This window comes from Phreatobacter sp. (genome assembly GCF_027532945.1).
In the GTDB taxonomy this organism is placed as follows: domain Bacteria; phylum Pseudomonadota; class Alphaproteobacteria; order Rhizobiales; family Phreatobacteraceae; genus Phreatobacter.
This window is the reverse complement of the sequence record NZ_JAPZTZ010000008.1, coordinates 1-54407: the sequence shown is the minus strand read 5'-3', so window position 1 is coordinate 54407 and position 54407 is coordinate 1. Positions and strand designations below refer to the sequence as shown.

At 68.6% G+C, this 54407-nt stretch carries 63 protein-coding genes and 1 tRNA gene (1 of these 64 running past the window's edge); 35 read left to right on the top strand and 29 right to left on the bottom strand.

Annotated features, from left to right (window positions below):
* The 5 genes from purL to O9344_RS06175 form a co-directional block, all read left to right on the top strand.
* Positions 1-2081, top strand: the 3' portion of a protein-coding gene (gene purL, locus O9344_RS06195) for a phosphoribosylformylglycinamidine synthase subunit PurL (protein ID WP_298474300.1). The gene continues 130 nt to the left of window position 1, outside the view; the window shows 2081 of its 2211 coding nt (coding positions 131-2211); the start codon falls outside the window, past its left edge; its stop codon occupies positions 2079-2081.
* A 12-nt stretch (positions 2082-2093) separates the two neighbouring features.
* Entirely contained in the window at positions 2094-2327 is a 234-nt protein-coding gene (locus tag O9344_RS06190; RefSeq protein ID WP_298474296.1) for a BolA family transcriptional regulator, read from the top strand.
* A 192-nt stretch (positions 2328-2519) separates the two neighbouring features.
* Positions 2520-2861: a Grx4 family monothiol glutaredoxin gene (gene grxD, locus O9344_RS06185; protein WP_298474293.1), complete on the top strand. Its 342-nt coding sequence runs from the start codon at positions 2520-2522 to the stop codon at positions 2859-2861.
* A gap of 197 nt (positions 2862-3058) precedes the next feature.
* Positions 3059-4351, top strand: coding sequence for a D-Ala-D-Ala carboxypeptidase family metallohydrolase (locus O9344_RS06180; protein ID WP_298474290.1), 1293 nt, complete (start codon positions 3059-3061; stop codon positions 4349-4351).
* 108 nt (positions 4352-4459) lie between these two features.
* A complete protein-coding gene (locus O9344_RS06175) occupies positions 4460-5074 on the top strand; it encodes a glutathione S-transferase N-terminal domain-containing protein (RefSeq protein WP_298474287.1) in 615 nt (204 codons plus the stop codon).
* Between the two features lie 92 nt (positions 5075-5166).
* Here O9344_RS06175 and rpsD read toward each other — a convergent pair whose 3' ends face one another.
* A complete protein-coding gene (gene rpsD, locus O9344_RS06170; protein ID WP_298474284.1) occupies positions 5167-5784 on the bottom strand; it encodes a 30S ribosomal protein S4 in 618 nt (205 codons plus the stop codon).
* 199 nt (positions 5785-5983) lie between these two features.
* Positions 5984-6856 carry a glutamate racemase gene (murI, locus tag O9344_RS06165; RefSeq protein ID WP_298474281.1) on the bottom strand — a complete coding sequence of 291 codons (873 nt, stop codon included), beginning with the start codon at positions 6854-6856 and terminating at the stop codon, positions 5984-5986.
* A 186-nt stretch (positions 6857-7042) separates the two neighbouring features.
* On the opposite strand from murI, the gene O9344_RS06160 reads away from it, so the two are divergent.
* Entirely contained in the window at positions 7043-7822 is a 780-nt protein-coding gene (locus tag O9344_RS06160) for an aldolase/citrate lyase family protein (RefSeq protein ID WP_298474278.1), read from the top strand.
* A gap of 8 nt (positions 7823-7830) precedes the next feature.
* Here O9344_RS06160 and O9344_RS06155 read toward each other — a convergent pair whose 3' ends face one another.
* The 6 genes from O9344_RS06155 to O9344_RS06130 all read right to left on the bottom strand — a co-directional run bounded on the left by O9344_RS06155 (position 7831) and on the right by O9344_RS06130 (position 11302).
* The gene (locus tag O9344_RS06155; RefSeq protein WP_298474276.1) at positions 7831-8184 is read right to left on the bottom strand and encodes a VOC family protein; all 354 of its coding nucleotides are present in this window, start codon (positions 8182-8184) and stop codon (positions 7831-7833) included.
* A 14-nt stretch (positions 8185-8198) separates the two neighbouring features.
* Positions 8199-8753: an alpha/beta hydrolase gene (locus tag O9344_RS06150; protein WP_298474274.1), complete on the bottom strand. Its 555-nt coding sequence runs from the start codon at positions 8751-8753 to the stop codon at positions 8199-8201.
* A gap of 3 nt (positions 8754-8756) precedes the next feature.
* Entirely contained in the window at positions 8757-9170 is a 414-nt protein-coding gene (locus O9344_RS06145; RefSeq protein ID WP_298474269.1) for a type II toxin-antitoxin system VapC family toxin, read from the bottom strand.
* Positions 9167-9412, bottom strand: coding sequence for a type II toxin-antitoxin system prevent-host-death family antitoxin (locus O9344_RS06140; RefSeq protein WP_298474266.1), 246 nt, complete (start codon positions 9410-9412; stop codon positions 9167-9169). The genes O9344_RS06145 and O9344_RS06140 overlap by 4 nt, the downstream gene beginning before the upstream one ends.
* A gap of 58 nt (positions 9413-9470) precedes the next feature.
* Complete coding sequence (gene purB / locus O9344_RS06135) at positions 9471-10778, bottom strand: adenylosuccinate lyase (protein WP_298474263.1); 1308 nt, start codon at positions 10776-10778, stop codon at positions 9471-9473.
* 68 nt (positions 10779-10846) lie between these two features.
* Complete coding sequence (locus tag O9344_RS06130; protein WP_298474261.1) at positions 10847-11302, bottom strand: hypothetical protein; 456 nt, start codon at positions 11300-11302, stop codon at positions 10847-10849.
* A 273-nt stretch (positions 11303-11575) separates the two neighbouring features.
* On the opposite strand from O9344_RS06130, the gene O9344_RS06125 reads away from it, so the two are divergent.
* Positions 11576-12232 (top strand): N-acetylmuramoyl-L-alanine amidase, encoded by a 657-nt coding sequence (locus tag O9344_RS06125; RefSeq protein WP_298474258.1) that lies wholly within the window; start codon positions 11576-11578, stop codon positions 12230-12232.
* A 53-nt stretch (positions 12233-12285) separates the two neighbouring features.
* Here O9344_RS06125 and rpe read toward each other — a convergent pair whose 3' ends face one another.
* On the bottom strand, positions 12286-12969 hold the full coding sequence (gene rpe, locus O9344_RS06120) for a ribulose-phosphate 3-epimerase (RefSeq protein ID WP_298474255.1): 684 nt from the start codon (positions 12967-12969) through the stop codon (positions 12286-12288).
* A 152-nt stretch (positions 12970-13121) separates the two neighbouring features.
* On the opposite strand from rpe, the gene O9344_RS06115 reads away from it, so the two are divergent.
* The gene (locus O9344_RS06115; RefSeq protein WP_298474251.1) at positions 13122-14366 is read left to right on the top strand and encodes an FAD-dependent oxidoreductase; all 1245 of its coding nucleotides are present in this window, start codon (positions 13122-13124) and stop codon (positions 14364-14366) included.
* 6 nt (positions 14367-14372) lie between these two features.
* Here the strand turns inward: O9344_RS06115 and O9344_RS06110 are convergent, their stop codons facing one another.
* Positions 14373-14648: a hypothetical protein gene (locus O9344_RS06110; RefSeq protein WP_298474248.1), complete on the bottom strand. Its 276-nt coding sequence runs from the start codon at positions 14646-14648 to the stop codon at positions 14373-14375.
* Between the two features lie 108 nt (positions 14649-14756).
* The gene (locus O9344_RS06105) at positions 14757-15749 is read right to left on the bottom strand and encodes a P1 family peptidase (RefSeq protein WP_298474246.1); all 993 of its coding nucleotides are present in this window, start codon (positions 15747-15749) and stop codon (positions 14757-14759) included.
* Positions 15750-15874: 125 nt separating this feature from the next.
* Here O9344_RS06105 and O9344_RS06100 point away from each other — a divergent pair, with 125 nt between their 5' ends.
* Complete coding sequence (locus tag O9344_RS06100) at positions 15875-16609, top strand: cytochrome c biogenesis protein CcdA (RefSeq protein ID WP_298474243.1); 735 nt, start codon at positions 15875-15877, stop codon at positions 16607-16609.
* A gap of 6 nt (positions 16610-16615) precedes the next feature.
* On the opposite strand, the gene O9344_RS06095 is transcribed toward O9344_RS06100, so the two are convergent.
* From O9344_RS06095 to O9344_RS06065, 7 genes are all read right to left on the bottom strand, one after another.
* Entirely contained in the window at positions 16616-17584 is a 969-nt protein-coding gene (locus O9344_RS06095; protein ID WP_298474240.1) for a tripartite tricarboxylate transporter substrate-binding protein, read from the bottom strand.
* Between the two features lie 71 nt (positions 17585-17655).
* Positions 17656-18786: a branched-chain amino acid ABC transporter substrate-binding protein gene (locus O9344_RS06090; RefSeq protein WP_298474237.1), complete on the bottom strand. Its 1131-nt coding sequence runs from the start codon at positions 18784-18786 to the stop codon at positions 17656-17658.
* Between the two features lie 130 nt (positions 18787-18916).
* Entirely contained in the window at positions 18917-19294 is a 378-nt protein-coding gene (locus tag O9344_RS06085) for a DUF6867 family protein (RefSeq protein WP_298474233.1), read from the bottom strand.
* Positions 19294-20016 (bottom strand): ABC transporter ATP-binding protein, encoded by a 723-nt coding sequence (locus tag O9344_RS06080; RefSeq protein ID WP_298474230.1) that lies wholly within the window; start codon positions 20014-20016, stop codon positions 19294-19296. Before O9344_RS06080 ends, O9344_RS06085 begins: the two co-directional genes overlap by 1 nt.
* Complete coding sequence (locus tag O9344_RS06075) at positions 20013-20846, bottom strand: ABC transporter ATP-binding protein (protein ID WP_298474227.1); 834 nt, start codon at positions 20844-20846, stop codon at positions 20013-20015. Before O9344_RS06075 ends, O9344_RS06080 begins: the two co-directional genes overlap by 4 nt.
* Positions 20843-22258, bottom strand: coding sequence for a high-affinity branched-chain amino acid ABC transporter permease LivM (gene livM, locus O9344_RS06070; RefSeq protein ID WP_298474466.1), 1416 nt, complete (start codon positions 22256-22258; stop codon positions 20843-20845). Before livM ends, O9344_RS06075 begins: the two co-directional genes overlap by 4 nt.
* Before the next feature lie 10 nt (positions 22259-22268).
* Positions 22269-23186, bottom strand: coding sequence for a branched-chain amino acid ABC transporter permease LivH (locus O9344_RS06065; protein ID WP_298474224.1), 918 nt, complete (start codon positions 23184-23186; stop codon positions 22269-22271).
* Positions 23187-23464: 278 nt separating this feature from the next.
* Here O9344_RS06065 and O9344_RS06060 point away from each other — a divergent pair, with 278 nt between their 5' ends.
* Complete coding sequence (locus O9344_RS06060) at positions 23465-23992, top strand: flavin reductase family protein (protein ID WP_298474222.1); 528 nt, start codon at positions 23465-23467, stop codon at positions 23990-23992.
* Between the two features lie 65 nt (positions 23993-24057).
* Complete coding sequence (locus O9344_RS06055; RefSeq protein ID WP_298474219.1) at positions 24058-24483, top strand: VOC family protein; 426 nt, start codon at positions 24058-24060, stop codon at positions 24481-24483.
* A 3-nt stretch (positions 24484-24486) separates the two neighbouring features.
* Here the strand turns inward: O9344_RS06055 and pcaC are convergent, their stop codons facing one another.
* Positions 24487-24873, bottom strand: coding sequence for a 4-carboxymuconolactone decarboxylase (pcaC, locus tag O9344_RS06050; protein ID WP_298474216.1), 387 nt, complete (start codon positions 24871-24873; stop codon positions 24487-24489).
* A 12-nt stretch (positions 24874-24885) separates the two neighbouring features.
* Complete coding sequence (gene pcaD, locus O9344_RS06045) at positions 24886-25665, bottom strand: 3-oxoadipate enol-lactonase (protein WP_298474213.1); 780 nt, start codon at positions 25663-25665, stop codon at positions 24886-24888.
* Between the two features lie 271 nt (positions 25666-25936).
* On the opposite strand from pcaD, the gene O9344_RS06040 reads away from it, so the two are divergent.
* The 3 genes from O9344_RS06040 to O9344_RS06030 all read left to right on the top strand — a co-directional run bounded on the left by O9344_RS06040 (position 25937) and on the right by O9344_RS06030 (position 29679).
* Positions 25937-26431, top strand: a complete 495-nt coding sequence (locus O9344_RS06040; RefSeq protein WP_298474210.1) for a (2Fe-2S)-binding protein — start codon at positions 25937-25939, stop codon at positions 26429-26431.
* Positions 26432-26494: 63 nt separating this feature from the next.
* The gene (locus tag O9344_RS06035; protein WP_298474207.1) at positions 26495-28864 is read left to right on the top strand and encodes a xanthine dehydrogenase family protein molybdopterin-binding subunit; all 2370 of its coding nucleotides are present in this window, start codon (positions 26495-26497) and stop codon (positions 28862-28864) included.
* A 17-nt stretch (positions 28865-28881) separates the two neighbouring features.
* Positions 28882-29679: a xanthine dehydrogenase family protein subunit M gene (locus tag O9344_RS06030; RefSeq protein ID WP_298474204.1), complete on the top strand. Its 798-nt coding sequence runs from the start codon at positions 28882-28884 to the stop codon at positions 29677-29679.
* A gap of 78 nt (positions 29680-29757) precedes the next feature.
* Here O9344_RS06030 and O9344_RS06025 read toward each other — a convergent pair whose 3' ends face one another.
* A complete protein-coding gene (locus tag O9344_RS06025; protein WP_298474201.1) occupies positions 29758-30123 on the bottom strand; it encodes a hypothetical protein in 366 nt (121 codons plus the stop codon).
* Positions 30124-30350: 227 nt separating this feature from the next.
* On the opposite strand from O9344_RS06025, the gene O9344_RS06020 reads away from it, so the two are divergent.
* From O9344_RS06020 to O9344_RS05970, 11 genes are all read left to right on the top strand, one after another.
* The gene (locus O9344_RS06020; RefSeq protein WP_298474198.1) at positions 30351-31196 is read left to right on the top strand and encodes a DUF3108 domain-containing protein; all 846 of its coding nucleotides are present in this window, start codon (positions 30351-30353) and stop codon (positions 31194-31196) included.
* A gap of 55 nt (positions 31197-31251) precedes the next feature.
* A complete protein-coding gene (locus O9344_RS06015) occupies positions 31252-32169 on the top strand; it encodes a MoxR family ATPase (protein ID WP_298474195.1) in 918 nt (305 codons plus the stop codon).
* A 1-nt stretch (position 32170) separates the two neighbouring features.
* Complete coding sequence (locus O9344_RS06010) at positions 32171-32671, top strand: hypothetical protein (protein ID WP_298474192.1); 501 nt, start codon at positions 32171-32173, stop codon at positions 32669-32671.
* On the top strand, positions 32671-33861 hold the full coding sequence (locus O9344_RS06005; RefSeq protein ID WP_298474189.1) for a VWA domain-containing protein: 1191 nt from the start codon (positions 32671-32673) through the stop codon (positions 33859-33861). The genes O9344_RS06010 and O9344_RS06005 overlap by 1 nt, the downstream gene beginning before the upstream one ends.
* A gap of 112 nt (positions 33862-33973) precedes the next feature.
* Positions 33974-34297 carry an XdhC family protein gene (locus tag O9344_RS06000; protein ID WP_298474185.1) on the top strand — a complete coding sequence of 108 codons (324 nt, stop codon included), beginning with the start codon at positions 33974-33976 and terminating at the stop codon, positions 34295-34297.
* On the top strand, positions 34297-34974 hold the full coding sequence (locus tag O9344_RS05995; protein WP_298474182.1) for an XdhC family protein: 678 nt from the start codon (positions 34297-34299) through the stop codon (positions 34972-34974). The genes O9344_RS06000 and O9344_RS05995 overlap by 1 nt, the downstream gene beginning before the upstream one ends.
* Positions 34975-34990: 16 nt before the next feature.
* Complete coding sequence (locus O9344_RS05990; RefSeq protein ID WP_298474179.1) at positions 34991-36595, top strand: molybdopterin-binding/glycosyltransferase family 2 protein; 1605 nt, start codon at positions 34991-34993, stop codon at positions 36593-36595.
* Between the two features lie 328 nt (positions 36596-36923).
* Positions 36924-38177, top strand: coding sequence for a DUF3419 family protein (locus O9344_RS05985; RefSeq protein ID WP_298474176.1), 1254 nt, complete (start codon positions 36924-36926; stop codon positions 38175-38177).
* On the top strand, positions 38174-38845 hold the full coding sequence (locus tag O9344_RS05980) for a class I SAM-dependent methyltransferase (protein WP_298474173.1): 672 nt from the start codon (positions 38174-38176) through the stop codon (positions 38843-38845). Before O9344_RS05985 ends, O9344_RS05980 begins: the two co-directional genes overlap by 4 nt.
* A complete protein-coding gene (locus O9344_RS05975) occupies positions 38842-39984 on the top strand; it encodes a glycosyltransferase family 2 protein (protein WP_298474171.1) in 1143 nt (380 codons plus the stop codon). The genes O9344_RS05980 and O9344_RS05975 overlap by 4 nt, the downstream gene beginning before the upstream one ends.
* Positions 39950-41494, top strand: a complete 1545-nt coding sequence (locus O9344_RS05970) for a glycosyltransferase family 39 protein (RefSeq protein ID WP_298474169.1) — start codon at positions 39950-39952, stop codon at positions 41492-41494. Before O9344_RS05975 ends, O9344_RS05970 begins: the two co-directional genes overlap by 35 nt.
* Here O9344_RS05970 and bcsS read toward each other — a convergent pair.
* On the bottom strand, positions 41488-42177 hold the full coding sequence (bcsS, locus tag O9344_RS05965; protein ID WP_298474166.1) for a cellulose biosynthesis protein BcsS: 690 nt from the start codon (positions 42175-42177) through the stop codon (positions 41488-41490). The genes O9344_RS05970 and bcsS overlap by 7 nt on opposite strands.
* Positions 42178-42392: 215 nt before the next feature.
* Here bcsS and O9344_RS05960 point away from each other — a divergent pair, with 215 nt between their 5' ends.
* The 5 genes from O9344_RS05960 to O9344_RS05940 all read left to right on the top strand — a co-directional run bounded on the left by O9344_RS05960 (position 42393) and on the right by O9344_RS05940 (position 45542).
* Complete coding sequence (locus O9344_RS05960) at positions 42393-42659, top strand: aspartate-semialdehyde dehydrogenase (protein ID WP_298474163.1); 267 nt, start codon at positions 42393-42395, stop codon at positions 42657-42659.
* Positions 42660-42759: 100 nt separating this feature from the next.
* Positions 42760-43380: an exopolysaccharide biosynthesis protein gene (locus tag O9344_RS05955; protein ID WP_298474160.1), complete on the top strand. Its 621-nt coding sequence runs from the start codon at positions 42760-42762 to the stop codon at positions 43378-43380.
* A 27-nt stretch (positions 43381-43407) separates the two neighbouring features.
* Positions 43408-44037, top strand: a complete 630-nt coding sequence (locus O9344_RS05950; protein ID WP_298474157.1) for an exopolysaccharide biosynthesis protein — start codon at positions 43408-43410, stop codon at positions 44035-44037.
* 73 nt (positions 44038-44110) lie between these two features.
* The gene (locus O9344_RS05945; RefSeq protein WP_298474154.1) at positions 44111-44359 is read left to right on the top strand and encodes a zinc-finger domain-containing protein; all 249 of its coding nucleotides are present in this window, start codon (positions 44111-44113) and stop codon (positions 44357-44359) included.
* A 7-nt stretch (positions 44360-44366) separates the two neighbouring features.
* Entirely contained in the window at positions 44367-45542 is a 1176-nt protein-coding gene (locus O9344_RS05940) for an FAD-dependent monooxygenase (protein WP_298474151.1), read from the top strand.
* 5 nt (positions 45543-45547) lie between these two features.
* Here the strand turns inward: O9344_RS05940 and O9344_RS05935 are convergent, their stop codons facing one another.
* Positions 45548-46099 carry a DUF3617 family protein gene (locus tag O9344_RS05935; protein ID WP_298474148.1) on the bottom strand — a complete coding sequence of 184 codons (552 nt, stop codon included), beginning with the start codon at positions 46097-46099 and terminating at the stop codon, positions 45548-45550.
* 178 nt (positions 46100-46277) lie between these two features.
* Here O9344_RS05935 and O9344_RS05930 point away from each other — a divergent pair, with 178 nt between their 5' ends.
* The 3 genes from O9344_RS05930 to O9344_RS05920 all read left to right on the top strand — a co-directional run bounded on the left by O9344_RS05930 (position 46278) and on the right by O9344_RS05920 (position 47947).
* Complete coding sequence (locus O9344_RS05930) at positions 46278-47465, top strand: YncE family protein (protein ID WP_298474145.1); 1188 nt, start codon at positions 46278-46280, stop codon at positions 47463-47465.
* A 57-nt stretch (positions 47466-47522) separates the two neighbouring features.
* Positions 47523-47607, top strand: a tRNA-Leu gene (locus O9344_RS05925).
* A gap of 175 nt (positions 47608-47782) precedes the next feature.
* Positions 47783-47947: a hypothetical protein gene (locus O9344_RS05920; protein WP_298474143.1), complete on the top strand. Its 165-nt coding sequence runs from the start codon at positions 47783-47785 to the stop codon at positions 47945-47947.
* A 6-nt stretch (positions 47948-47953) separates the two neighbouring features.
* On the opposite strand, the gene gpt is transcribed toward O9344_RS05920, so the two are convergent.
* The 5 genes from gpt to O9344_RS05895 all read right to left on the bottom strand — a co-directional run bounded on the left by gpt (position 47954) and on the right by O9344_RS05895 (position 52754).
* Complete coding sequence (gene gpt, locus O9344_RS05915) at positions 47954-48448, bottom strand: xanthine phosphoribosyltransferase (protein WP_298474141.1); 495 nt, start codon at positions 48446-48448, stop codon at positions 47954-47956.
* Between the two features lie 198 nt (positions 48449-48646).
* The gene (locus tag O9344_RS05910) at positions 48647-49417 is read right to left on the bottom strand and encodes a molybdopterin-binding protein (RefSeq protein WP_298474139.1); all 771 of its coding nucleotides are present in this window, start codon (positions 49415-49417) and stop codon (positions 48647-48649) included.
* Positions 49418-49529: 112 nt separating this feature from the next.
* A complete protein-coding gene (locus O9344_RS05905) occupies positions 49530-50354 on the bottom strand; it encodes a transglutaminase family protein (protein WP_298474135.1) in 825 nt (274 codons plus the stop codon).
* A gap of 13 nt (positions 50355-50367) precedes the next feature.
* Positions 50368-51312 (bottom strand): alpha-E domain-containing protein, encoded by a 945-nt coding sequence (locus tag O9344_RS05900; RefSeq protein WP_298474132.1) that lies wholly within the window; start codon positions 51310-51312, stop codon positions 50368-50370.
* 14 nt (positions 51313-51326) lie between these two features.
* The gene (locus O9344_RS05895; RefSeq protein WP_363321925.1) at positions 51327-52754 is read right to left on the bottom strand and encodes a circularly permuted type 2 ATP-grasp protein; all 1428 of its coding nucleotides are present in this window, start codon (positions 52752-52754) and stop codon (positions 51327-51329) included.
* A gap of 208 nt (positions 52755-52962) precedes the next feature.
* Between O9344_RS05895 and O9344_RS05890 the strand changes: the two genes are divergently transcribed.
* Both O9344_RS05890 and O9344_RS05885 read left to right on the top strand, forming a co-directional pair.
* A complete protein-coding gene (locus O9344_RS05890) occupies positions 52963-53712 on the top strand; it encodes a rhodanese-like domain-containing protein (protein ID WP_298474126.1) in 750 nt (249 codons plus the stop codon).
* Positions 53709-53930, top strand: coding sequence for a SlyX family protein (locus O9344_RS05885; protein ID WP_298474122.1), 222 nt, complete (start codon positions 53709-53711; stop codon positions 53928-53930). Before O9344_RS05890 ends, O9344_RS05885 begins: the two co-directional genes overlap by 4 nt.
* Positions 53931-54125: 195 nt before the next feature.
* On the opposite strand, the gene O9344_RS05880 is transcribed toward O9344_RS05885, so the two are convergent.
* Positions 54126-54407, bottom strand: a 282-nt coding sequence (locus O9344_RS05880) for a hypothetical protein (protein ID WP_298474475.1), incomplete at its 5' end; no start/stop codon positions are given.

Here is a 54407-nt window from a genome sequence, read left to right as displayed (position 1 = left end):
CCATGTGGAACGAGCACTGCTCCTACAAGTCGAGCCGCCTCCACCTGAAGACGCTGCCCACCAAGGCGCCCTGGGTCATCCAGGGCCCGGGCGAGAATGCCGGCGTCATCGACATCGGCGACGGGCTCGCCGCCGTCTTCAAGATGGAGAGCCACAACCACCCGTCCTATATCGAGCCCTACCAGGGCGCGGCGACGGGCGTCGGCGGCATCCTGCGCGACGTCTTCACCATGGGCGCGCGGCCGATCGCGGCGCTCAACGCCCTGCGCTTCGGCGACCCGGCCCATCCGAAGACCCGCCACCTCGTGGCGGGCGTCGTCGCCGGCGTCGGCGGCTATGGCAATTCCTTCGGGGTGCCCACCGTCGGCGGCCTCGTCGGCTTCCACACCCGCTATGACGGCAATTGCCTCGTCAATGCCATGGCGGTCGGCCTCGCCCGCACCGATGGTATTTTCTACGCCAAGGCCACCGGCGTCGGCATGCCCATCGTCTATCTCGGCTCGAAGACCGGCCGCGACGGCATCCATGGGGCCACCATGGCCTCGGCCGAGTTCGGCGAGGGCGCCGAGGAGAAGCGCCCGACCGTGCAGGTCGGCGATCCCTTTGCCGAGAAGCTGCTGCTCGAGGCCTGCCTCGAGATCATGGAGAAGGATTGCGTCATCGCCATCCAGGACATGGGCGCGGCGGGCCTCACCTGCTCGGCGGTGGAGATGGGCGCCAAGGGCGACCTCGGCGTCGAGCTGCACCTTGAAAACGTGCCGACCCGCGAGGCCGGCATGACGGCCTATGAGATGATGCTGTCGGAGAGCCAGGAGCGCATGCTCATGGTGCTGAAGCCCGAGAAGGAAGAGGAGGCCAAGGCCATCTTCCGCAAGTGGGGCCTCGACTTCGCCGTCATCGGCCACACCACCGATGACCTGCGCTTCCGCATCAAGCTGAAGGGCGAGCTGATGGCCGACCTGCCGATCAAGGAGCTCGGCGACGAGGCGCCGCTCTACGACCGGCCGCATGTGCCGACGCCGAAGAAGCCCGTCATCGCTGCGGAGGCGGTCCAGCCGCCGCTGTCGAACCGCGACGCGCTGCTGAAGCTGATCGCGACGCCGGACCTGTCGTCGAAGCGCTGGGTCTATGAGCAGTACGACTCGATCATCCTCGGCAACACGGTGCAGCGCCCGGGCGGCGATTCCGCCGTCATTCGCGTCGAGAACGGGCCGAAGGGCCTCGCCATGACCTGCGACGTGACGCCCCGCTATTGCGAGGCCGATCCGGTCGAGGGCGGCAAGCAGGCGGTGGCCGAGGTCTATCGGAACCTCTCGGCCGTCGGCGCGCTGCCGCTGGCCATCACCGACAACCTCAATTTCGGCAATCCGGAGCGGCCGGAGATCATGGGCCAGCTCGTCGGCTGCATCCGCGGCATCGGCGAGGCCTGCCGCGAACTCGACTTCCCCGTCGTCTCGGGCAACGTCTCGCTCTACAACGAGACGCAGGGCCGCGCGATCCTGCCGACCCCGACCATCGGCGGCGTCGGCGTGCTCGACGATTTCACCAAGAGCGTCACCATTGCGCCGAAGAGCGCAGGCGAGCAGGTCTTCCTGCTCGGCGAGACCAAGGGCTGGCTCGGCCAGTCGGTCTATCTGCGCGACATCTGCGGCCGGGAGGAGGGCGCACCGCCCCCCGTCGACCTCACCGCGGAGCGCCGCCATGGCGAGTTCGTCCGGGCGCTGGCCGCCGAGGGCCTGCTCACCGCCTGCCATGACCTCTCTGATGGCGGCCTCGCCGTGGCGCTGGCCGAGATGGCCATGGCCTCCGGCCAGGGCATCACGGTGGAGACCCTGTCGCATGACGTGCCGGCGCATGGCTTCTGGTTCGGCGAGGACCAGGGCCGCTATGTGCTGGTGGTGCGCGAGGCCGATGTGGAGACGCTGGCAACCCGCGCTGCCGGTGCCGACATCGAGCTGCGGCGCCTTGGCGCGACGGGCGGGGCCGCGTTGACCCTCCCGGGTGAGGAACCCATACTGGTGAAGGACTTGAAGGATGCCTTCGAGTCGTGGCTGCCGGCCTATATGGGCCGGGCGGCCTGAGGAGAGCCTGACATGCCGATGGCCGCGGCCGATATCGAGCGGATGATCAAGGAAGCGCTTCCCGACGCGAAGGTCGAGATCAAGGATCTCGCGGGCGACGGCGATCATTACGCCGCCACCGTGATCTCCGAGGCCTTCCGCGGCAAGTCGCGCGTCCAGCAGCATCAGCTCGTCTATGCGGCGCTCAAGGGCAAGATGGGCGGCGTGCTCCACGCCCTGGCGCTGACCACCAGCGCGCCGGCCTGAGGCGCCCGCCGGTTATCGCGAGCAGCTGCAAGGGGATCTGCGCGGCGTGGATGGCCCGCCGGGCGTCGTTCGGGCGCAGTCCGCGGCGATTGGTGCGTGAATTCCCGCTTGCAAGGACTCGACCGAAGCGCAATCAATGCCCACCTGACGGACATCCGGGTCTCATCGAGCCCGCTCCAGCGAGAGAGTGCCATGACCAATCCCGCCTACGACAAGATCGACGCCGAGGTCAAGTCCAATGACGTCGTGCTCTTCATGAAGGGCACCGCGCAGTTCCCGATGTGCGGCTTCTCCGGCCAGGTCGTCCAGATCCTCGACTATCTCGGCGTGCCGTTCAAAGGCGTGAACGTCCTCGACTCCGACGAGATCCGCCAGGGTATCAAGGACTATTCGAACTGGCCGACCATCCCCCAGCTCTACGTCAAGGGTGAGTTCGTCGGTGGCTGCGACATCACCCGCGAGATGTTCCAGTCGGGCGAGCTCGTCCAGCTGATGAAGGAAAATGGCGTGCCGGTCCGCGAGGCCACCGCCTGATCCATTGCGTCTGCGCCGGGCGGACCTGCGACATCCTGCCCGGAAGTTGCCATGATCGGCTGCGAGAGGCATAAGGCAGCGGGGCACCGGGAGGTGCCCCCGTTCATTGCGCGGCGTCCGCCGCGTTGCCCCGGCCTTCGGGCCAGCCCATGGCCGCCTCTGCGGCGGCCGCAAGCCACGGGACCGCGTCGCCCCGCATGACCAGAGCCGTCCGACGATTGCGCGCCGCGCTTGTTCTCGCGTCCCGCCAGCCGCTGCGGGCCGCCGCCATCGGTGCCCTCGTCGCCGCATCCACGCCCTGCCTCGCCCAGCAGAGCCTCGGCTTCCAGGCTGGCACCGCTCCCGCCGGCAGCGCCATCGGCGGCACGGGCGGCCAGCCGCTGAACCTCCTCTCGCCCAGTTTCATCGCGCCCCTGCCGCGGCAGGCGATCCCGCCGCGTGGTGGCGCCGTTCCGGGGGCAGTCGCGGCCCCCGCCGTCGCCGCGGCCCCGACGATGACCGCTCCGATGCCGCTGCCGCGTCCCGAGGCCGCGCCGCGCGCCGTCATCACCCAGGCGAGTGCTCCCGCCGCCGTCGCGGCCGGCATGGCGCCGGCCATGGCCGCCACCGCGCAGCCGCCTGTCGCCGCTGCTCCCGCTGCCGTGCCGCCCGCTGCCGTCGCCGAGGCGCCGCCGCTGCTTCGCCCCTCCATGGACGAGTGGCCGCAGGATGAGGACCGCAGCCGCATCATCATTCCTGGCGCCTACCAGCGCCCGCAGCCGCAGCCGCAGACCGGCATCGAGGCGATCGCCGCCGCGGCGCCGCAGCAAGCCCGTCCGAACGAACCGCAATTGCCGGCCCGCGCCGTTGCCTTCCATGCTCCGGTGCCGATCGTGCGGCCGGGCGCCACCACGATCGTGCCGGTCTCGACCGGTCCCGTCACGGTGGCCGCGCCGCAGCTTGCTTCCGCCGGCTCGGTGCCGGTGAGCCTCACCACCCAGGGCAGCGCCACGACCACGGTCGTCCCGTCGGCGCCCGCCGGCAGCCTGCCCGGCGCCCAGCAGGCCATCATCCAGACGCGGCCGACGCCTGCCACCGGCCCGGTCCTCGCTGCCCTGCCGCCGGATGGCGGTGCCCGCGACTGGCCGCGCTACGTGCCCGGCGCCCGCGGCACCGACCGCAACCTCGGCATTGCCGGCGAGCGCGTCATGGCCGATCCCGGCGTGCCGCTGACCTGCCTGCCGGCGCCCGTCCGCCGCGCTCTCAACGATGTCGCCCTGCGCTTCGGGCCGATCATCGTGCGCTCCACCCACCGCGGCAACGGCACCTTCGTGCGCACCGATGCCTGGCGCGGCTCCTATCACCGCGACTGCCGCGCCGCCGATTTCCGCGTCTCGGGTGATCCTTCCGCCATAATCGCCTTCCTGCGCACGCGGCCCGACCTTGGCGGCGTCAAGCGCTACCGCAACGGCCTGTTCCACATCGACAACGGCCCGCGCCGGTCCTGGTGAGAGGTTCCCGGCGCGATCCATTCGCGCCGATGATCCGCCCATCAGATCCCTGAATTTGCCTCCGCCGGCTTATCCCGCCACCTTCCCGGTTCATCGCGGGAGGAACCCATGCTGCTCGTCGGAATGCTCGACAGTCCCTATGTGCGCCGCGCGGCCATCGCCGGCACGGTGCTGGGGATCCCCTTCGAGCACCAGTCGGTGTCGGTGTTCCGGCACATGGACCGCTTCCGCGCCATCAATCCGCTGATCAAGGCGCCGTCGCTGGTCGCCGATGACGGCACGGTGCTGATGGAGTCGCAGCTCATCATCCAGCACATGGAGGATGTGGCGGGCAAAAGCCTCAGGCCAGCCGATCCGGCGGCGCGGCTTGCTGACCTCAGGGCGACGGCGCTCGCCATCGTCACCTGCGAGAAGGCCATTGCCATCGAGTACGAGCGCAAGCGCCCGGAGGCGATCCGCTACGCGCCGTGGTTCGACCGCGTGACCGATCAGCTGGATGAGGCCCTGGCCTTGGTCGAGGAGATCGCCGCAGCGCGCTGGACATCGCTGCCGGAGGTCTGGACCCATGGGGCGATCGGCGCGGCGGTGGCCTGGGGTTTCATCCGCTTCACCATTCCCGATGCAGTGCCCGCCGACGCCTATCCGGCGCTCGCCGCCCATGCGGCGCGCTGCGAGGCGACGGAGCTCTTCAAGCACTGGCCGATCGACCGCGAGACCCCGTGAGGGGGGGTCGGCTCAAGTCTCAAGGCAACTGACATGCAAAAAGGCCGCCCGGTGGGGCGGCCTTTTCCTTGTCCTGCCGGGGCAGGGAAAAATCAGCGCGAGTAGAACTCGACGACCAGCGAGGGTTCCATCTGCGTGGCGTAGGGAACCTCGGAGAGGGTCGGAACGCGCGACAGCTTGGCGACGCCCTTGCCGTGATCGGCCTCGATATAGTCGGGAACGTGACGCTCGCCGGACTGGATGGCCTCCATGTAGAGGATCATCTGGCGGGAGGTTTCCTTCACCTCGACCACATCGCCGATCTTCAGCTTGTAGGACGGGATGTTGACGCGGCGGCCGTTGACCTTCACGTGGCCGTGGTTGACGAACTGACGGGCAGCGAAGACCGTCGGCACGAACTTGGCGCGGTAGACGACGGCGTCGAGGCGGCGCTCCAGCAGGCCGATCAGGTTCTCGCCGGTGTCGCCCTTCACCCGGACGGCTTCGGTGTAGACGGCGCGGAACTGCTTCTCGGAAATGTTGCCGTAATAGCCCTTCAGCTTCTGCTTGGCCTTCAGCTGGGTGCCGAAGTCGGAGAGCTTGGACTTGCGGCGCTGGCCGTGCTGGCCCGGGCCGTATTCGCGGCGGTTCACCGGGCTCTTTGGACGACCCCAGATGTTCTCGCCCATACGGCGATCGATCTTGTACTTGGCATTATGACGCTTCGACATCGCGTGTCCCTTGTCGTTCGTGTTCGATAGGAGACGCGCCCTCCTCTTGTCCGGCCTGACGGTGGAAATGCCAGGGCATTTCCCCCTCGGGGACACGACAGGTCGGTCACATGGACCGGCCGCGGGTGCGCAATCCCGCCGGCTCGCCCGAAAGCGACCCGTCAGGAAGCGGCGTCCTTAGCCGCGACGGCTTGCGATGTCAATGAAGCGGCAGGGATTCCACCCGCGTCTCGGCAAGGCCAAAGCCCGCAAAGACCGGGGTGAGGCCGGCAATCGCCGCGCCGCCGGTGAGGAGGGCAGTGGCCGTGGCGGCCGGACGGCCAACAAGGGCGGGCCCGAGGATCTGCGTGACGCGCCGGGCGATGGCCGGGGCGGGGTCGATCCAGGCGACCGGCCAGGGGGCGAGGGTGGCGAAGATCTCGGCGAGGAGGGGGTAGTGGGTGCAGGCGAGCACGACGGCGTCCGTGCGCCGGCCGTCCTCTTCGACGAAGCAGGGGGCGATTTCGGCGGCGATGGCCGTAAGGTCCGCGGTTTCGCCGCGCATGGTCGCCTCGGCCAGGCCCGCGAGGCGGGGCGAGCCGACGAGCGTGACGGCGCAGTCGCCGCGATATTCGGCCACCAGCGCCTTCGTGTAGTCGCGGGCGACGGTGCCCGGCGTTGCCAGAACGCTGACGAGGCGGCTCCGCGAGGTCTCGCAGGCCGGCTTCACCGCCGGCACGGTGCCGACCACCGGCAGCGCGAAGCGCGCGCGCAACTGCGGCAGGACGAGGGTGGAGGCGGTGTTGCAGGCAATCACGATGCAATCCGGCGCGTAGGCCGCGACCAGCCGCTCCATGACCTGCAGGACGCGGGCGACGAGATGGTCCTCCGAGAGCGCGCCATAGGGGAAGGCGGCGTCGTCGGCGCAATAGACGAAGCGGGCATCGGGGCGGGCGCGCACCAGCTCGCGGTGGACGGTGAGGCCGCCGAGGCCGGAATCGAAGACCAGGATGGTCGGGGCGCGGCCACCGCGCGGCGCGGCGGAGGGCAGGGGCTGTTTCATGCCGGCCAGGGGATCGAAGGCGATACGCATCACGCACCTTCACGCGGAGAGACGGCGGAAGTCTGGCCGCAAAGCGTTAAGGTTTCGCGAGTCTTTCAGGACATGCCGCGGCACAGGGCAGCCGCGCGGGCGTCGGCGTTGACGGCTGGGGCGCCGCCGCCCCATCACTTACGAAAATCCGGGGCGCGATGCCTTCGGACCCGAGGGAGGACATCCATGCACCAGCCGCCGAAGCCCTATGAGCTCGCCCGACGCCTGCGCGCCGGCGAGAGCCTGTTCACCGCCTGGATGAGCATGCCGGAGCCGCTGCTGGCCGATCTCGTGGCGCGCGAGGGCTTCGACGCCGTCACCTTCGACATGCAGCATTCCTCGGTCGACCTGCTCTCGGCGATGCGCGGCATCTCCGCGGTGAACCATGCCGGCAAGCCGGCGGGCGTGCGGATCGCCCTCGATGCCTTCGGCGATGGCGCGCGCCTCCTCGACGTCGGCGCCGAGATCATCATCGCGCCGATGATCAACTCGGTGGCGGATGCCAAGAAGTTCGCTTCGGCCGTGAAGTACCCGCCGCTTGGCGACCGCTCCTGGGGCGGCAACCGTTTCGTCCAGCTCACCGGCATGAACCCGCAGGACTATCTGCGCCAGGCCAACGAGATGACCGTGGCGCTCGCCATGATCGAGACGACGGCGGCGCTCGCGGCGGTCGACGACATTCTCGCGGTCCCCGGCATCGACGGTGTCTTCGCCGGCCCCTCGGACCTCTCCATCACGCTGCTGAAGGGCGAGAAGCTCGACCCGAACCACCAGGTGGTGAAGGACGCCTTCGCGAAGATCCTCGCGGCGGCCAAGAAGGCCGGCAAGCTCACCGGCTGCTATGCGCCGAGCCCGGAGCGGGCGAAGGAGCTGGCGGCCGAGGGCTGGGGCTTCATCACGCTGATCAACGACAGCCTGATGGTGCGCGGCGGCGCGCAGCAGGCGCTGAAGGCGGTCAGGGGCTGAGGGTTCGGCTAGTCCGCGACCTTGCCGCCGAAGCTCAGCAGATAGCCGTTGGGATCGCGGATGGCGAATTCGGTCAGGCCGTAGGGCATGGCCTGCGGGCCCCACTCGGCCTCGCAGGCGTGCCTCACCAGGTCCCACAGGCCGAGCACGTCGTCGACATAGATGTACTGCGTCGCGGTGGCGTGGGGCGCGCCGAGATGGGCGTTGCGCATGAACATGAGCGCGACGCCGTCGCGCTCCATGCGGCACCAGCCGGCGCCGTCATCGGCGGTGCAGGTGAAACCGAGCACTGTTTCGTACCACGCCCGCGTCCGGGCGAGGTCGGTGGCCTGCAGCATCGGCACGAGGCTTTCGAACCGCATGGGTTCCTCCCGCCTCACCCCAGCGCCTTGAGGAAGCCCGCAAACCGCATCAGCCCCTCCGGCCAGGGACCATGGCCCGAGGCGGCGTTGATGTGGCCGGCATCGCCGGCATCCGCCACGGCCGCACCCCAGGCGTAGCCTATGTCCTCGGCACGGCGATAATCGCAGTGCGGATCGGTGCGGCTCGCCACCAGGACCGAGGGGAAGGGCAGGGGGTCGCGGGGGATCGGCGCGAAATGGCGCTCGACCTCGGCGATATTGGCATGTTCCTCGATGTCGGGGAGGCCGACGAGGAAACCGCCGGCGACCAAGCCCTTCGGAAAGAGCGGCGCGGCATGGGCGATGGTGACCACCCCCAGCGAGTGGCCGACCAGGATCACCGGGCGCGAGCAGGAGGCAACCGCAGTGGCGAGATTGTCCACCCAGCGCTCCTTCTCCGGCCTGTGCCAGTCGCCGAGATGAACGCGCCGCGCGGTGGGCAGCTTCGCCTCCCAGCGGGACTGCCAATGGTCGTCATCGGAATTGGTGAAGCCGGGAACGATGAGGATGTCGGCGTCGGCGGTGCGCATGGGTCAGTCCGGCAGGATGGTGATGCCCTCGACCAGGGCCGCCGCTCTCATGCGGCGATCCAGCGTGGCGAGCGGCCGTTCCAGCCGGATCGCACAGTCGAGGTAGGAAGCGTCATAGGGCGTCAGATCGTGGATCCGCACCAGCCGGCCGACATCGGAGAAGGTGACCGCGGCATTGGTCGTGCTGACACGCACGTTGAGGAGCTGCGCCGCGGCGAGGGCTTCGGCGGCGAGCTCCGCGGACAGAAGTCCGCGGGTCACCTTGCGACGGATCACATGCATGATTTCAAGCGCCCAGATGGCGGGAACGACTGCGTCGGTGACAGCGATGGTGTTGAGATAGCGCTCGGTGTCGTCACTTTGCTCGTCTGGCGACAAGGCCGCGATGGTGATTGAGGCATCAATCACGATGGTCATCGGTGGCCTTCGTCGCGAAGCTCGCGGACCTCGTCCTGCGTCAGCGACACGCCTTCCTCACGCATCCTGTCGCGGACGCGCCGGAATGCAGCCTTGATCTCTTCCGGATCATGCCGCCGCTGGACTGGGACGATCTGCACGAAGGGCTCGCCGCGCTTGGTGACGATGACCTCCTCGCCCGCGAAGGCCCGTTCGGCCAGCGCCGAGAACTGGTTCTTGGCCTCGAGAATGCCGACCTTCATGATCGTGCTCCGATCTGGCTAGCTTGCTGGCCAGATTAGCACGGTCCGGCTTCTCCCGTCACGCTTCGCCGAAAACCCGGCGGAAGATCGTGTCGACATGCTTCAGATGATAGCCGAGGTCGAACTTCTCCTCGAGCTCGGCTTCCGACAGCGCGGCGCGCACCTCGGGGTCGGCCTTCAGCAGGGTGAGGAACTCGCCCTCGCCGCGCCAGACCGGCATGGCATTGCGCTGGACCAGCCGGTAGGAATCCTCGCGGCTGACGCCCTTCTGGGTGAGGGCCAGCAGCACGCGCTGCGAATGGACGAGGCCGCCGAGCCGGTCGAGGTTCTTCTGCATGTTGGCGGGATAGATCAGCAGCTTGTCGATGACGCCGGTGAGGCGAACGAGCGCGAAGTCGAGGGTGATCGTCGCGTCGGGGCCGATCATGCGCTCGACCGAGGAGTGGGAGATGTCGCGCTCGTGCCAGAGGGCGACGTTCTCCATGGCCGGCATGGCCATGCCGCGCACGAGGCGGGCAAGGCCCGTGAGGTTCTCGGTCAGCACCGGGTTACGCTTGTGCGGCATGGCCGAGGAGCCTTTCTGGCCCTCGGAGAAGAACTCTTCCGCCTCCAGAACCTCGGTGCGCTGGAGGTGGCGGATCTCGGTGGCGAGCCGCTCGATGCACGAGGCGACGACGCCGAGCGTCGCGAAGAACATGGCGTGACGGTCGCGCGGGATGACCTGCGTCGAGACCGGCTCGACCTTGAGGCCCATGGCCTTGGCCACATGGTCCTCCACCCGCGGGTCGATCTGCGCGAAGGTGCCGACCGCGCCGGAAATGGCGCAGGTGCGGATCTCTTCGCGGGCCGCCTCGAGGCGGGCGAGGCAGCGGTCGAACTCGGCATAGGCCTGGGCGAGCTTGACGCCGAAGGTGGTCGGCTCGGCATGGATGCCGTGCGAGCGGCCGATGGTCGGGGTCATCTTGTGCTCGAAGGCGCGCCGCTTGAGCGCCGCGAGCAGCGCCTTCACGTCGGCGATGAGCAGGTCGGAGGCGCGCACCAGCTGGACGTTGAAGCAGGTGTCGAGCACGTCGGAGGAGGTCATGCCCTGGTGGACGAAGCGCGAGTCCGGGCCGATGAACTCCGCGAGGTGCGTCAGGAAGGCGATGACGTCGTGCTTCACCTCGCGTTCGATGGCGTCGATGCGGGCGACGTCGAAGGTCACGTCCTTGGCCTTGGCCCAGATGTTGGCCGCGGATTCCTTCGGGATCACGCCGAGCTCGGCGAGGGCGTCGCAGGCATGGGCCTCGATCTCGAACCAGATGCGGAACTTGGTCTGCGGGTCCCAGATGGCGGTCATTTCGGCGCGGGAATAGCGCGGGATCATGGGACAGGCCTCGGCGGGTGGAAAATCGCCCGCGGCTTAGCAGGGACGGGCGCGGGCGGCAATCGGCCTCAGGCCGGGCGGCGGAAGGCGCGCCAGGCCAGCGCCGTCACCACGACCGGCAGGGCGAGGCCAAAGGGCCACCAGAGGCGGAAGGCCGTCGTCGCCCAGAGATAGAGCGCCGAGCCCACCCCGAGCAGGTGATGGAGCAGCCCCATTTCACCGTCCACATCCTCCGCGAAAGCGGTGGAACGCTGCAGCACAGCGAAGACGAGGCCGGGCGCCACCAGCATCACGCCGAGCGTGCCGATGAAGGCGAGGCCGAGCCAGAAGGCGAGCGGCGGGCCGGGAAAGCGGGCGCGCAGGGCTTCGAGCAGCCACCAGGCCAGCGCGATGCCGGGCAGGAGCGGCAGGGCCTGGAGACAGATGACCTGCAGGCTGCGCCAGGAGGGCGCGTGGCCGGCCAGCAGCGAGGCTGGCAAGGCGGCGATGAGGGCGATGGCGGTGGTGATGAGGCCGGCGCGCAACGCCCTTCCCCAGACGCCGGGGGGCAAGGGCGACGGCGTTGGCCGCGATGCGGCAGCGGGCTTGGCAGCGCGCTTGCGGGGCGTCTTGCCCGCTCCCGCGGCGGAGCCTTTCCGGTCCATGGTCGCTGCCTTCTGTGCCATGGCGAGAGGATAGGGCGGGCGGGTTGACGGGTGCTGAATGAGTGGCACACCCGTCGACTTATCCCCATCCCCTGATGCGGCGCGATCCTTCTCGCAGACCCGGCGATCCCGCCGGCAACCGAAGAGGTCGCCATGCCGCACACCACCAAGCCGCAAGCCGCCGTCTCCGCCATTACCCCTCCCGTATTTGTTGTCGCCGCCCACCGGCTACTCGCCGACGGGCGCCCGGTGCCGTTCCGCCCCTCGCCGCATGGCGGCAGCCCCATCCGGCCCGCCTATCTCGTGCTGCATTACACGGCGGGGCTCACCGCCGCTTCCGCGATCGGCTGGTTTCTCGATCCCAGGGCCAAGGCCTCGGCCCATCTCGTAATCGGCCGCGACGGGGCGGTGACGCAGATGATGGCCTTCGACCGCAGCGCCTGGCATGCGGGGGTAAGCGCCTTTGCCGGGCTCACCGGCCTCAACAGCCATTCCATCGGCATCGAGATGGTCAATGCCGGCAAGCTGGTGCGCGGCCCGGCCGGCGGCTGGCGGACCTGGACGGGTGATCCGGTGCCCGAGGCCGATGTGCTGATCGCCCGCCACCGCAACGAGCCGTCAGATGCCGCCTGGCACCGCTACAGCGAGGCGCAGGTCGCGACGGTCGCTGCCATCGGCGCGGCGCTCCACTTGGCCTATCGGTTCAAGGGCGTGGTGGGGCACGAGGACATCGCCCCGCGCCGTAAGGTCGACCCGGGCCCGGCCTTCCCGCTGGCCGAGGTGGCGTCAAGGATCATGGGAAATGGGTGACGCCCGGCGCATTCCGGGCTGGACGGCTCACCTCTCCCCGGTGGGGGAGCCCCTCACACCATCGTGCCGCGGGCAGTCTCCGCAGCTTGGCGGATGGCCGTGATGTTCGGCGCATAGGCGGCGGTTCCGCCCTTGAACACGGCGGAGCCGGCGACCAGCACGGTGGCGCCGGCGGCCGCGACCTGCGGCGCTGTCGCCGGTGTCACGCCGCCATCGATCTCGATGAGGATGTCGCGGCCGGCGATCATTTGGCGGATCTCGGCGATCTTCTCGACCTGGCTGCCGATGAAGGCCTGGCCGCCGAAGCCCGGATTGACCGTCATCACGACCACGAGGTCGACGAGGTCGAGCACATGGGCGATGGCGCTGGCGGGAGTCGCGGGGTTGAGCGCCACGCCCGCCTTCTTGCCAAGCCCCCGGATGGCCTGGAGCGAGCGGTGGAGATGGGGGCCGGCCTCGGCATGGACCGAGATGACATCCGCGCCGGCCTTGGCGAAGGCCTCGAGATAGGGATCGGCCGGAGTGATCATCAGGTGGACGTCGAAGACCTTGGCGGAATGGGGCCGCAGCGCCTTCACCACGTCGGGCCCGAAGGTGATGTTGGGGACGAAATGGCCGTCCATCACGTCGAGATGGATCCAGTCGGCGCCGGCGGTATCGGCAGCACGGACCTCCTCGCCCAGCCGGGCGAAGTCGGCGGCGAGGATCGACGGGGCGATGAGGATCGGGTTGGCCATGGCCGGCTCCGGGCGTGACGGGATGGGCCGGCGGGTAGCATGAGGCAAGGTGCGCGGGCAATGAGGAGCAGCCATCGCTTGCGGCGCAGCAAGGCTGCCGGCAATCTGGCTCCGCTTCCCCCGACTGATTTTGCAAGGCCGCGGCCCATTCCATGACTGCTCTTCACGACGTTCTCGTTCTCGGCGCCGGCATGGTCGGCGTCTCGACGGCGCTGCATGCGCGGATGCGCGGGTTGCATGTGGTCCTGGTGGACCGCCGCCAGCCGGGCGAGGAGACGAGCTACGGCAATTCCGGCGTCGTCGATGGCGGCAACCTCTTCCCCGTCGCCATGCCGCGCGACCTGCCGACGCTGTTCAAACACGCGCTCAACCGGCAGACCGCCTCGCACTATCACCTCTCCGCTCTGCCGCAGGTCGGGCGCTGGATGTTCGATTACTGGCGCTGGTCGGCGCCGGAAAAGCTCGAGGATACCGCGCGGGTGATGCGCCCCTTCTTCGCACAAGCCGTGGAGTGCCATCGCGAGCTGATGGCGGTGGCGGGCGCCGAGCGCTATTTCCGCCAGACCGGCTGGCTGGAGCTCTACCGGCGGCCGGAGAGCCTTGCCGCCCAGGACCGCCGCCTCGCCCTGTCGCGCGACTACGGCCTCGACAACGTCAAGCTCACCAAGGCCGAGACGCTGGAGCTGGAGCCCCATCTGAAGGGCGATTTCGCCGGCTCGATCTGGTGCAAGGGGGCCGACACGGTGTCGAACCCGGGCGGCGTCACCAAGGCCTATGCCGAGGCCTTCACCCGCACCGGCGGGCGCTTCGTCATCGGCGACGCCATGACGCTGGAGAAGGTCGAGGGTGGCTACCAGGTCCAGACGGCCGAGGGACCGGTCCTGGCGCGGCAGGTCGTCGTCGCACTTGGCATCTGGTCGAAGGCGCTGGTGGCGAAGTTCGGCTATTCCGTGCCGCTCTCGGCCAAGCGCGGCTATCACCGCCACTACAAGCCGACCGGCAATGCCTTCCTCAATCGCCAGGTCTGCGACGAGGATGTCGGCTATGTCCTCTGCCCCATGGAGCAGGGCATTCGCCTCACCACCGGCGTCGAGATCGCGCTGCCCGATGCGCCGGCGACCCCGGTGCAGGTGGAGCGCGCCTTCGCCCATGCCAAGGACCTGTTCGATCTCGGCGAGCCGGTCGAGGCCGAGCCCTGGATGGGTCGCCGACCCGCGACGCCGGATTCGCGGCCGGTGATCGGCGCCGCCCCCCGCCATGAGGGCCTCTGGTTCGCCTTCGGCCACGGCCACTGGGGCTTCACGCTCGGGCCCGCCACCGGCAAGGCGCTTGCCATCGCCATGCAGGGCGCGCCGCAGCCGCTGGACCTCTCGCCCTATCGCATCGACCGCTGGTGAGCGGCCTCAAACGGTGATGTCAAAGAGCCGCGCGGAGGGCAGCACCGCGCTGGCATTGGGCGAGCGCGTCGCTTGGACGGCAGCGGCCTCCTCGGCGCGGCGCATCTCGGCGATCTTGCCGTCATAGACCACGGCGGGCGTCTCGGCTTCGCGCGCTTCGGGCGCGGAGGAGCCGATCTCGGCGGTGGTGCGATTGGCGCGGAGGGCAGCTTCCTCCGTGCGCCGGGATGCTTCCATCCCCGCGGTGTTGGCGCCTGCGGTCGCGCCGGTCGTGCTCACCATGGGTGACACCCTTCCTGGGAGCCCCCCGTCCACCCGCCAGAAAGACACAAGCCGGCCGCGGCTGCGAGCTTTCGCTCAAGGGGTGGTGAAGCGCGGGTAAAGGAGGCCTCAGCCGAAGCGGTCCTTCCAGGCCGGCAATGCGCCGGGGAAGGGCAGTGCGGTGGCCGAATGGATGCCGCGGGCGCAGGCCCTTGCCAGCACGGAAGCGGCCGTGAAGCCGATGGCCGCCATGTCCCGCGCATAGTCGGCGACGGGCACGGTGCCGGTGGCCGCGGCAAAGACCGTGTCGCCGTCGAGCGGCGTATGGATCGGGCGGATGGCGCGGCCGAGCCCGTCCTGCGCCATGACCGCGAGATGGGTCGCCTGGCCCTTGTCGAGCAAGGCGTCGGTGACGACGAGGGCGATGGTGGTGTTTTCCGGCCGCGCCCCCTTCAGCTTCAGCGCATGGGCATCCGCTGGCCAGGGGAAGGCCAGGCCGCGGCCGCCGAATTCGTCGCCCACCTCGTCGGTCGCCGCCCAGAAATGGCCGGAGGCGCCGATGGTGGCGCTACCGACGGCATTCACCACGACAATGGCGCCGACGCGGTGGCCGGAGGGCGAGATGGCCGACGCCGAGCCGATGCCGCCCTTGAGATCGGCGGTGGTGGCGCCGGTTCCTGCGCCGATCGTGCCGAGCGCCACCGGATCGGCGGTGGCTGCTGCGGCGGCGGCATAGCCGAGGTCGCGATAGGGCGAGAAACGGCCCCAATCCTTGTCGCCGCCGGAGAGCAGGTCGAAGACGATGGCACCGGGGACGATGGGCACGCGCATTGGCCCGATGGCAAAGCCGCGGCCGTTTTCGGCGAGGAAGGCGCTCACCCCGCCCGGGGCATCCAGGCCGAAGGCTGAGCCGCCGGATAGCACAACGGCATCCACCGTCTGCACGGTCTTGTCGGGGCGCAGGAGTTCGGTGTCGCGGCTGCCCGGCGCGCCGCCGCGAACATCGACGGCGCAGACGGCGGGCTCATCGAAGATGATCGCGGTGGTGCCGGTGGCGCGGGCGAGATCGGTGGCGTGGCCGACTTTCAGGCCGGGAATGTCGGTGAGGGTGTTGGATGCCATGCTCATCACGCGGCATCACGCCTCTGCGATTGGGCGAAGTCAACGCTTCCGTCCCGCGCCTCACCTATGTAGAGGTCGCGGCCACAGGTCATGCGGCAAAGGCCGCAAGCGGGGCGGAAACCGGAATGCCTGACGTCACCCTCACGGCGGCCCTTCTGGCGGGGCTGGTGAGCTTTCTGTCACCCTGCGTGCTGCCGCTGGTGCCGCCCTATCTCGTCTATCTGACGGGCGCGACGCTCGACGATCTGTCGGACAGCGAGGCGGATCCCTCCCTCGTGCGTCGGTCGGTGCTGCTGGCCCTGGTCTTCGTCGCGGGGTTCTCCACCGTCTTCGTGATGATGGGCGCCTCGGCCTCGCTCATCGGCGCCTATATCCGCATGTATTCGGTGACGCTGTCGATGGTGGCGGGCGTCGCCATCATCATCATGGGCCTGCATTTCCTCGGCCTGTTCCGCATCCCGCTGCTCTACCGGCAGGCGAAGATCGACATGGCGCCGCCGAAGGCCGGGCCGCTTGGCGCCTATGTGATGGGCCTCGCCTTCGCCTTCGGCTGGACGCCCTGCATCGGTCCGGTGCTGGCGGCGATCCTGGCGGTGGCGGCCTCCGAGATGACGGTGCACAAGGGCGCGGGGCTGCTCGCCGTCTATTCGATGGGGCTCGGCATCCCCTTCGTGCTCGCTGCCTTCGCCATCAAGCCCTTCCTTCGCTTCGCCGCGGCCATGAGGGGACGCCTCAGGGCGGTGGAGATGGTGATGGGTGGCCTCCTCGTGCTCACCGGTCTCGCCTTCCTCACGGGGAAGATGACCAGCGTCGCCTTCTGGCTGCTCGAGACCTTCCCGGTTCTCTCCACCTTCGGCTGATCATCCTCAGGGGCGCGGGCCCATGAGGCGGCGGAAGCGGATGATGTCGCTTGTAACCAGCGGCGTCACCGCCTCCGGCGCGCGCTCCTCGGCACCGGGTGCGGAGGCCATCAGTTCCGCATAGCGCTTCTTCAGGTCGTCGCTCTCCAGCGCCTCGGCGATGGCGCGGTTGAGCCGGGCGATGACCGCCGGCGGCGTGCCGGCAGGCGCAAAGAGCGCGTTCCAGTTCTGCATCTGGAAGGCCGGCAGCCCCGCCTCCGCGGCGGTGGGCACATCGGCAAGGCCCGGCACCCGCGCGGGCGAAGCGACCGCGAGGCCGCGGATGCGGCCGGCATTGATGGCCTGCCCGACCGAGGTCGCCGCATCGCAGACGCCGTCGACATGGCCGCCCATGAGGTCGTTAAGGGCAGGGCCGGCGCCGCGATAGCTCACAAGCGTCACCTCGACGCCGGCCGCCTCCATGAAGGCGCGGCAGATCAGGTAGTTCTGCGAGCCGACGCCGGCATGGCCGAGCCTGATCGTGCCGGGCTTCGCCTTGGCCTCGGCGACGAGCGCGGCAAGGGTCGTTGCGGGATGGTCGGCTCGCAGCGCGATCATCGAGTTGGTCTTGGCGACGAGACCGATGGGGGCGAAGCTCTCCGGCGTGTAGCGGATGTCCGGATAGATCGCATAGGCCGCGGCATTGGTGCCGGAATTGCCGATGAAGATGGTGTAGCCGTCGGGTGCGGCGCGAGCGGCGCGGGCGAGCGCCACGGTGCCGCCGGCCCCGCCGACATTCTCATGGATGATGCGCTGGCCGAGCGAGCGGGACATGGCCTCGGCGACGATGCGAGCGATGACGTCCGAGGTGCCGCCGGCGGCAAAGGGCACGATCATGGTGATGGGGCGGGCGGGATAGGCCTCCTGCGCGCCGGCCGGCAGGGCCGCCGCAAGCGTCAGGGCGAGGAGGGCGGCTGGGACGGAATGGTTGAGCATGGCGGCATCCGTGACGCAAAAACCCGCCCGGGTGACCGGGCGGGCTGGAGGAGCAGAGCGATCAGACGCCCTCAGTTCGTGGTGGTGTTCTCGAAGTAGGAGACCTTGCCGTCCGGACCCGGGCGCCAGGTGTAGGTCACGTAGTCGGCGCGGGTGATGTCGCCCTTCCTGTCATAGGAGATGTCGCCGATGACCGTCTTGAAGACGTGGCCGGTGCGCATGAACTCGGCGATCTTCTTGGGGTCGAGCGAGTTGGTGGCGACCGCCGCCTGCTGGAAGATCTGCACGGCGGCGTAGCTGTAGAGCGTGTAGGCCTGCGGCTCGAAGCGACGGGCGGTGCGGAACTTCTCGACGATGGCGCGCGCCTCCGGACGGTTGCGCGGGTCCGGCGGGAAGGTCATGAGCGTGCCCACGGCGCCGGGACCGGCGATGGAGGCGAACTCGTTGTCGGCGATGCCGTCGCCCGACATCATCGGCGCTGTGACGCCCTGGTCGCGCATCTGACGGACGATGAGGCCACCCTCGGTGTGCAGGCCGCCCCAGTAGACGATGTCGACATTGGCGGCCTTCAGCTTGGAGATGAGGGCCGAGAAGTCCTTCTCGCCGGTGTTGACGCCTTCGTAGATGACCTCCTTGAGGCCGGCGGCGTTCATCGCCTTCTGCGTCTCGTCGGCAAGACCCTTCCCGTAGGTGGTCTTGTCGTGGACGATGGCGACGCGCTTGCCGGCAAAGTTGCGCACGAGATAGGCGGCAGCGACGGCGCCCTGCTGGTCGTCACGGCCGCAGGTGCGGAAGGCGTTCCACAGGCCGCGCTCGGTGATGCGCGGATTGGTGGCCGAGGGGGTGATGAAGACCGCGCCGTTCTCGGCATAGACCTCGGAGGCGGGCATGGTCACGCCGGAGTTGAAGTGACCAACGATGAACCGCACGCCGTCGCCGATGAACTTGTTGGCGACGCTGACGCCCTGGCGCGGGTCGGAGACGTCGTCACCGATCTGCAGCGTGATGCGCTGGCCAAGGATGCCGCCGGCGGCGTTGATGTCTTCCACCGCCTGCTCGACGCCGTTGCGCAGCTGGGCGCCGAACGAGGCGTTCGGGCCGGTGATCGGACCGGCGACACCGAGACGGATCTGCGCCTGGGCGGGCAACGCCAATGCGAGACCGAGGCCGAGCGTCAGCCCGGCGAGGAGTTTGGTCTTCATGTCTCATCCTTCCCTGGAGGGGGCACGAGGGGCACGAACCTTCGCGGAGGACGGCGGAGCCGCCCTTGGGAAGGGATCGAACACCCTTTCGTGCGACTTGTCAGCCCATCCGGAGGACCCTGATGCGACATCAGGTTTTGTCCGGAGGGGAGGACAGCGGGACCGGCCGTTCCGCCCAGGTGAGCGGGCCGGTGCGTTCGTAGAGCCACCAATACTGATGCGCCATCTGGGCGGCGCGGGTGGCGCGGAAGGAGAGCAGGCCGATGGCCATGACGATCGTCGTGTCGACGAGATAGTAGCGCAGCGACAGGAGCGTGCCCTCGAACAGGGCGAAATGGGCGAAACGCACGCCGAGGCCGAGGATGAGGAGATAGGCCACCGTCTCCGGAATGCCGCGCCAGGTCTGGGCGCAGGCGCGGCCGGTCATGATGGCGAGCCAGCCGCCGAGGATCAGCGTCACCAGCAGGAACAGCCAGACGGACGGTTCCTCGTAGAGGATGCCCTGCATCAGTGCCGCCCTCCCTCGAGATAGGCGGCGCGGACTTCCTCGCGGGCGAGGAGCTCCTGGCCGGTGCCGGACATGGTCACGGCGCCGTTGACCAGCACATAGCCGCGATGGGCGAGCTTCAGGGCGTGATAGGCGTTCTGCTCGACGAGGAAGACGGTGAGGCCCTCCTGCCGGTTCAGCTCGCGGATGGCGTTGAAGATGCCGGCGACGATGAGCGGGGCAAGGCCGAGGGAGGGCTCGTCGAGCAGGAGCAGCTTCGGCCGGCTCATCAGCGCACGGGCAATGGCCAGCATCTGCTGCTCGCCGCCCGACAGCGTGCCGCCGCGCTGGTCGCGCCGTTCCTTCAGCCGGGGAAAGAGGGCGAAGACCTTGTCGAGGTCGTCGGCGAAGAAGGTGGGGTCGGTGAGGGAGGCCCCCATCTGGAGGTTCTCGAAGACCGACATGCGCGGGAAGATGCGCCGGCCCTCCGGCGACTGGGCGATGCCCATCCGCATGATCTGGTGGGTCTCGAGCCGGGTGATGTCGCGGCCGTCATAGACGATCTGGCCGCGGCGGGCCTGCGGGCTGCCGCAGATGGTCATCATCAGCGTCGACTTGCCGGCGCCGTTGGCGCCGATCAGCGTGACGATCTCGCCCTGCGCGACATCGATGTCGATGCCTTTCAGAGCCTGGATCGAACCATAAAAGGTCTCGACGCCGCGGGCGGTGAGGAGCGCGGTCACAGGCCCACCTCCGCTTCGACCTTCTCCACCTCGCTATCGTCGACGCCGAGATAGGCGGCGATGACCTTGGGGTCCTCGCGCACCTGAGAGGGCGTCCCGTCGGAGATCTTGGTGCCGTAGTCGAGCACGACCACGTGGTCGGAAATCTCCATGACGACGCTCATGTCATGCTCGATCAGGAGCAGCGAGGTGCCGTGCTCGCGGCGGATGAAGCGCAGCAGCTCGTTGAGGACGAGGCTCTCGCGCGGATTGAGGCCTGCGGCCGGCTCGTCGAGGCAGAGGAGCTCGGGCTCGGTGCACATGGCGCGGGCGATCTCCAGCGCGCGCTGCGGGCCATAGGCGAGGTCGCCGGCCGGGTCATCGGCGCGGTCGGTGAGGCCGCATTTGTCGAGCCAGTAGGCGGCCTTCTCGATGGCCTGTTTCTCCGCCCGCCAGTAGGAGGGCAGACCCAGGATGCCGCCGATGGACCAGCCCGAGGCGGCCATGAGCGGGTTGTGCTGGGCGACGAGCAGGTTCTCCAGCACGGTCATGCCGGAGAACAGGCGGATGTTCTGGAAGGTGCGCGCCACCTTCGCCGTGCGGGCGATGCGGAAGTCCGGCAGGCGCTCCAGCAGGAACTCCGCGCCGCCCTTCTGGCGCATGGTGATGCGCCCCTGCGTCGGCTTGTAGAAGCCGGTGATGCAGTTGAACACCGTGGTCTTGCCGGCGCCGTTGGGGCCGATCACCGCGGTGATGTCGCCGCGGCGGGCGTCGAAGGACAGGTCGTTGACGGCGACGAGGCCGCCGAAGCGCATGGTGAGGTGCTCGACCCTGAGGATGGCGTCGCTCATCCGTGGCCCTCCTTGACGTGGGCGGAGGAGACGGCCCGGCGGCTCTTGAGGAAGGCGGTGGGCATGCGGGTGGAGACGAAGCCGCGCGGCTTCCACACCATGATCACCACCATGGCGAAGCCGAAGATGAGCATGCGGTACTGCACGGGATCGAACTGGGGTCCGAAGATCGCCTTCATCCAGTCGAGCTCGCGCAGGAGCTCGGTGCCGCCGATCATCGCCACCGCGGCAATGGCCGTGCCGATCAGCGAGCCCATGCCGCCAAGCACGACGATGGCGAGGATCACCGCCGATTCCATGAAGGTGAAGCTCTCCGGCGAGATGAAGCCCTGGCGGGCGGCGAAGAAGGAGCCGGCGAAGCCGCCGAACATGGCGCCGATGGCGAAGGCGGTGAGCTTGGTGTTGACCGTGTTGATGCCGAGGGAGCGGCAGGCGATCTCGTCCTCGCGCAGGGCCTCCCAGGCGCGGCCGACGGGGAGGCGGCGCAGGCGGTTCGACACCCAGGCGGTGAGGAGGGCGAGGCAGACGATGACGTAGTAGAGGAAGATCGTCCGGTAGACGGGCGAGAACTCGAGGCCGAACGTCGCCGCGAAGCCGGTATCGGAGGCGTTGAAGGGAATGCCGAAGAAAGACGGCCGCGGGATGGTCGAGATGCCCTCGTAGCCATTCGAGAAGTCGGTCCAGTTGATCAGCACGAGGCGGATGATCTCGCCGAAGGCCAGCGTCACGATGGCGAGATAGTCGCCTCGCAATCGCAAGACCGGAAAGCCAAGTAACACCCCCCAGAAGGCGGCGAGGATGCCGGCGATGGGCAGGCAGATCCAGAAGGCCCAGACACCGAGGCCGGGGAAGGTCGCCGGGATCACCTTGGTGGCGATGAGCGCATAGGCATAGGCGCCGACGGCGTAGAAGGCGACGTAGCCGAGGTCGAGGAGGCCGGCGAGGCCGACGACGATGTTCAGGCCCCAGGCCAGCATCACGTAGATGAGGATCTGGATGCCGAAATTGTCGATCCACTTCAGCGCGCCGCCGCCGCCGGTGAGCGACAGTATCATCATCGGATAGACGAAGAGGGCGACGAGGGCGGCCGGCGGCAGGCCGTTGCGGATGACGAGCCGGATGCTCTGCGGGATCAGGCCCCAGACGAGGTGGGTCCCGATGGCCGCCGTCGTCTCGGGCCGGACACGGGCCTGCCAGAGCGACAGCAGGAAGCGGCCCGCCCAGACCAGCAGTACGACGACGGCGAGCAGGTCCCAGCGCGGCTCGACGATCAGCCGGTTCTGCATGTCCTGCGTCGTCTTGAAGGCGAGCAGGGGGCCGAAGACGCCAGCGGCGACGAGGGCGGCGAAGAGCGCGTCCTTGACGGCGCGGGCCACGGGGGAGGGGGCTGCGCGGGCGGTGTCCAGCGGCATGGTCACGGCGTCAGACCTTTTCGACGTCGGGACGGCCGAGAATGCCCTGGGGCATGAAGATCAGCACGATCGCGAGGATGGAGAAGGCGGCGACGTCCTTGTACTCGACCGAGAAATAGGCCGACCAGAACACCTCGATGAGGCCGATGAGGAGGCCGCCGAGCACCGCGCCGGGCAGCGAACCGATGCCGCCGAGGACGGCGGCGGTGAAGGCCTTCACCCCCGGGGTGAAGCCGTCGGAGAAGTTCACCACGCCGTAATAGACGAGGTAGAGCGTGCCGGCGACGGCGGCGAGCGCCGCGCCCATCACGAAGGTGATGGAGATGGTGCGGTCGACATCGACGCCGAGGAGGGCGGCCATCTTGCGGTCCTGTTCGCAGGCCCGCTGGGCACGCCCGAGCGGCGTCTTGGCCACCACCCACCAGAAGATGGCGAGGAGGCCAACCGTCACCACCATGATGAGGATCTGCTTGTAGGACAGCGTCACCTGGTAGCCGCCGGCGGCGGAGAGCACGAAAACGCTGTTGAGGATCGGGTCGATGGCCTTGTTGCGCGGGCCCTGGGCAACCTGGACGAAGTTCGACAGGACGATCGACATGCCGATGGCCGAGATCAGCGGGGCGAGGCGGAAGGAGCCACGCAGCGGCCGATAGGCGACGCGCTCGATGGTCCAGCTGATCAGCGAGGTGAAGACCATGGCGATGATCAGCACGATCAGCAGGGCGAGGAGGATGGAGCTGACGCCGAGCCAGGTGGTGAGCACCATCAGCGCGATCAGCGCGATGAAGGTGGAGACCATGAACACATCGCCATGGGAGAAGTTCACCATGCCGATGATGCCGAAGACCATCGTGTAGCCGATGGCGATGAGACCGTAGATCGATCCCAGGGTCACGCCATTGATCAGCTGCTGGAAGAAAACTTCCATGCCGCCACCTTCCCACCTGTCCCCTCCGGCGCGGGGATACGCGCCGTGCCGTCCGGGGGGCGGATGGCCGCCTTGTGCAGCGGTCTCGTCCGATCCGTCGACCACCTATCGGTAGCAACTGCGTCGATAAGCCACAACGGTGCGGCGCAGATTATTCACACCGGCGCCGAAGGCCGCGCCGGCCGCGATCTCAACCTTAATCACCGAGAGTTCAGCCCGCGCCATTGGCCGCGGCGGTCTCGCGGTCGTATATGGTTCGCCTGACAGAGGATTTTGCCATGGATGGCGGAACCGTTCGCTCGATGATCCCCGGCGTGCTCGCGGCCACCTCGCAGGCCTATCGAGACGGCATGGCCCATGTGGCCGGCCACGTTCATGTCGTGACCACGGCGGGGGCGGCCGGCACCAGCGGCTTCACCGCGATCGCGGTGGCCTCGGTCTCCGACGATCCGCCGATGCTGCTCGTCTGCCTCAACCGCAAGTCCGCCAATGGCGACCTGATCGGCCGCAATGGCGTCTTCGCCGTCAATGCCCTGCCTTCGGGCGCCGAGGGGCTCGCCGAGACCTTCGCCGGCCGGCGCGGTCTTGCCGGCGCCGAGCGCTTCCGCGAAGGGTCCTGGACGCCGCTGGTGACCGGCTCGCCGACGCTCGACACCGCCCTCGTCAGCTTCGACTGCCGGGTGGAGGAGATGCGGCCCATGGCGACGCACCACATCCTCATCGGCCGCGTCGAGGCCGTGCGCATCGGCCCGGCCGGCGCGGCGCTCGCCTATTTCGACCGCGCCTATCGGCCGATCCCGCGCTGAGCGAGTAAGACGGGGCGGGCCGCGCCGCACTATCCTGCGGGCGCAGGTCATTCCGGGAGATCGCCGTGAGCGAAGCGGATCCGTCATCGCCCTTCAGCGGCATCAAGGCCATCGACTACACCGTCATCCTTGTGCGCGACATGGATGCAATGCGCGACTTCTATGGCCGCATCATGGGCTTCGCCCTCGACCGGGAACTCGCGCCGAACTGGATCGAATACCGGGTGGGTGGCAACAGCCTGACCCTTGCCAGGCCATCGCGCGTGGTCGGTGACAAGCCGACGCCGCCGGGCAGCGCGTCGCTGCAACTCGCGTTCAAGGTGTCGGTTGCGGATGTCGACCGCTGCGCCGCCGCACTCGTGCGGAACGGCATCACGCTGGTCGAGCCACCGACCGACCAGAGCTTCGGACACCGGACGCTGTTCTTCCGCGATCCCGATGGCAACCTGCTCGAGATCTATGCGGATATCGAGCGCCCGGTGGGGCCTTGAGCCTCAGGTCTTGATCCCGAGCTCGGCGAAGACCTCCTTCGCCTCCTTCATCGCCGTGTTGGCCGCCGGGACACCGGCATAGACGGCGATCTGCAGGATCACCTCCTTGATGTCGTCGGTGGTGACGCCGTTGGAGAAGGACGCGCGGCAGTGCAGGCGGAACTCCTCCCAGCGGCCGAGCGAAGCGGTGATGGCGAGGACAAGGAAGCTACGCGTCTTCCGCTCAAGGCCCGGCCGGGTCCAGATCTCGCCCCAGGCATAGCGGGTGATGAAGTCCTGGAACTCGCCGGAGAAGCCGTCGCGGCCGGCCAGCGAGCGGTCCACATGGGCATCGCCGAGGACCGCGCGGCGCACGGCGAGGCCCTTCTCGAAGCGGTCTTTTTCATCCATGGCGGTGGTCCTTCAGGGCCGCAGGAAACCCAGCACCGTATCGGTGAAGGCCTGTTCCTGCTCGACATTGGAGAGGTGGGCGGCGTCGAGCTCGACATAGCGCGCGCCGGGGATCGCCTCGGCCATCTCGCGGCCGCGGGCGGCGGGTGTCGAGCCGTCATGGGTGCCGGAAATGACGAGGGTCGGCAGGCGGATGGAGCGGATCGCCTCGCGCTGGTCCATGTCGCGGATGGCGGCGGAGCAGGCGGCATAGCCCTCGGGAGGGGTCGTCTCCAGCATCTCGACGACGCGCGCCACGGCCTTCGGGGCGGATCCTTGAAACCGCTTGGTGAACCAGCGGTCGACGATTGTGGGGATGAGGGGCTTCAGTCCGTCGCGCTTCACGATCGCGATGCGCTGGTTCCACATGTCGGCGGTTGGCATCCCGGCGGCGGTGTTGCACAGGACGAGGCGGGTGAAGCGGTCGGCATGGTGGACGCCGGCCCACATGCCGCTCATGCCGCCCATGGAGAGGCCGCACCAGTCGGCCTTGGCGATCTTCAGGTGGTCGAGCAGCTCCACCGCGTCGCGGGTGAGGCGGGCGAAGCTCGTCGGCCCGACGCGCAACTCGCTCTCGCCATGGCCGCGCTTGTCGTAGCGCACGACGCGGAACGCGTCGGTGAAGGCCGCCATCTGCGGCTGCCACATTTCCAGCCGGGTGCCGAGGGAGTTGGAGAGGAGGAGGACGGGTTTTGTCCCGCCGGTGTCCTCGTAGCGCAGGGACAATCCGTCCGACGTGGTGAAGCGGGGCATGGTCGTGTCTCTCGGGCGTCTGTCATTCGCCAGGCGGCAGCGGAGACTAGGCGAGCGCGCGGGGCTTGCAAGGGCGCGGAACGACGGAGGCGCATTGCGGCGGCGCGTCACCGCACTGCTTGGGAAAGGTTCCAGCTTGACGCCTCTTTCAGAACGGGTCCAAACTGCAAATCCCGACGAAAACGGCTTGTTTTCGTGGTGGGAGCCGGCGGTCGATACAAAAACAATGCCGAAGGCGCCCGGTTTGGTCCCATATTGAGGAGGAACGCCCATGCCGACGGTGACCCTGACGGTCAACGGTCGATCGGTGACGGCCGATGTCGATTCCCGCACCCTTCTCGTGCAGATGCTGCGCGAGACCCTGCATCTCACCGGCACCCATGTCGGCTGCGACACCTCGCAGTGCGGCGCCTGCGTCGTCCATGTCGACGGCAAGGCGGTGAAGTCCTGCACCACGCTCGCCGTGCAGTGCGATGGCGCCAGCGTCGTCACCATCGAGGGCCTCGCCCAGGACGGCAAGCTGCATCCGATGCAGGAGGCCTTCCGCGAGCATCACGGCCTGCAGTGCGGCTTCTGCACGCCCGGCATGATCATGTCCGCCGTCGATATCGTGAACCGCAAGGGGATCGTCGACGAGGCCACGATCCGCGAGGAGCTCGAAGGCAATATCTGCCGCTGCACCGGCTATCACAACATCGTGCGCGCGGTTGAGGCCGGGGCGAAAGCCATGGTCTCCGGCACCCCGGTTCGTCAGGCAGCGGAGTAAGCGGCGCCACAAGCCGTCCCGCCACGCCTCAATCCCAACAAAGGGTCCTTTAGGGAGGACACTATGACAGTCACCGCCATCGGTGCCGCCGTTCGCCGCAAAGAAGATCACCGCTTCATCACCGGCAAGGGCCAGTACACGGACGACATCAACCGTCCCGGCCAGACACATGCCTATTTCCTGCGCTCGCCGCATGCCCACGCCAACCTGAAGAAGATCGACCTCTCCAAGGCGAAGGCCATGCCGGGTGTGGTCGCGATCTATACCGGCGATGATGTCGCCGCCGACAAGATCGGCGGGCTCATCTGCGGCTGGATGATCCATTCGAAGGACGGCACGCCGATGCGCGCCGGCCCCCACCCGATCCTCGCCCAGGGCAAGGTCCGCTATGTCGGCGACCATGTCGCGGTGGTGATTGCCGAGACCCTGTCGCAGGCCAAGGACGCGGCCGAGGCGATCGTCGTCGACTACGACGTGCTGCCCGCCGTGGTCGAGGCCGGCAAGGCCCAGGCCAAGGGCGCGCCGCAGGTTCACACCGAGGCCCCCGCCAACACGGTCTATGACTGGCACATCGGCGACAAGGCGGCGACGGAGGCGGCCTTCAAGGCGGCCAAGCACGTCACCAAGCTCGACATCGTCAATAACCGGCTTGTGCCCAATGCCATGGAGCCGCGCGCGGCCATCGGCGAGTATGACGCCGGCAATGACGCCCTGACGCTCCATACGACGAGCCAAAATCCGCACGTCGCCCGTCTCGTCCTCTCCGCTTTCATCGGCATCGCGCCGGAGCACAAGCTGCGCGTCATCGCCCCTGATGTCGGCGGCGGCTTCGGCTCGAAGATCTTCATCTATGCCGAGGAGACGGTCTGCGTCTGGGCCGCCCGCAAATGCGGACGCCCGGTGAAGTGGACGGCCGACCGCACCGAGGAGTTCCTGTGCGTGGCCCATGGCCGCGACCATGTCACCCGGGCCGAACTCGCCATCGACGCCGACGGCAAGATCACCGGCCTGCGCGCCAAGACCATCGCCAATATGGGCGCCTACCTGTCGACCTTCGCCTCGTCGGTGCCGACCTATCTCTACGCCACGCTGCTGTCGGGCCAGTACGCCATCCCGAACATCTATTGCGAGGTGGATGCGGTCTATACCAACACCGCTCCGGTCGACGCCTACCGCGGCGCCGGGCGGCCTGAGGCGACCTTCGTGGTCGAGCGCCTCGTCGAGACGGCGGCGCGCGAGATCGGCATGGATCCGGCGGCTTTCCGTCGGCGGAACTTCATCACCAAGTTCCCGCACCAGACGCCGGTCATCATGACCTATGACTGCGGCGACTACAAAGCCTCGCTCACCAAGGCCATGGAGATGGCCGACGTGAAGGGCTTCGGCAAGCGCCGCCGCGAGGCCGCTCGCCGCGGCAAGCTGCGCGGCCTCGGCTACTCCACCTATATCGAGGCCTGCGGCATCGCTCCCTCCCAGGCGGTGGGTTCGCTCGGCGCTGGCGTCGGCCTGTGGGAATCGGCGGAGGTCCGGGTCAATCCGGTCGGCACGGTCGAGATCCTCACAGGCTCGCACAGCCACGGCCAGGGCCATGAGACGACCTTCGCCCAGCTCGTCTCCTCGCGCCTCGGCATCTCCATCGACAATGTCTCCATCGTCCATGGCGATACCGACAAGGTGCAGTTCGGCATGGGCACCTACGGCTCGCGCTCCGGCGCGGTCGGCATGTCGGCCATCTCCAAGGCCCTCGACAAGATCGAGGCCAAGGCGAAGAAGGTTGCCGCCCATGTGCTCGAGGCGGCGGAGGCCGACATCGACTTCAAGGACGGCAAGTTCACTGTGAAGGGCACCGACAAGGCGGTGGATTTCGGCACGGTGGCGCTCAACGCCTATATCGCCCACAAGTTCAACCCGCAGGAGCTGGAGCCCGGCCTGAAGGAGGGATCGTTCTACGACCCCACCAACTTCACCTTCCCGGCGGGATGCCACATCTGCGAGATCGAGGTGGACCAGGAGACGGGCGTCGCCCGCATCGTCAAATGGACGGCGGTGGACGATTTCGGCAACGTCATCAATCCGATGATCGTCGAGGGACAGGTCCATGGCGGCATCGCCCAGGGCGTTGGTCAGGCGCTGCTGGAAGGCACCGTCTACACCGCCGACGGCCAGCTCGTGACGGCCTCCTACATGGACTACGCCATGCCGCGGGCCCATGATCTGCCGTCCTTCGAGGTCGGCATGACCGTGACGCCGTGCCCGTCCAACCCGCTGGGCATCAAGGGCTGCGGCGAGGCCGGCGCCATCGCCGCACCTGCCGCCGTCATCAACGCGCTGACCGATGCGCTGGGAACCGAGGACGTGCCGATGCCGGCGACGCCCCTGGCCCTGTGGTCGATCATCGCCAAGCAATCCAAAGCCGCGATCGCGGCCGAGTAAGGTTCCGGAGAGGTCCCATGTATCCTTTCAAGTACCAGAAGGCCGCCACCGTTCGCGGCGCTGTCTCCCTCCTCAAGAAGGCGGAGGAGCCGAAGCTGCTGGCCGGCGGGCACACGCTGCTGCCGACCATGAAGCAGAGGCTCGCCAGCCCGAAGACGCTGATCGACCTCTCCGCTGCCGGGCTTTCCGGCATCGAGCAGAAGGGCCGCTCCATCGTCATCGGTGCCATGACCACCCATGCGGAGGTGGCGAACTCGCCGGTCGTCCAGCAGGCGATCCCCGCGCTGGCCAAGCTCGCCGGCCATATCGGTGATCCGCAGGTTCGCCATCGCGGCACGATCGGCGGTTCGGTCGCCAACAACGACCCGGCGGCGGATTATCCGGCGGCGCTGATGGCGCTCGGCGCGGTGGTCCACACCTCCAAGCGCAAGATCCCGGCGGAGGAGTTCTTTGCCGGTATGTTCTCCACCGCTCTCGACGAGGACGAGATCATCACCAAGGTGGCCTTCCCGATCCCGTCCAAGGCGGCTTACGTGAAGTTCCCGAACCCGGCCTCGCGCTATGCCATCGTCGGCGTGTTCGTCGCCAAGAAGGGCAGCAATGTGCGCGTCGCGGTGACAGGGGCCGGCTCGAACGGTGTCTTCCGCCATGAGGCCATGGAGCAGGCGCTCGCCAAGCGCTTCAATCCGAAGTCGCTGGAGGGCATCGCCACGCCGGCCGCCGACATGAACGGCGACATCCACGCCTCGGCCGACTACCGCGCCCATCTCGTCGGCGTCATCGCCAGACGGGCGGTCGCCGCCGCCACCGCCTGACCGGGCGGCACTGCGGACATGAAAAAAGGCCGGGGTTCGCCCCGGCCTTCGTCGTTTTGGAATGGGAGGGCGAGGGCCTCAGCCCTGGCCCTCGGTGAAGCGGCGCGTCTCGATCACCTCGATCACATCGCCATTGGAGCGCAGCGCCACGCAGCGCAGGGCGCCGATGGGACCGGTGACGGAGGGGTCGGTAGCGAAGCTGCGGGCGAGCAGGGCGCGGCACTCGGCCGGCTTCTCCAGCATGCGCAGCGTACGCCAGCCACGCGAGATCTCCGGGTTCACCGTCACATATTCGAGGCGCACCATATCGGCGTGCTTCGGGTCGATGACGCGGCGGATGCTGCCGGTGACCATCGCGGCCTCGCGCGGGAAGAACAGGAAGAGCGAGCCCAAGCCCAGGACCAGCACGATGCCGAAGGTAATGAGGACGGTGTTGTTGCGCATCGTCGGTGCTCCGATACGGCGGGGTGACCCAGCGATAGCATGCGCGGATTAATGAAAATTCGAATCGATTGCCCGGAATCCCGTTGCATTCGCGAAAAGTGCGACATTCGACCGGCGGCTGTTGTCGCAGGTTCAGGACGGCGCTCGAAGCTTTCCGCAGCACCGCCGCAAATTCGCCAGATGGGCAGACGAACGATAGAACCACACGACCGAACGCCGAGGCTCTCATGACGGTCCGGTTCTCCCCCGCCATCGCCGCTGCCACTTTCGCTGCTGTCGCCGGCCTCGCCACCGCGGCCGTTCCCGCCCGCGCCCAGACGGCGGGACAGGTGTCGGCTGATTATGCAGTGAGCTTCCTCGGCCTCTCCATCGGTCGCGGCACGATGGTGTCCACCAGCGATGGCCGCAGCTATCGCACGACGCTGGAGGCCCGTGTCACCGGCGTCGCGGCGATCTTTGCCGGCGGCACTGGCACGGCGACCGCCACCGGCCGCCTGACTTCGAGCGCGGCTGTTCCCGCCTCTTTCGACATTGAGATCCGCTCCGGCGGCAAGGTCGAGACCACCCGCATCGCCCTGAACGGCGGCAATGTCACGGGCGTCGAGCGCAATCCAGACAAGCCGCCGCATCCGCGCGCGACGCCGGTCCTGCCCGAGCATCTGCAGGGCGTGCTGGACCCTCTCTCGGCCGGCATCTTCGTCGCCGGCGGCTCCGGCCCGGTGACGGGAGCGGCGGCCTGCGAGCGGCGCGCCCGCATCTTCGGCGGACGCGAGCGCTTCGATCTCATCTTCTCCTTCGTCGAGACCCGGCAGGTGGAGATCGGCGGCTACAAGGGCGAGGCGGCGGTCTGCCGGGTGCGCTTCGAGCCGATCGCCGGCTATCGCCCCGATCGCAACGACATCCAGAATGCCCGCCGCCGCTCGGCCGAGGTGATCCTGGTGCCGGTCCGCGGCACGCGTCATCTCGTCCCGGCGCGCATCTCGCTCTCGACCGGTTATGGCACGGGCGTCGCCGAGGCGACGCGCCTTGCCCTGGACGGCGCTCCCCAGGCACGGCGGGCCTCTGCCGATTGATGTTCTCCACCGCGCCGCGGCTGGGCTATGGTGAGCGCCCAGCCGGAGTGCCTTCGTGACGTCGACCTCGCCCGTTCCGCTTCCCACCTCCATCGACGCGACGCTCGCGCTGTTGAAATCCGGCGACTATGTCGCCGACCGCGCGCTCGCCACCGTCCTGTTCCTCGCCCTCAAGATGGGCCGTCCGGTCCTGCTTGAAGGCGAGGCGGGTGTCGGCAAGACCGAGATCGCCAAGGTCCTCGCCAAGGCGCTGGGGCGGAACCTCATCCGCCTGCAATGCTACGAGGGTCTCGACGTCGCCGCGGCCGTCTACGAGTGGAACTATGCCGGCCAGATGATCGCCATCCGCCTCGCGGAGGCGGAAGGTTCGGTCGACCGGGAGCAGCTCTCCTCCGGCATCTTCTCCGAACGCTATCTCGTCAAGCGGCCGCTCCTGCAGGCGCTGGCGCCGGACCTTCGCGGCCCGCCGGTGCTGCTCATCGACGAGCTTGATCGCACCGACGAGGCCTTCGAGGCCTATCTCCTCGAGGTCCTGTCCGACTTCCAGGTGACCGTGCCCGAACTCGGCACGATCAAGGCGCCGGCGCCGCCCATCGTCATCGTCACCTCCAACCGCACGCGCGAGATCCACGACGCGCTGAAGCGGCGCTGCCTCTATCACTGGGTCGATTATCCCGACGCGGCGCGCGAACTGGCCATCCTCAAGGCAAAGGCGCCTGGCGCACCGGAGCGGCTGTCGAAGGAGATCGTCGCCTTCGTTCAGCAGCTCCGGAAGACCGAGCTGTTCAAGGTGCCGGGTGTCGCCGAGACGATCGACTGGGCGACCGCGCTGACCGAGCTCGACGCTGTCGGCCTCGACCCGCAGGGCGTGACCGACACGCTCGGCGTGTTGCTGAAGTACCAGGACGACATCCAGAAGATGCAGGGCGGGGAGGCCAAGGCCATCCTCGACGCGGTGAAGGCGGGTCGCTGAGGTGGCTTCCCTCCTCGCGCCGCTCACCGAGCCCGGCCGCATCCCACCCGTGAAGGCGGTGGTCATCGGCGTGCTGCTCCTCGCCGTGCCGCTGGCCTGGTGGACGATCCTGAGGCTCGCCGGCACGAGCGTGCCGGTGCCCGCGCCATCGGGCCTGTCCATGACCCTCATCGTCGTCGCGGCGCTGCTGGTGGCGCCGTTGCTCGAGACCGCGGTCCTCCTCGTCCTGCATTGGCTGATGGTGGTGCGCTTTGGCGCCGACCGCTCGACCTTCGTGCTGGCGGCGGTCGCCGCCGCTGTCATTGCCCATACGCCGCTGACGCTGGTCAGGACGCCGGTCACGGCGGCGATCTTCGTCGTCTTCGCCCTTGTCTATGCCGGGTGGTTCGCCGCCCGCGGCTGGCGCTGGGCCTTCCTCGGGGCGGCGCTGGCCCATGCCGCCTATAATGCCGGCTCGCTCGCCCTTTCGCCGGTCTTCGCGGCTCTCCTGAGGCCCGCCTGATGGCTGAGGCGCTGGCCGAGAACATCGCCCATTTCGCCCGCGCGCTGCGGGTTGCCGGCCTGCCGGTCGGCCCCGGGACGGTGCTCGACGCCATCGCGGCGGTGGAGGCGGCGGGCATCGGCTCGCGCGACGATTTCTACTGGACGCTCCATGCGGTCTTCGTGCGCCGGCACGAGCAGTCCGTCACCTTCCGCACCGCCTTCGAGATCTTCTGGAAGCGCCGGCACCTCATGGAGAAGCTGCTCTCCATCCTGATGCCGGTCGCCCCCGCCGCCCCGGGAAAGCCGGACCCGGTGTCGCTGCGCCTGCAGGAGGCCTTCTTCAAACAGGCCGAGAGCGTGCCGGTGGAGAAGCCGGAGATCGAGGTGGACGCGAGCCTCACCGTCTCCGATATCGAGGTGCTGCAGAAGAAGGACTTCGCGCAGATGACGGCGGCGGAGATCGCCGAGGCGAACCGCCGTGTCGCCGCCCTCGTCCTGCCCGACGACGCCGTGCCGACGCGCCGCCTCGCGCCCGATCCGCGCGGGCCCCGCATCGACCTCAGGCGCACGCTGCGCCGCTCCATCGCCGAGGGCGGGGCGATCATCGACCTTGCCCGCCGCGGCCCGAAGACAAAACATCCGCCACTGGTGATCCTCTGCGACATTTCCGGCTCGATGAGCCAGTACAGCCGGGTGATCCTGCATTTCGCCCATGCGCTGATGGAGCGCCGCCGCCACGTCCATGTCTTCACCTTCGGCACGCGGCTGACCAACGTGACGCGGATGCTCCGGGCCAAGGACCCGGACGAGGCGCTTGCCGCCTGCACGGCGGCTGTCGACGATTGGTCAGGCGGCACGCGCATCGCCCCCTCCATTCATGCCTTCAACCGGCTGTGGTCGCGCCGTGTGCTGGCGGGCGGGGCTGTGGTGCTGCTCGCCACCGACGGCCTCGAGCGCGACGGCACGGCGGACCTTGCCCGCGAGGCGGACCGGCTTCACCGCTCTTGCCGGCGGCTGGTCTGGCTCAACCCGCTGCTGCGCTTCGATGGTTTCGAGGCACGGGCGCAGGGCATCCGGGCGCTGCTGCCCCATGTCGACGAGTTCCGCACCATCCACAATGTCGCGGCCGTCTCGGAACTGGTGGCGGCGCTCGACGCCCGCCGGCCCGACCGCAGCCACGATCCGCGGCTCTGGCTGAAGGTCGCGTGAGGGCAGGACGGGCGCTGCCCATGGTCCCTGCACCCCGCCTCTGCCATCCTGCCCCTTGCCTCGTGCCCCTGATCATCCGATCTGTGGAGTCCCGACACGCGTGGAGGCCGCCATGATCTCGACCGACGACGACATCCTCACCACCGCCGAGGCCTGGGCGAAGGCCGGCAAGGGCGTCGCGGTGGCCACCGTCGTGGAGACCTGGGGCTCGGCGCCGCGCCCGATCGGCTCGCATCTCGTGATCGACGAGGGGGGCACATTCCTCGGCTCGGTCTCGGGCGGCTGCGTCGAGGGCGAGGTCGTGACCGAGGCGCTGGACGTGATCGGCTCCGGCAAGGCCAAGCTGCTCGAATTCGGCGTAGCCGACGAGACGGCCTGGCGGGCGGGCCTTTCCTGCGGCGGCCGCATCGCCGTCTATGTCGAGAAGGTCGGCTGATGCGCCTCGAGCTTTTGAAGGCGCTCAACGCCGCCCGTGCCGAACGCCGTGCCGCGGTGCTCGTCACCGACCTCGATGGCGGCGAGGCCCGCCTCGTCACCGAGGCGACGCTTGCCGGCGATCCGCTGGAGGAGCCGATCCGTGCGGCGCTGCGCTCGGGGCGCAGCGGCGTGGTCGAGGGCACGCGCACCTTCCTCACCGTCCAGGTGCCGCCGGCCAAGATGGTCGTTATCGGCGCCGTCCATATCAGCCAGGCGCTGGTGCCGATGGCGCGGATGCTCGGCTACGACCCGGTGATCGTCGATCCGCGCACGGCCTTCGCAACGCCTGAGCGCTTTCCGGATGTGACGCTTCTGGCGGAGTGGCCGGATGAGGCGCTGCCGAAGCTCAAGGTCGACCGCTTCACCGCCTTCATCGCGCTCACCCACGACCCGAAGATCGACGATCCCGCTTTGCTCCACGCCTTCGAGCGCAGCTGCTTCTACATCGGCGCCCTCGGTTCGCGTAAAACCCATGCCAAGCGCGTCGAGCGTCTCACGGGCAAGGGCGCGAGCCCCGAGGCCGTCGCCCGCATCAAGGCGCCCATCGGCCTTGCCATCGGCGCGATCTCGCCGGCCGAGATCGCCGTCTCCATCCTTGCCGAGGTGACGCAGGCCTGGCGGCAGGGCATCGCCTGAGGGCCGAGGAGGGGTCATGCGCTTCGGTCCCGTTCCCCTCGCCGAGGCCCGCGGCGGCGTCGTCGCCCATGCGGTGCGGGCTGGCGGTCTCGTGCTCAAGAAGGGCGCCCGCATCGGCGAGGCCGAGATGGCAGCCCTCGCGACGGCAGGCGTCGAGACCGTCGTCGTCGCCATGGCCGAACCCGGCGACATGGGCGAGGACGAGGCGGCCGCCGCCATCGCCGCGGCCGTGGCGGGGGAGGGGCTCAGGGTCGATCCCGCCTTCACCGGCCGCGCCAACCTGTTTGCCTCCGATGCCGGCGTCCTCGTCGTCGACCGCGACGGCATCGACCGGCTGAACCGCATCGATGAGGCCATCACCCTCGCAACCCTCCCGGCTTTTGCCGCGGTCGAGGCGGGCGAGATGGTCGCCACGGTCAAGATCATCCCCTATGCGGTGGCCGCCGACCGGGTGGCGGCGGCGACGGCAGGACCGCTGGTGCGCATCGCGCCCTTCGTGCGGCGGCGCGTGGCGGTGATCTCGACGCTGCTGCCCGGGCTCGCCGACAAGGTGGTGGAGAAGACGCTGCGCGTGACCGCCGACCGGCTGGATCCTGCCGGCGCGTCCATCGCCATCGAACGCCGCGTGCCGCATGAGGCCGAGGCGCTCACGGTGGCGCTCCGCGAGGTCACGCCGCAGGCCGATCTGGTCCTCGTCTTCGGCGCCTCGGCCATTGCCGATCGGCGAGACGTCATTCCCGCGGCGCTGGAGGCGGCGGGCGGCGCGGTCGAGCATCTCGGCATGCCCGTCGATCCCGGTAACCTGCTGATGGTCGGCGCGCTGGGGGATGTCCCGGTGCTGGGCGCGCCGGGCTGTGCCCGCTCGCCCAAGGAGAACGGCTTTGACTGGGTGCTGATGCGGCTCCTCGCCGGCCTCTCCGTGACCCGGACGGACATCACGGGAATGGGCGTCGGAGGGCTTCTGATGGAGATCGTGTCGCGACCGCAGCCGCGCGAGGATGTGACGCCCGTCGCCGGCGCGGCGCGCATCGCCGCGCTGGTGCTCGCTGCCGGCCGCTCGACCCGCATGGGCGGGCCGAACAAGCTGCTAGCCACCATCGACGGCGTGCCGCTGGTGCGCCATGCTGCCGAGGCGGCGCTGGGGGCCGGGCTCGCCGAGGTGGTCGTCGTCACCGGCCACCAGAGCGAGGCGGTGACGGGGGCGCTCGACGGGCTTGGCTGCCGCTTCGTCGCCAATCCCGATTTCGCCGAGGGCCTCTCGACCTCGCTGAGGACCGGCCTGTCGGCCCTGCCGGAGACGACCGACGCCGTGATCGTGCTGCTCGGGGACATGCCGCGGGTCTCGGCGGCGCTCGTGGCGCGGCTCGCCGCTGCCTATGATCCGGGTGGCGGGCGGCACATCGTCGTGCCCGTCTCCGACGGGCGGCGTGGCAATCCCGTGCTGTGGGGCCGGCGCTATTTTGGCGAGCTGATGCGGGTCACCGGCGATCAGGGCGGGAGGGCCGTGCTCGCCGGCGCGCCAGAGGCGGTGGCCGAGGTTGCGGCGGAGGCGGACGACGTCCATCTCGACCTCGACACGCCCGAGGCTCTCGCCGCGGCCGGCGGACGGATCGCGCCTTAACCACCGTCCTGTTTTGGTTGCCGACCAAGATAAAAAAATCCCCGGGTCGTTGGGGACCCGGGGCTGAATTGTCATCTCCGTGGACGCGGAGTTGTTGCATTGGTCTATGCGCGCCACTCCGGCAAAACACAATGAAACCCGTGTCTTTACCCTACCGGTTGACCTTACCGGGGTGACATCGAAACAGCTCAAATTGTCTCTACTGCCACGCCACTGGAAGCGATCCTTCCCCAAAGGCCGTCACGGATAGGTCATCTGCCCTTCGTCGGGCCGTCACCCCGCGATCATACCTGCGTCGGGATCGGCCCTCGAATCGGGATGAAGCGGCATGGCCCTGGTGGCAGGCGAGACTCGCAAGGCGACCCATCACAACCTGAAGCGCGCCGTGACGCGCCATCGCCCACTCTCCCCCGCCGGCCTGCAGGAACGTCTTTTCACGCTGATGTTCTCCGGCCTCGTCTATCCGCAGATCTGGGAGGATCCGGAGATCGACATGGAGGCCATGGCGCTGACGGGGGAGGACCACGTGGTCGCCATCGCCTCTGGCGGCTGCAATGTGCTGAGCTATCTCGTCGCCGGCCCGGCCCGCGTCACCGCGCTCGACCTCAACGAGAACCACATCGCGCTGAACCGGCTGAAGATCGCCGCGGCGCGGTTCCTGCCCGACCACGAGAGCTTCTTCCGCTTCTTCGGCGAGGCTGACAGCCGCGACAATGTCGCGGCCTTCGACGCCCATCTCGCCGATCGTCTCGATCCCGTCACCCGTGCCTATTGGGAGAAGCGCAGCCTCACCGGCCGGCGTCGCATCGAGGATTTCGCCGACAATCTCTACCGCAAGGGCCTGCTCGGCTGGATGATCGGCACCGGCCATGCGGTGGCGCGCCTGCACGGCCGTGACCCCCGCAAGATGCTGGCGGCCACTAGCCTTGCCGAGCAGCGCGCCATCTTCGAAACGGAACTGCGCCCGCTCTTCTCCTCCGGCCTGGTGCGCTGGCTGGTGAAGAACCCGGCCTCTCTCTACGGCCTCGGCATCCCGCCGGCGCAGTATCGGGCGCTGCTCTCCTCCGCGCCCGAGGGCAGCGGCATGGAGGCAGTGCTGGTGGCGCGCCTCGAGCGCCTCGCCTGCGACTTCCCGCTGGAGCGCAACTATTTTGCCTGGCAGGCCTTCGGCCGGCGCTACCAGCCCGGCGGCGTCGGTGCCGTCCCACCCTATCTGGCACCGGAGAACTTCGCGGCGGTCAGCGCTCGCGCCGAGCGCGTCGATGTCCGCCACGAGAACTTCATCGATCACCTCGCCGCCCTGCCGGAGGCCTCGCGCGACGTCTATGTGCTGCTCGATGCGCAGGACTGGATGACCGACGAGATGCTCAACCGTCTGTGGGCCGAGATCACCCGCACCGCGCGCCCCGGCGCCCGCGTCATCTTCCGCACCGCCGCCGAGGAGAGCCTGCTCCCCGGCCGCGTGGTGCCGGAGGTCCTCGACCGCTGGGACTATGACGCCGAGCGTTGCCGTGCCTGGACGGCGCGCGACCGCTCGTCGATCTATGGCGGCTTCCACCTCTACACCCTCGGCACGCCATGACCATGTCGACCGAGACGCTGCCGGCCGGCGAGAAGATGGATGCCATCTACCGCTGGCAGGCCGGCATCTATGACGCGACGCGCAAGTTCTACCTGCTCGGGCGCGATCCGCTGATCGAAAGCCTCGCGCCGCCACCGGGCGGCACGATCCTGGAGGTCGGCTGCGGAACGGGGCGCAACCTCATCGTCGCTGCGCGGATGCACCCTGAGGCGCGGCTCTACGGCTTCGATGTCAGCCCGGTCATGCTGGCCGAGGCGCGCAAGGCGGTGGAGCGGGCGGGCCTCACCGACCGCATCCGTCTCGCCAAGGCCGATGCTGCCACGTTCGATCCGCTGGCGACCTTCGCCCGCGACGGCTTCGACCGCGTCTTCTGCTCCTACACCCTCTCGATGATCCCGCCGTGGCGGGATGCACTCACGCGTGCCATGGCGGCGGTGGCGCCGGGAGGTTCGCTGCACGTGGTGGATTTCGGCGGGCAGGAGCATCTCCCCGCGACGTTCAAGGCGGTGTTGCGCAGCTGGCTCGCCCTGTTCCATGTGACGCCGCGCGACGATTTCGCCGCCGTCTTTTCCGAGGTCGTGGCCCATGGCGGCACCACCTGGCGGCTGGAGCGACCCTATCGCGGCTATGCCCTCCATGCCGTTGCGTCGCGTCCCGGCCTCGCTTGACCGCCTCGCGCGGCGGGGTCTATGACCCGCGCCAGATGACCAGCGACAGCCCCACCACCGGCGCCCCCGAACTGACGGTGGTCGTGCCCAGCTACAATGAGCGCGAGAACGTGCCGGAACTCGCGCGCCGGCTCGCTGAGGTGCTCGCCGGCGTCGCCTGGGAGATGATCGTCGTCGACGACAATAGCCCGGATGGAACCTCCGCCCTCGTAAAGGACCTGTCGCGCAGCGATCCGCGCATCCGTTGCATCCGCCGTGTCGGCCGCCGTGGCCTCGCGGGGGCCTGCATCGAGGGGATGCTCGCCTCCTCCGCTCCCGTGGTGGCGGTGATGGACGCCGACTTGCAGCATGACGAGACCATCCTGCCGGCCATGCTCGAGAAGATCCGCGGCGGCGCCGAACTGGTCGTGGCCAGCCGCAACATCGACGGCGGCTCCAAAACCGAGGGCCTCTCGCCGGTCCGCCAGGCCATTTCGGACCTCGGCCGCAAGCTGTCGGACATGGTGCTCAAGGCGCCGCTGAGCGATCCCATGTCCGGCTTCTTCATGATCCGCCGCGAGATCGTCGAGGATGTGGCGCCGCGGCTCGCCACCACCGGCTTCAAGATCCTCGCCGACATCGCCGCATCGGTGCAGCGCGTGCCGAAGGTTGCGGAGGTGCCTTTCGTCTTCCGTGAGCGGATCCATGGCGAAAGCAAGCTCGATGCGAAGGTGGCGCTCGACTATATCGGCTTCGTCCTCAACAAGCTCTCCGGCGGGCTCATCCCGCTGCGCTTCATCTTCTTCGCCCTCGTCGGGGCGAGCGGCCTCGTCGTCCATCTCGCCGCGCTCTATGCGGGCCTGTCGTTCGGCCTGCGGTTCGAATGGGCCCAGACGGCGGCCACCATCGTCGCCATGACCTCGAACTTCGTCATCAACAACGAGTTCACCTATCGCGACGCGCGGCTGAAGGGCAGCCGGTTCTTCACCGGCCTGCTGCTCTTCTATGTCGTCTGCAGCATCGGCGCCTTCGGCAATGTCGGGGTGGCGAGCTGGCTCTATGCCGGCGACGTGGAATGGTGGCTTTCAGGCCTGGCGGGCGCCATCATGGGCGCGGTGTTCAATTATGCCGCATCCTCCGCCGTCGTCTGGCGCCGCTGAGCCGCCGCCCCTTTGGGCCGGCAGCGCGCGCGCCGTCATCCTCCTCGTCGCCGTCCTGACGGCGATCCGCCTGGTTGCGGCCGGCCATCTCGGCCTTGCCGCCGACGAGGCCTATTACTGGATCTGGTCGAAGAACCTCGCATGGGGCTATTTCGACCATCCGCCGATGGTGGCGCTGCTGGTGCGCCTCTCCACGGCCGTCTTCGGCGACACGGAATTCGGCATCCGCTGGCTCTCGGTGCTGCTCGGTGCGGCGGCAAGCCTCGGCGTCTGGCGCCTCGTCTGGCGCTTGACCGACGACCGCATCGCCGCGCTCTGGGCCGCCGGCCTCGTCCAGGCGACGCTCTTCCTCGGGGCGGGTGCGCTGCTCGTCACCCCCGACACGCCGCTCGTCCTGTTCTGGACCCTGGCGCTGCTCGCTCTCGTCGAGGTCTGGCGCTCGGGGCGCGGCGCCTGGTGGCTCGCGGTGGGCCTGACCGTCGGTCTCGCCTTCGTGTCGAAATACACGGCCGTCTTCCTGGGCCTCGCCATCCTTCTGTGGCTAGCCCTGGTGCCGGAGCTGCGCCGCTGGTTCCGCTCGCCCTGGCCCTATGCGGGAGGCATCCTCTGCCTCGCCGTGATGGCGCCGGTGGTGGCGTGGAACCTTGCTGCGGGCGGCGCCTCGCTGACCAAGCAGTTCGGCCGGGCGGTCCCGAAGGCCTTCGACCCGCGCTTCGTGCCGGAATTCATCGCGGGCCAGGCGGCGCTGCTGACACCGCTGGTGGGTCTCCTCGTCGTCTGGGGCCTGTGGGTGGCGCTGCGCCGCATGGCCCGCGACCGCAGCGCCGGCGAGACGCTCATCGTCGTCTCGGTCCTGCCGCTGGTCGCCTATCTCGTCTGGTACGGCCTGTTCGATCGCGTCCAGGGCAATTGGACGGCCTGCCTGCTGCCGGCCTCCATCGCCGCGGCGGTGATGGGCGCGCGCGCCGTGCCTGCGGCCGGCCCGCTGGCTGCGGTGTTGCGCGTGTCGCTGCGCTGGTCGGTGGTGACGGGTGTTGTTCTCGGCGTGCTTCTCCTTGGCCACGCGGCCTTCCGCATCGCGCCGCTCGCCGTCGACCCGACGGGTCAACTCCATGGCTGGCCTGAGGCGGCGCGTGAGGTCGAGGCAGCGGCCGACAGGACTGGCGCCGCGGTCATCGGGACGGCGAGCTACACGACGACGGCGCATCTGCGCTTCTACGGGTCGGGCCGACCGCCGATCGTGCAGTTCGGCGAGCGCGGGCGCTATGTCATGGAGCCGGCCTTCGATACGGCGAGGCTTGCCGGCCGGCCGGTCCTCGTCGCGGTGGAAAGCCGCCGCCTCGCCGAGGTTGAGCAAAGGCTGAGGCGTCTTTACGGCTCGGTCACGCCTGCCGGCAGCGTCGAGCGGCGCTGGCGCGAGCGCTACGGCCTGCCGGCAGCGATCGACCGGTTGCATCTCTTCGTCGCCCGCGATCCCGTCGCGGCCGGCCTTCCAGACCTTGCTCAATAGGACCGCCACAGAGCGATACCGCCATAGGCGCCGGAGCGGCCGCCGCGGTCCATCGCCAGGCCAGCGGTGATGCGGATGCCGAGCGGGCCGAAGGTCAGGCCGGTGACATGGCCCCCAAGCCGCGTGCGCAACGTGCCGTGATGGGCGCTGAACGTCGCCTCGGGTCCCACGTGGATGCCGGGCATCACCTCGTAGCCGGGCGCAATGCGCAGCGTCGCCGCGCTGAAGGGCGTCGCATAGCTGGCGAGCAGCTGGACCGACAGGCGCTCGGCAGGCGTCAGCCAGGCATCGATGGCGATCGCCGGCCCGATCCGCGTGCCAACCTGCGGGTCAGGCAGGGCAGGGGCGATCCGCCGGGTCTCCACCGCAAGACCCGCATAGATGGTGACGAGGCCCCAGTCATTCTTCACCCGCCAGCCGCCCATCAGCCGGGTCGTGCCGGCGATCTCGGTGAGGTGGATCGGGAGCGCGGGGTCCATGCGGAACCGCGACAGGCCGCTTCCGCCCGTGAAGCGCAGCATGAAGCCCTGCCCACCCAGCGGCACGTCCATGCCAGAGGCGATGTGAAAGCCGTCGAAGGCACCCTCGAGACTGGCATAGCGCACGGTACCGGGGGGCGGCTCGGCGGCATGGCCGGCCAGCGACGAGCCGATCAGCAGGACGAGGCCGGCGAGAACGCGCATGGGTCATGGTTGCATAACGTCATCTGCACAACCATTCCGGCGAAGTCCGGAAACCGGCCGCGCCGTTCACCCTTTGCTAACCATGGCGGGCGCGAAATGGCGGAACGGGAGCCGGATCGTTGCGTCCCGGCCCTGGCAGTGCATCGCCCATCCTTCCGGAGGCCGCCATGCTCTTGCCGAGCTCACCAACGCCATCCGCGTCCCGGCGCTGCGCCGTGGATGCCGATTTCCTGCGTCAGATCGAAGGCTACAGCCTCACCACCGCCGAAATCCTCTATCGGATGCCCGACCATCCGCTCTTCCTGCAGCTCTATCTCTGGCAGGACTACGATCAGGCGCCCTATTTTCCAGTGTTGCGACGGTTCCTCGAGTTCTGGGAGCGCAGCCTCGACGGGCGTCTCCACGCGGTGCGGATCGCCTCCTCACGCCTCGTCGGGCCCTGCGAGGTGCGGCTGGCGCGTGAAATCGGCCGGTTGCACTGAATGCGAAGCATTTGTCTCCGCGTCATTTCGTCACGAGACCAGTGGCGGCGGAACGCCCGGCAGACTATGTTCGCGCTCCCATCCTCGTCCGGGTGCCCGCGTGCAGACCCCTGAAAAGACCTCGCAGATCATTGCCTCGCTGATGTCGGTCCAGGCATCCGGCCCGGCGGAGATGATCGGCAACCTGACCGTCGGCGATCTGATGGCGTCGCTGCGCACCCGCGCCTTCGGCTTGTCGCTGATCCTTTTCGGCCTGCCGAACCTGCTGCCGATCCCGGGACTGCCCATCCTGACCGGCATCATCCTGGCGGTGCTCGCTATCCAGATCGTCGTCGGGCGTGACGTTCCCTGGCTGCCCGCCCGCATTGCCGGAACGACGCTGCCGCGCGAGCGGCTCAACCAGGTCATGGCGCGGACCTTGCCGCTGCTGCGGTGGATCGAGCGGGTGACCAAGCCGCGCTTCGCCCTGGCCGCCGGACCAGCGGCCCGGCGCGTTGTCGGCCTCACGGTGCTCGTCCTTGCCGTGCTGCTCATCATCCTGCCGATCCCGTGGATCGGCTCCATGCCGCAGGGCCTGGCGCTCTGCGTCCTCGGCCTCGGCCTCACCGAGCGCGACGGCGTGCTGGTCAGCGCCGGCTTTTTGCTGGCCGCGGTTGCCACCGCCGTGGGGGCGGGAATCGGCTACACAGTCTTCGCTAGCGCCCTGGCCGTGCTGACCTGAGGACGAGGACCCGCGAGGAGACAGGCATTGACGGACCGCATGGATGAGCGGGCGCTCCGCACGTCGGAGGTGTTCCGCGGGCTGAAGACCATCGGCAACGGCGAGCGAATCTCGCTCGGCGACCTGACGGCCTCGCTTGGCGATCGCGGCTTTGGCCTGCTCGTCCTCATTTTCGCGCTGCCCAACATCATCCCGATGATCCCCGGTGTCTCGACCGTCTCCGGCGTTGTCATCGCCCTGGTCGGCCTGCAGATGATGATCGGCCGCCATGCGCCGTGGATGCCCGGTTTCGTCGCCGACAAGACCATGCCGCGTGAGCAACTCGCCGCCATGGTCGATCGCACCGTCTCCTGGGTCGAGCGACTGGAGCAGGTCGCCCGGCCGCGCTGGACCGGCATGACACGCGGGCCGATGCATGTGGTGCTCGGCGCCATGTTCGTGCTGCTCGGCGCCATTCTCGCGCTGCCGCTGTCGTGGATCGGCAATTTCCCGCCGGGCGTGGCACTGGTGGTGCTCTCCATCGGCATTCTGGAGGAGGACGGCCTGCTCGTCGCCCTTGGCCATGCCATCGGGATCGTCGCCACGCTCCTCGTCCTCGCCCTGGTGGCGGCGCTTGTCGCCGCAGCGCTGGTGAGCTTCGGCTGGCTCACGGCCTGACCATCCCTCCATCACGCTTCCCTTGCCGCGGCGCGGGCATTATGGTCCGCGCCATCATCCACGAGGTTCCGCCATGGCCGATCACGTCGTGCCCCATTTCGCCAATGACGACGGCGTCGCTGTCATCCATATCGGCGTGAAGGAATTCCAGTGCATGGGCGCCCGGGCGCCCTTCGACCATCCGCATGTCTTCCTCGACATGGGCGGCGATACCGAGATCGTCTGCCCCTATTGCTCGACGCTCTACAAGCACGATCCGGCGCTGCATGCCGACGAGACCCGTCCGGCCGGCGCCTATGTGAAAGCCCTCGCCGAGGCCTGATCGGGCCGTGCCCGGCACGGTCACCATCGCGGGCGCAGGGATCGGCGGGCTGACCGCCGCCCTGACACTGGCCCGCCGCGGCTTTTCCGTCACCGTGCTTGAGCGGGCGGTGGCCCTCGACGAAATCGGGGCCGGAATCCAGCTCTCCCCCAATGCCAGCCGGATCCTGGTCGACCTCGGGCTCGGTGACGCGCTTGCCACGCCGGCCGTGGTGCCCGAGGCCATGGTGGTGCGGAGCGCGACCACCGGCGGTACGCTTGCCAGTGCCGAACTCGGTGAGGCCGTGGCGCGCCGCTATGGTGCGCCCTGGTGGGTGATCCACCGTGCCGATCTTCTCGCCATCCTCGCGGCGGCCTGCCGGTCCGAGAGCGCCATCCATATCGAGACGGGTGTCACGGTCACCGGCCTCGCCCTGGCGAGCGACGGGGTGAGGCTCGACCTCAGCCGCGATGGCGAGCGAAACAGCGCCACCACTGAGGCTCTTGTCGGTGCCGATGGCCTGCGCTCGGCGGTCCGTGCGGCGCTGGGGGATGGGGCTCCGCCCGACTTTCGCCGCCGCGTCGCCTGGCGCGCCACCATGCCGATGGAAGCGGTGCCGCAGGCGCTCGCCGGCGGACGGCTCGGCCTCTGGCTTGGGGCCGATGCCCATTGCGTCCACTATCCCCTGCGCACGGGCCGCCTGTTCAACATCGTCGTGCTTCTGAAAGCCGACGCGCCGGTCGAGGGCTGGCGGGCGCCCGGCGACCCGGCTCTCCTCGCCCGCCGGCTCGCCGGCTGGCCCGCCGCCCTGCGCGAGGTCGTGGCGCGGGTGGACGACTGGCAATGCTGGTCGCTCGCCGACCGCCCCGCCTGGTTCGGACCGGAGCGTGGACCGGTGACACTGATGGGGGATGCCGCCCATCCGATGCTGCCCTTCGTCGCCCAGGGCGGCGCGATGGCGATCGAGGACGCGGCCGTGCTGGCGGATGAAGCGGCGACGACGCCGGACGACCTCGCGGCGGCCTTCCGCCGCTTCGCCGCGCGCCGCAAGGCCCGCGTCGCCCGCGTCCAGGCGCTCGCGCGGCGGAACGGAGCCATCTACCACCTGAAAGGGCCTGCGGCTCTGGCACGCGACCTCGCCATCCGCGTCATGGGCGGCGGCATCGTTGCCTCGCAGGACTGGATCTACGGCTGGCGGCCCTAAGAGCCTCAGGGACGGCGCGTGCCCTCGGCCGGTGCGTTGGAGGCGGCGAGGTCGCGGATGTTGAGCCGCTGGCCGCCGGGCAGGAGGATGTCGCCGGGGCGCAGGCCGCCGCCACAGCGCGCCGAGACGAAGCGGCCTTGCTGGGTGGTCAGGGTCTGCTGGAACTCCGACTGGCCGATGGTCTGGATCGTGCCCTCGACGCGCAGGGAATAGGCCTGGCGCAGGTCGCCCGAGATGACCGAACGGGCGGTGGTGCGGGTCTGGCCGATGAGGCAGTCCGTCTCGATGACATAGTCCTCGCCGTCGCGGCGGATGTCGAAGCGTTGGCAGGTACGCCCCATCTGGCCGAAGCCATATTCCACCATCTGCCGCTCGGTGGCGGCATCGGTGCAGGTCTGCAGGATGAATTCCTGCCCACCGGGGCCGCCGCCGGTCATCATGCGGATCTCCCAGTAGCCGGGACGCCGCTGCGGTAGCTCGACGGGCTGCGCGACTGCTGGCGTCGCGGCAAGCAAGGCGAGGGCGGCGAGACGCAGGGGAGCGGCGAGGAGCAGCATGGCGATCTTCTATAGGCGGGAATCAATGGGTGATGCGTGGCGGATCAGCCACGGTCGGCGGCGATCACGCGCGGTCGGCCTGTGGCTATGGTCCGGTCGCGTGCGGATGGCGTGGCGGAGCGCTGCTGCTAGGCTCGGCTCGCACCAGAACAGGCCGATACGGCCAGGGAGAAACACCATGAGGCTCACCTCTATCCGGCCGGCGTTAGCCGCCGGGCTCTTTGCCGCATCCGCGGCGGGACTCCTGGCCGCATCCCCGTCGGCAACGGCGCAGATCGCCGTCTCGGCCAATGACGGCAAGATGCGGCTCGTGGACGGCGTTGCCACCGTCGTTGATCAGCCGCGGCCCGATTCCGTCTCGATCATCGACTTCGCCTCTGGCACGCCGCGGGTGCGGGCGACGATCCCCGCGCCTGCGAGCGTCGTCGGTCCCCCCGTATCGGTGGCGGTGACGGCCGACGAGAGCCTGGCGCTGGTCAGCTCGGCCATGAAGCTCGATCCCGCCAATCCGCGCCGCACCATTCCCGACAATCGCGTCTCGGTCATCGACCTCAAGGCTGAGCCGCCGGTGGTGATCGCGACGCTGGAGGTCGGGCAGGGGGCGGCCGGCCTCTCCATCCACCCGTCGGGCACCCTCGCCATCGTCGCCAACCGCGCGGAGGGCACGGTGTCGGTGCTGACGATTGCGGGGCGGACCGTGACGGTCGGCCCGAAGATCGCGGTGGGCGAGCCGACATCCGGCCCGAGCCATGTCGCCTTCACGCCTGACGGGCGCACCGCCCTCGTCACCCGCGACAATGACCACAAGATCTCGGTGCTTTCGATCGAGGGCACGACCGTGACCTACACGCGCCGCGACCTCAATGCGGGCCTCAGGCCCTATGGGCTCGACGTCTCTGCCCGCGGCGACGTTGCCGTGGTCGCCAATATCGGCCTTGGCGGCGGCGATGCCGACACGATCAGCCTCATCGATGTGAAGGCGCAGCCGCCGCGGGTGGTGAACACCGTCTCCGTCGGACAGACGCCGGAGGGCATCAAGATGGCGCCCGATGGCCGGCATGTCGCCGTCGTGGTCATGGAAGGCTCGAACAAGCCGCGCAACTCGCCCTTCTTCGCCGCGCGCGGCAAGGTGGTGATCTACGAAGTGCGGGGCACTGACCTCGCGAAGATCGCCGAGGCGCCGATCGGCCAGTGGTCGCAAGGCGCGGCATGGTCGGCCGACAGCCGGCGGCTTCTGGTGCAGAACATGGTGGGCGACGACATCCAGGTCTTCGCCTTCGAGAACGGCGCGTTGAGGGAGATCGGCGTGCTCGCCATGCCGGCCTCGCCCGCCAGCATCAGGACCGCCGAACCGGTGCGGCGCTGATCGCGCTCGCGCTCCGATTGCCAAATCCGCTGCCGAGCCGCTAGAGCTTGGCAGCGGGCCCCCTTGGCGAAATCGGTAGCCGCACCGAACTTAAAATTCGGAGCCCTCGGGCGTGCCGGTTCGAGTCCGGCAGGGGGCACCACCGCCCGAAGCTTCCCTTTCGGCAGGGGGAGGCCTTAACGATGCCCTAACGGCAGGGCAACAGTTCGTTGACCATTTCGACCGGTCCGGTGAACGCGGCGTTGAGGCGCGCCCGCTAGCTTTTGCGCGGGTTCGCGGGGAAGGGGACGGCAAGCCCGGGGAGACCGGCCGTGCAAATGACCCCTGCCAAGATCGTGCTGTTTTTCACGACCGTGCTGGTTCTGATGAACCCGCCGCTGATGCTCGGTCTGCTCGGCCCCGAGGGCCGGCGCGCCGGCCTGCTCATCGACGAGAGCCTCGGCACCGACAACTTGCGGCTGGCGGTGTTCGGCAAGCGGTGAGGGGCCTCAGCCGGCGTCGCGGATCGGCGGCTGGAAAGTGTAGCCCATGTCCCAGGGGAAATAGATCCAGGTGTCCTGGGACACTTCGGTGACGAAGGTGTCGACCATCGGGCGCCCTTGAGGCTTGGCATAGACGGTGGCGAAATGCGCCTTGGGGAGCATCTCGCGCACCACCTTGGCGGTCTTGCCGGTGTCGACGAGGTCATCGACCACGAGGATGCCCTCGCCGCCATCGGTGAGGAGGTGGGGCGCCACCTCCTTGATGACCTTGAGCTGACCCTGGCTCTGGTAGTCGTGGTAGCTGGCGATGCAGACCGTCTCGATCGTGCGGATGCCGAGCTCGCGGGTGACGATCGCCGCCGGAACGAGACCGCCGCGGGTGATGCAGACGATGGCGCGGAAGGGTCCGGCACTGCTGATGCGCCAGGCCAGCGCACGGGCGTCGCGGTGGAACTGGTCCCAGGAGACGGGGAAGGCCTTTTCCGGGTTCGGGGTCGCCATGGGGCACTCCAGCGCAGGGACGTCGACAGGCCGGCGACACTAGCCGCCGCGCGCCGCCCAGCAAATCCGTTGCCGCCGGCTTTTCCAAAGGGAATATGCCTCTGCACCGCAGAAGGGTTGCTCTGGGCGGGGCGGTTGAACACAGGCGGGGAGGCCGGCCGGATCGGCTGCTCCCATCGCGTCGCAAGGACAGTGGCCTCACCCGCCGCGGGTGACGGTGATCGGGGCGTCGGGGCGCTTGTGCTCGCCGACCATGGCGACGACGGCTTCCTCCGCCGCGGCGAGCAGCGCCTCGTCCTTGGCGCGCAGCACCAGCCGCGTCCAGAACTTGCCATCCTGCATCATCGGGTAGGAGCCCATGATGACGCCGGGATGGGCCTTGGCGATGGCGGCGTAGGGCGTACCGATGTCGCCCTCGCGCAAGCCCGGCGCCTCGATGGAGACCTGGATCATCTTGGTGCCGGTCTTCAGGCGCGGCGAGACCACGTCCATCATCGCCTGCATGACCGAGGGCACGCCGGCCATGGTGATGACATTGCCGATCATGAAGCCCGGCGCCTTCGACACCGGGTTTTCGATGAGCTCGGCGCCAGCGGGAATGCGCGCCATGCGCAGCCGGGCCTCATTGAGGTCCTTCTCGGCAATGCGCTCCAGCAGCATGGCGCGGGCGCGCGGGTCGACATCGATGGTGACCCCGAAGGCCTTGGCGACGCAGTCCGCGGTGATGTCGTCATGGGTCGGGCCGATGCCGCCGGTGGTGAAGACGTAGCCGTACTTGGCCCGCAGCGTGTTGAGGGCGGGGATGATCTCGTCCTCCTCGTCGGGGACGACCCGGACCTCCTTCACGTCGATGCCGATCGCCGTGCAGTACTCGGCGATGTAACCGATGTTCTTGTCCTTGGTGCGCCCGGAGAGGATCTCGTCGCCGATGACGAGGATGGCGGCAGTGACGGTGGTCGGCTCGGTCATGATGCGCTCCGGGACTGGTCCGGAGGTAGAGCCTGCCGCGGGCGGCGGCAAGGGGTCGCGGGGTCGGCAGGGAGGCCCGCAGGCCGGAATGCTCCCGGTTCCGCGCCCGCCCCTACTGCACCTGCACCTGCCGCAGCGCCTGGTCCACCATGACCTTCACCGTCAAAAACTCGCCCTCGCCGCCGTGGCGGGAGCCGCGGATGGGCGCGGCGTTGAGATAGTCGAGGCCGCAGGCGATGCGGATGTGCTGCTCGGTCGGGCAGAGACCGTTGGCGGCATCGAAGCCGACCCAGCCGAGATCGGGCACATGGGCCTCGGCCCAGGCATGGCCTGCCTCCTGGTCCACCGTGCCGTCGGCATGGAGGAAATAGCCGCCGACATAGCGGGCGGGAATACCGAGATGGCGCGCCGCGGCGATGAAGACATGGGCGAAGTCCTGGCAGACGCCGCGCCTCAGCGCGAAGGCCTCCGCCGCCGTGGTCGAGGCGTGGGTCGGGTCCTTGTCGAAGGTCATGTCGCGGGCGAGGTCGTCGAGCAGGGCATGAAGCGTCGAGAGCCGATCGCCCGGCCGCTCGCGCGCCTCGGCAAAGCTGCGGATGGCGGGATCGGCGGCTGAGAGGGCCGTCTCGCGCAGGTAGAGGCCGGGGGGGAAGCGCTCGACTGCGCCGCGTACCACGCCGGCCGTGTCGGAGGTCTCGACGAGGCCGTCGACCCGGACGGTCAGGGTCTGGATCGGCCCGGCGCAGGAGAAGGTGTGGGTGATGTTGCCGAAGGCGTCCTCGTGGGCGTCGAGGCGGGCGTCCTGGTCGACGTCGATGCGCCAGTTGAGGATGTGCTGGCCCTCATAGTTGCGCGGGGTGAGCCTGAGCGTCTGGATCACCGCATGGGCGGGGACCGCGTAGCTGTAGACGGTCTCGTGGGCGATGCGGATGCGCATGGGGCCTTAGCCGTCAGGTCAGGTATTGCTGGGTGATGGCGGCGCCCAGCCGGTTGTTCTCGGTGATGAAGTCCGAGACGAATTCATGCAGGCCGGACTGGAAGATGTCCTCGATCCGGGCATTCTCCAGCCGGGTGCGGGTGGCGCGGGCGGCGCGCTGGGCCGGGCCCTGGCGGCCATAGGCGAGCGACAGGCTGTCGAGATTGCGCACGATGCTCTCGTAGCAGGCGGCGAGAGAGCGCGGCATCTGGTCGTTGAGGATCAGGAGGTCCGCCACCAGCCAGGGCTTGAGGCTCTCCTTGTAGACCCAGTGATAGGCGGTGAGCGCCGAGACGGCGCGCAGGATCGCCGACCACTGGAAATAGTCGAGCGAGCCGCCGACCGTCTCGGAGGCCGGCAACAGCACGTGGTACTTCACGTCGAGGATGCGGGCGGTGTTGTCGGCGCGCTCGATCATCACGCCGAGGCGCGAGAACCAGTAGCCGTCCGAGCGCAGCATGGTCCGATAGGCCGAGCCGTCGAAGCGCAGGCCCGTTTCCTTCACGAAGGCGAGGAAGTTCGCGAGGTTCTCGTCCTGGTTCAGGCCGGAGGCGCGGTATTTCGACAGTTCCAGCCAGGCCGAGTTGATGGCGTCCCACATCTCCACGGTGAGCGCGGTGCGCACGGACCGCGCATTGGTGCGGGCCACCTCGAAGCAGGAACGGATCGAGGAGGGGTTGTCGGGAGAGAAGGCGAGGAAGTCGATGACGGTCTCGCGCGTCGCCTTCTCGTGCGCCTGGTAGAAGAGATGGGCGCAGCCGGCGGTCGCCACTGCGGATTCCCATTCATTGGACGTGCCGGCATAGGCCGAGGGCAGGTTCGCAAGACGCGTCGAGGCCTCGATGATGCGGGCGAGATATTCGGCGCGTTCGACGTAGCGGGCGAGCCAGAAGAGATTGTCGGCGGTACGGGAGAGCATGGGTTCCGCCTATCTCACGAATCCAGGACCCAGGTGTCCTTGGTGCCGCCGCCCTGGCTGGAATTGACCACGAGCGAGCCCTCCTTCAGCGCGACGCGCGTCAGGCCGCCGGGCACGATGCGGACCTTGTCGCGGCCGGTGAGCACGAAGGGGCGCAGGTCCACGTGGCGGGGCGCGACGCCCTCCTCGACCAGGGTCGGGCAGGTGGACAGCGCCAGCGTCGGCTGGGCGATGAAATTGGCGGGGTCCGCGATCAGCTTCTCGCGGAAGGTTTCGATCTCGGCGCTCGTCGCCTTCGGGCCGATGAGCATGCCGTAGCCGCCGGAGCCGTGGACCTCCTTCACGACCAGTTCGGGCAGTCGCTCCAGCACATATTTCAGCTCGTCCGCCTCGCGGCAGCGCCAGGTCGGCACGTTCTTCAGGATCGGCTCCTCGCCGAGATAGAACTTCACGATCTCTGGCATGTAGCTGTAGACCGCCTTGTCGTCGGCAACGCCCGTGCCGACCGCATTGGCCAGCGTGACATTGCCGGCATGGTAGGCGGACATCAGGCCGGGCACGCCGAGCGCCGAATCCGGGCGGAAGACCAGCGGGTCGAGAAAATCGTCGTCGAGGCGGCGATAGATGACGTCGACGCGCTTCGGCCCCTCGGTCGTGCGCATGTAGACGACGTCGGCCTTGACGAAGAGGTCGCGGCCCTCGACCAGTTCGACGCCGAGCTTGTCGGCGAGGAAGGTGTGCTCGTAATAGGCCGAGTTGAACAGGCCGGGCGTCAGCAGCACGCAGGTCGGGTCGGACGAGGCCGAGCGGGGCGCCACCGACTGCATCGTGGCGAGCAGGTCGTCGGTGTAGTTCTCCACCGGCGCGACGCGGTGGGCCGAGAAGAGCTCGGGGAAGAGGCGGATCATCACCTCGCGGTTCTCCAGCATGTAGGAGACGCCGGAGGGCGTGCGGGCATTGTCCTCAAGGACGTAGAACGTGTCGCCATCGACGCGGACGATGTCGATGCCGGCGATCATCACATAGATGCCGTGCGGCACCGGCTGCTGGTTCATTTCCGGTCGGAAGGCCGGGTTCCGGTAGACGAGGTCCTCCGGCACGATGCCGGCGCGCAGGATCTCGCGCTTGGAATAGACATCGCCGAGGAAGGCGTTGATGGCGCGCACCCGCTGGGTGAGGCCCTTGGACAGGCGGCCCCATTCGTCGCTGGTGAGCACCCGCGGAATGACGTCGAAGGGGATGAGCCGCTCGGTCGAGGCGGCGTCGCCATAGACGGCGAAGGTGATGCCGATACGGCGGAACAGCGCCTCGGCCTCACGCGAACGGGTGGCGAGAAGATCCGGGGGAATCGACTGGAGCCAGCGGGCGAGGGTCTCGTAGGCGGGGCGGACTGCACCGTCCGCGAGGGTCATTTCATCGAAGATCGGTGCAGCGCCTGCCATTGCCGGCAAAGTCCCCTCTGGAAGACGAAACGTGGTCCCTCTCTGGCGGAGCGATCCTGACGCTTCGATGACAAGCTAGCGGTAAATCGCGTCGTTAGGGAAGGGGGCTTTCGCAGCCGCGAAAAGCCGCATCGTCCCGCCACAACCCGGTCGGCCGTTGCCGGTTCCCCCGCCGGGAGCTATGGCATGCCATGCTCCGGACCACGCCATGACCGTCACGGTCGCCGCCCTCTACCGCTTCGCGCCGCTGCCCGACGGCGCCGACCTTGCTGCGCCGCTCGACGTCCTGTGCGCGGAGCTGGGGCTCACCGGCACGCTGCTGCTGGCGCCGGAGGGCATCAATGGCACGGTGGCAGGGTCGGCCGAGGCGATCGCGACTCTGCTCGGCCGGCTGCGCGGCGGATGGATCTTCGGTGAGCGCCTTGCCGGCCTGTCGGTGCGGCTGTCGCAGACGGATACGATGCCCTTCGGGCGGCTCAAGGTTAAGGTCAAGCGCGAGATCGTCGCCTTTGACGGCGGTGTCACCGATCCGACCCGGATGGTCGGGACCTATGTGGCGCCGGCCGACTGGAACGCGGTCATCTCGGATCCGGACACGCTCGTCATCGACACCCGCAACGGCTTCGAAGTGGCGATGGGGTCATTCCAGGGTGCGACCGACCCCGCCACGACCTCCTTCGGTGATTTTCGCGCCTTCGTCGACGGCGCCCTCGATCCTGGCCGCCACCGCCGCATCGCGATGTTCTGCACAGGCGGCATCCGCTGCGAGAAGGCGAGCGCCTTTCTCCTCGACCGCGGCTTTCCCGAGGTGCTGCACCTCAAGGGCGGCATCCTTGCCTATCTCGCCGAGGTGCCGCCGGAGGAGAGCCTCTGGCGTGGCGGCTGCTTCGTCTTTGACGACCGCATAGCGCTCGGTCACGGCCTGGTGCCGGTTCCCGTCGCTCAGGAGGCGGCATGAGCGACGTGAACGATCTCACCGGCCGGCTGGAGGCGCTGGAGATCCGCGTCGCCTACCAGGACCAGACGATCGAGGACCTCAATGCCACCATCACCGCGCAGTGGCAGGAGCTCGAGCGGCTGAAGCGCATGATCCAGCGGCTGGAGGACCAGGTGCGCGAGGCCGAGGCCCGTGCCGGCGGCCCCAATCTTCCCGAACCGCCGCCGCCGCACTATTGACGATTTTCGACGTCCATATTGACTGCTCAGGGACGCGATCGCCATTGGTTTTGCCGTCGCAAGAGCTGCCTTTGGGCGGCGGCGGTATTGTTCCTCGATACGTATTCTACGAAAAGCACTTCAGGTCTCGTATGGATCTATCGGAAAATGCGTCCACCCGAACGAGCCGATACGCCCGATAAAGCCGTCATCAGTTCAGCCGATCGAGCGTCTTCCGACATCGTTATTCTTGTCGCGCTCGTCCTTGTTTCGCTGTTCCTCACCTCGACAGCCAACCACTTCGCCGGAGTCCTGCTTCGCAACCTGGCTCCCAACGCGAGTTGGATTGCCGGTGCAGCTGACGTTGCCCCTCTGGGATAATCCAGTTTGAAGTTCGTTCTGGCCCATCGAGAGGACCAGAACATGAGGCGCAGCCGCTTCACGGAAGAGCAGATCATCGGGATCCTGAAGGAGCACGAGGCCGGGATCCCGGTCTCG

Coding starts and splice junctions, on each gene's coding strand:
- O9344_RS06190 (WP_298474296.1), top strand. CDS start 2,094: ATGCCGATGGCCGCGGCCGATATCGAGCGGATGATCAAGGAAGCGCTT.
- grxD (WP_298474293.1), top strand. CDS start 2,520: ATGACCAATCCCGCCTACGACAAGATCGACGCCGAGGTCAAGTCCAAT.
- O9344_RS06180 (WP_298474290.1), top strand. CDS start 3,059: ATGACCAGAGCCGTCCGACGATTGCGCGCCGCGCTTGTTCTCGCGTCC.
- O9344_RS06175 (WP_298474287.1), top strand. CDS start 4,460: ATGCTGCTCGTCGGAATGCTCGACAGTCCCTATGTGCGCCGCGCGGCC.
- rpsD (WP_298474284.1), bottom strand. CDS start 5,784: ATGTCGAAGCGTCATAATGCCAAGTACAAGATCGATCGCCGTATGGGC.
- murI (WP_298474281.1), bottom strand. CDS start 6,856: ATGCGTATCGCCTTCGATCCCCTGGCCGGCATGAAACAGCCCCTGCCC.
- O9344_RS06160 (WP_298474278.1), top strand. CDS start 7,043: ATGCACCAGCCGCCGAAGCCCTATGAGCTCGCCCGACGCCTGCGCGCC.
- O9344_RS06155 (WP_298474276.1), bottom strand. CDS start 8,184: ATGCGGTTCGAAAGCCTCGTGCCGATGCTGCAGGCCACCGACCTCGCC.
- O9344_RS06150 (WP_298474274.1), bottom strand. CDS start 8,753: ATGCGCACCGCCGACGCCGACATCCTCATCGTTCCCGGCTTCACCAAT.
- O9344_RS06145 (WP_298474269.1), bottom strand. CDS start 9,170: ATGACCATCGTGATTGATGCCTCAATCACCATCGCGGCCTTGTCGCCA.
- O9344_RS06140 (WP_298474266.1), bottom strand. CDS start 9,412: ATGAAGGTCGGCATTCTCGAGGCCAAGAACCAGTTCTCGGCGCTGGCC.
- purB (WP_298474263.1), bottom strand. CDS start 10,778: ATGATCCCGCGCTATTCCCGCGCCGAAATGACCGCCATCTGGGACCCG.
- O9344_RS06125 (WP_298474258.1), top strand. CDS start 11,576: ATGCCGCACACCACCAAGCCGCAAGCCGCCGTCTCCGCCATTACCCCT.
- rpe (WP_298474255.1), bottom strand. CDS start 12,969: ATGGCCAACCCGATCCTCATCGCCCCGTCGATCCTCGCCGCCGACTTC.
- O9344_RS06115 (WP_298474251.1), top strand. CDS start 13,122: ATGACTGCTCTTCACGACGTTCTCGTTCTCGGCGCCGGCATGGTCGGC.
- O9344_RS06110 (WP_298474248.1), bottom strand. CDS start 14,648: ATGGTGAGCACGACCGGCGCGACCGCAGGCGCCAACACCGCGGGGATG.
- O9344_RS06105 (WP_298474246.1), bottom strand. CDS start 15,749: ATGGCATCCAACACCCTCACCGACATTCCCGGCCTGAAAGTCGGCCAC.
- O9344_RS06100 (WP_298474243.1), top strand. CDS start 15,875: ATGCCTGACGTCACCCTCACGGCGGCCCTTCTGGCGGGGCTGGTGAGC.
- O9344_RS06095 (WP_298474240.1), bottom strand. CDS start 17,584: ATGCTCAACCATTCCGTCCCAGCCGCCCTCCTCGCCCTGACGCTTGCG.
- O9344_RS06090 (WP_298474237.1), bottom strand. CDS start 18,786: ATGAAGACCAAACTCCTCGCCGGGCTGACGCTCGGCCTCGGTCTCGCA.
- O9344_RS06085 (WP_298474233.1), bottom strand. CDS start 19,294: ATGCAGGGCATCCTCTACGAGGAACCGTCCGTCTGGCTGTTCCTGCTG.
- O9344_RS06075 (WP_298474227.1), bottom strand. CDS start 20,846: ATGAGCGACGCCATCCTCAGGGTCGAGCACCTCACCATGCGCTTCGGC.
- livM (WP_298474466.1), bottom strand. CDS start 22,258: ATGCCGCTGGACACCGCCCGCGCAGCCCCCTCCCCCGTGGCCCGCGCC.
- O9344_RS06065 (WP_298474224.1), bottom strand. CDS start 23,186: ATGGAAGTTTTCTTCCAGCAGCTGATCAATGGCGTGACCCTGGGATCG.
- O9344_RS06060 (WP_298474222.1), top strand. CDS start 23,465: ATGGATGGCGGAACCGTTCGCTCGATGATCCCCGGCGTGCTCGCGGCC.
- pcaC (WP_298474216.1), bottom strand. CDS start 24,873: ATGGATGAAAAAGACCGCTTCGAGAAGGGCCTCGCCGTGCGCCGCGCG.
- pcaD (WP_298474213.1), bottom strand. CDS start 25,665: ATGCCCCGCTTCACCACGTCGGACGGATTGTCCCTGCGCTACGAGGAC.
- O9344_RS06040 (WP_298474210.1), top strand. CDS start 25,937: ATGCCGACGGTGACCCTGACGGTCAACGGTCGATCGGTGACGGCCGAT.
- O9344_RS06035 (WP_298474207.1), top strand. CDS start 26,495: ATGACAGTCACCGCCATCGGTGCCGCCGTTCGCCGCAAAGAAGATCAC.
- O9344_RS06030 (WP_298474204.1), top strand. CDS start 28,882: ATGTATCCTTTCAAGTACCAGAAGGCCGCCACCGTTCGCGGCGCTGTC.
- O9344_RS06025 (WP_298474201.1), bottom strand. CDS start 30,123: ATGCGCAACAACACCGTCCTCATTACCTTCGGCATCGTGCTGGTCCTG.
- O9344_RS06020 (WP_298474198.1), top strand. CDS start 30,351: ATGACGGTCCGGTTCTCCCCCGCCATCGCCGCTGCCACTTTCGCTGCT.
- O9344_RS06005 (WP_298474189.1), top strand. CDS start 32,671: ATGGCTGAGGCGCTGGCCGAGAACATCGCCCATTTCGCCCGCGCGCTG.
- O9344_RS06000 (WP_298474185.1), top strand. CDS start 33,974: ATGATCTCGACCGACGACGACATCCTCACCACCGCCGAGGCCTGGGCG.
- O9344_RS05995 (WP_298474182.1), top strand. CDS start 34,297: ATGCGCCTCGAGCTTTTGAAGGCGCTCAACGCCGCCCGTGCCGAACGC.
- O9344_RS05990 (WP_298474179.1), top strand. CDS start 34,991: ATGCGCTTCGGTCCCGTTCCCCTCGCCGAGGCCCGCGGCGGCGTCGTC.
- O9344_RS05985 (WP_298474176.1), top strand. CDS start 36,924: ATGGCCCTGGTGGCAGGCGAGACTCGCAAGGCGACCCATCACAACCTG.
- O9344_RS05980 (WP_298474173.1), top strand. CDS start 38,174: ATGACCATGTCGACCGAGACGCTGCCGGCCGGCGAGAAGATGGATGCC.
- O9344_RS05970 (WP_298474169.1), top strand. CDS start 39,950: ATGCCGCATCCTCCGCCGTCGTCTGGCGCCGCTGAGCCGCCGCCCCTT.
- bcsS (WP_298474166.1), bottom strand. CDS start 42,177: ATGCGCGTTCTCGCCGGCCTCGTCCTGCTGATCGGCTCGTCGCTGGCC.
- O9344_RS05945 (WP_298474154.1), top strand. CDS start 44,111: ATGGCCGATCACGTCGTGCCCCATTTCGCCAATGACGACGGCGTCGCT.
- O9344_RS05935 (WP_298474148.1), bottom strand. CDS start 46,099: ATGCTGCTCCTCGCCGCTCCCCTGCGTCTCGCCGCCCTCGCCTTGCTT.
- O9344_RS05930 (WP_298474145.1), top strand. CDS start 46,278: ATGAGGCTCACCTCTATCCGGCCGGCGTTAGCCGCCGGGCTCTTTGCC.
- O9344_RS05920 (WP_298474143.1), top strand. CDS start 47,783: ATGACCCCTGCCAAGATCGTGCTGTTTTTCACGACCGTGCTGGTTCTG.
- gpt (WP_298474141.1), bottom strand. CDS start 48,448: ATGGCGACCCCGAACCCGGAAAAGGCCTTCCCCGTCTCCTGGGACCAG.
- O9344_RS05910 (WP_298474139.1), bottom strand. CDS start 49,417: ATGACCGAGCCGACCACCGTCACTGCCGCCATCCTCGTCATCGGCGAC.
- O9344_RS05905 (WP_298474135.1), bottom strand. CDS start 50,354: ATGCGCATCCGCATCGCCCACGAGACCGTCTACAGCTACGCGGTCCCC.
- O9344_RS05900 (WP_298474132.1), bottom strand. CDS start 51,312: ATGCTCTCCCGTACCGCCGACAATCTCTTCTGGCTCGCCCGCTACGTC.
- O9344_RS05895 (WP_363321925.1), bottom strand. CDS start 52,754: ATGGCAGGCGCTGCACCGATCTTCGATGAAATGACCCTCGCGGACGGT.
- O9344_RS05890 (WP_298474126.1), top strand. CDS start 52,963: ATGACCGTCACGGTCGCCGCCCTCTACCGCTTCGCGCCGCTGCCCGAC.
- O9344_RS05885 (WP_298474122.1), top strand. CDS start 53,709: ATGAGCGACGTGAACGATCTCACCGGCCGGCTGGAGGCGCTGGAGATC.